Annotated in this window: 39 protein-coding genes; 4 read left to right on the top strand and 35 right to left on the bottom strand. The window is 31.7% G+C overall.

Annotated features, from left to right (window positions below; translation table 11 throughout):
• Positions 1 to 112: 112 nt before the first annotated feature.
• The 9 genes from J418_RS0107930 to J418_RS0107885 all read right to left on the bottom strand — a co-directional run bounded on the left by J418_RS0107930 (position 113) and on the right by J418_RS0107885 (position 10,299).
• The gene (locus J418_RS0107930; protein WP_017750872.1) at positions 113 to 1,411 is read right to left on the bottom strand and encodes a homoserine dehydrogenase; all 1,299 of its coding nucleotides are present in this window, start codon (positions 1,409 to 1,411) and stop codon (positions 113 to 115) included.
• A gap of 28 nt (positions 1,412 to 1,439) precedes the next feature.
• Positions 1,440 to 4,931 carry an AAA family ATPase gene (locus tag J418_RS0107925; protein WP_017750873.1) on the bottom strand — a complete coding sequence of 1,164 codons (3,492 nt, stop codon included), beginning with the start codon at positions 4,929 to 4,931 and terminating at the stop codon, positions 1,440 to 1,442.
• Entirely contained in the window at positions 4,918 to 6,141 is a 1,224-nt protein-coding gene (locus J418_RS0107920; RefSeq protein ID WP_017895313.1) for an exonuclease SbcCD subunit D, read from the bottom strand. The genes J418_RS0107925 and J418_RS0107920 overlap by 14 nt, the downstream gene beginning before the upstream one ends.
• A 195-nt stretch (positions 6,142 to 6,336) precedes the next feature.
• A complete protein-coding gene (locus J418_RS0107910; RefSeq protein ID WP_017895311.1) occupies positions 6,337 to 6,996 on the bottom strand; it encodes a potassium channel family protein in 660 nt (219 codons plus the stop codon).
• A 24-nt stretch (positions 6,997 to 7,020) separates the two neighbouring features.
• Positions 7,021 to 8,352 carry a TrkH family potassium uptake protein gene (locus tag J418_RS0107905; protein WP_017895310.1) on the bottom strand — a complete coding sequence of 444 codons (1,332 nt, stop codon included), beginning with the start codon at positions 8,350 to 8,352 and terminating at the stop codon, positions 7,021 to 7,023.
• A gap of 95 nt (positions 8,353 to 8,447) precedes the next feature.
• The gene (locus J418_RS0107900) at positions 8,448 to 8,717 is read right to left on the bottom strand and encodes a late competence development ComFB family protein (protein ID WP_235807017.1); all 270 of its coding nucleotides are present in this window, start codon (positions 8,715 to 8,717) and stop codon (positions 8,448 to 8,450) included.
• Positions 8,718 to 8,752: 35 nt separating this feature from the next.
• Positions 8,753 to 9,589 carry a hypothetical protein gene (locus tag J418_RS0107895; RefSeq protein ID WP_017895309.1) on the bottom strand — a complete coding sequence of 279 codons (837 nt, stop codon included), beginning with the start codon at positions 9,587 to 9,589 and terminating at the stop codon, positions 8,753 to 8,755.
• A 117-nt stretch (positions 9,590 to 9,706) separates the two neighbouring features.
• Entirely contained in the window at positions 9,707 to 9,886 is a 180-nt protein-coding gene (locus tag J418_RS0107890) for a YjfB family protein (RefSeq protein WP_017895308.1), read from the bottom strand.
• Between the two features lie 23 nt (positions 9,887 to 9,909).
• Positions 9,910 to 10,299 (bottom strand): secondary thiamine-phosphate synthase enzyme YjbQ, encoded by a 390-nt coding sequence (locus J418_RS0107885; protein WP_017895307.1) that lies wholly within the window; start codon positions 10,297 to 10,299, stop codon positions 9,910 to 9,912.
• 268 nt (positions 10,300 to 10,567) lie between these two features.
• Here J418_RS0107885 and J418_RS15900 point away from each other — a divergent pair, with 268 nt between their 5' ends.
• Positions 10,568 to 11,041: an FAD-dependent oxidoreductase gene (locus J418_RS15900; RefSeq protein ID WP_459561947.1), complete on the top strand. Its 474-nt coding sequence runs from the start codon at positions 10,568 to 10,570 to the stop codon at positions 11,039 to 11,041.
• 80 nt (positions 11,042 to 11,121) lie between these two features.
• On the opposite strand, the gene J418_RS0107875 is transcribed toward J418_RS15900, so the two are convergent.
• The 4 genes from J418_RS0107875 to J418_RS0107860 form a co-directional block, all read right to left on the bottom strand.
• Positions 11,122 to 11,655, bottom strand: a complete 534-nt coding sequence (locus J418_RS0107875) for a flavoprotein (protein ID WP_017895305.1) — start codon at positions 11,653 to 11,655, stop codon at positions 11,122 to 11,124.
• A 75-nt stretch (positions 11,656 to 11,730) separates the two neighbouring features.
• Positions 11,731 to 11,997, bottom strand: coding sequence for a phospholipid carrier-dependent glycosyltransferase (locus J418_RS0107870; RefSeq protein ID WP_017750884.1), 267 nt, complete (start codon positions 11,995 to 11,997; stop codon positions 11,731 to 11,733).
• Positions 11,998 to 12,051: 54 nt separating this feature from the next.
• Positions 12,052 to 12,453, bottom strand: coding sequence for a nucleotidyltransferase substrate binding protein (locus J418_RS0107865; RefSeq protein ID WP_017750885.1), 402 nt, complete (start codon positions 12,451 to 12,453; stop codon positions 12,052 to 12,054).
• Positions 12,434 to 12,757, bottom strand: a complete 324-nt coding sequence (locus J418_RS0107860) for a nucleotidyltransferase family protein (protein ID WP_017895304.1) — start codon at positions 12,755 to 12,757, stop codon at positions 12,434 to 12,436. Before J418_RS0107860 ends, J418_RS0107865 begins: the two co-directional genes overlap by 20 nt.
• A 178-nt stretch (positions 12,758 to 12,935) precedes the next feature.
• On the opposite strand from J418_RS0107860, the gene J418_RS15550 reads away from it, so the two are divergent.
• Positions 12,936 to 14,108 (top strand): transposase, encoded by a 1,173-nt coding sequence (locus J418_RS15550; RefSeq protein ID WP_017895303.1) that lies wholly within the window; start codon positions 12,936 to 12,938, stop codon positions 14,106 to 14,108.
• Positions 14,109 to 14,537: 429 nt separating this feature from the next.
• Here J418_RS15550 and J418_RS0107850 read toward each other — a convergent pair whose 3' ends face one another.
• The 8 genes from J418_RS0107850 to J418_RS16940 form a co-directional block, all read right to left on the bottom strand.
• On the bottom strand, positions 14,538 to 15,362 hold the full coding sequence (locus tag J418_RS0107850) for an HAD-IIA family hydrolase (RefSeq protein WP_017895302.1): 825 nt from the start codon (positions 15,360 to 15,362) through the stop codon (positions 14,538 to 14,540).
• A gap of 29 nt (positions 15,363 to 15,391) precedes the next feature.
• On the bottom strand, positions 15,392 to 16,750 hold the full coding sequence (locus J418_RS0107845) for a sn-glycerol-1-phosphate dehydrogenase (protein WP_017895301.1): 1,359 nt from the start codon (positions 16,748 to 16,750) through the stop codon (positions 15,392 to 15,394).
• Between the two features lie 18 nt (positions 16,751 to 16,768).
• On the bottom strand, positions 16,769 to 17,815 hold the full coding sequence (locus J418_RS0107840; protein ID WP_017895300.1) for a glycerol-3-phosphate dehydrogenase: 1,047 nt from the start codon (positions 17,813 to 17,815) through the stop codon (positions 16,769 to 16,771).
• A 41-nt stretch (positions 17,816 to 17,856) separates the two neighbouring features.
• Entirely contained in the window at positions 17,857 to 19,125 is a 1,269-nt protein-coding gene (locus tag J418_RS0107835) for a PTS galactitol transporter subunit IIC (protein WP_017895299.1), read from the bottom strand.
• A 22-nt stretch (positions 19,126 to 19,147) separates the two neighbouring features.
• Positions 19,148 to 19,441, bottom strand: a complete 294-nt coding sequence (locus tag J418_RS0107830; protein WP_017895298.1) for a PTS sugar transporter subunit IIB — start codon at positions 19,439 to 19,441, stop codon at positions 19,148 to 19,150.
• A 19-nt stretch (positions 19,442 to 19,460) separates the two neighbouring features.
• Entirely contained in the window at positions 19,461 to 19,940 is a 480-nt protein-coding gene (locus J418_RS0107825; protein ID WP_017895297.1) for a PTS sugar transporter subunit IIA, read from the bottom strand.
• A 215-nt stretch (positions 19,941 to 20,155) separates the two neighbouring features.
• A complete protein-coding gene (locus J418_RS0107820) occupies positions 20,156 to 23,098 on the bottom strand; it encodes a sigma 54-interacting transcriptional regulator (RefSeq protein WP_017895296.1) in 2,943 nt (980 codons plus the stop codon).
• A 91-nt stretch (positions 23,099 to 23,189) separates the two neighbouring features.
• Positions 23,190 to 23,315 (bottom strand): hypothetical protein, encoded by a 126-nt coding sequence (locus J418_RS16940; RefSeq protein WP_254903760.1) that lies wholly within the window; start codon positions 23,313 to 23,315, stop codon positions 23,190 to 23,192.
• A gap of 137 nt (positions 23,316 to 23,452) precedes the next feature.
• Between J418_RS16940 and J418_RS0107815 the strand changes: the two genes are divergently transcribed.
• Entirely contained in the window at positions 23,453 to 24,358 is a 906-nt protein-coding gene (locus J418_RS0107815; RefSeq protein ID WP_017895295.1) for a DUF4351 domain-containing protein, read from the top strand.
• Positions 24,359 to 24,554: 196 nt separating this feature from the next.
• Here the strand turns inward: J418_RS0107815 and atzF are convergent, their stop codons facing one another.
• The 11 genes from atzF to J418_RS0107760 are packed head-to-tail and all read right to left on the bottom strand — an operon-like array spanning position 24,555 to position 36,261.
• Positions 24,555 to 26,282, bottom strand: coding sequence for an allophanate hydrolase (gene atzF, locus J418_RS0107810; protein WP_017895294.1), 1,728 nt, complete (start codon positions 26,280 to 26,282; stop codon positions 24,555 to 24,557).
• 13 nt (positions 26,283 to 26,295) lie between these two features.
• Positions 26,296 to 29,889, bottom strand: coding sequence for an urea carboxylase (gene uca, locus J418_RS0107805; protein WP_017753236.1), 3,594 nt, complete (start codon positions 29,887 to 29,889; stop codon positions 26,296 to 26,298).
• A 27-nt stretch (positions 29,890 to 29,916) separates the two neighbouring features.
• Positions 29,917 to 30,759: an ABC transporter ATP-binding protein gene (locus J418_RS0107800; RefSeq protein ID WP_017753235.1), complete on the bottom strand. Its 843-nt coding sequence runs from the start codon at positions 30,757 to 30,759 to the stop codon at positions 29,917 to 29,919.
• Positions 30,759 to 31,553: an ABC transporter permease gene (locus J418_RS0107795; protein ID WP_017895293.1), complete on the bottom strand. Its 795-nt coding sequence runs from the start codon at positions 31,551 to 31,553 to the stop codon at positions 30,759 to 30,761. The genes J418_RS0107800 and J418_RS0107795 overlap by 1 nt, the downstream gene beginning before the upstream one ends.
• Positions 31,554 to 31,591: 38 nt before the next feature.
• Positions 31,592 to 32,650: an ABC transporter substrate-binding protein gene (locus J418_RS0107790; protein WP_017895292.1), complete on the bottom strand. Its 1,059-nt coding sequence runs from the start codon at positions 32,648 to 32,650 to the stop codon at positions 31,592 to 31,594.
• 35 nt (positions 32,651 to 32,685) lie between these two features.
• Positions 32,686 to 33,039 (bottom strand): P-II family nitrogen regulator, encoded by a 354-nt coding sequence (locus J418_RS0107785; protein ID WP_017753232.1) that lies wholly within the window; start codon positions 33,037 to 33,039, stop codon positions 32,686 to 32,688.
• A 38-nt stretch (positions 33,040 to 33,077) separates the two neighbouring features.
• Positions 33,078 to 33,401, bottom strand: a complete 324-nt coding sequence (locus tag J418_RS0107780; protein WP_017753231.1) for a P-II family nitrogen regulator — start codon at positions 33,399 to 33,401, stop codon at positions 33,078 to 33,080.
• A gap of 42 nt (positions 33,402 to 33,443) precedes the next feature.
• Positions 33,444 to 34,094, bottom strand: coding sequence for a DUF1989 domain-containing protein (locus tag J418_RS0107775; protein ID WP_017895291.1), 651 nt, complete (start codon positions 34,092 to 34,094; stop codon positions 33,444 to 33,446).
• An 18-nt stretch (positions 34,095 to 34,112) separates the two neighbouring features.
• A complete protein-coding gene (locus J418_RS0107770) occupies positions 34,113 to 34,832 on the bottom strand; it encodes an urea amidolyase associated protein UAAP1 (RefSeq protein ID WP_017895290.1) in 720 nt (239 codons plus the stop codon).
• A gap of 15 nt (positions 34,833 to 34,847) precedes the next feature.
• Positions 34,848 to 35,504, bottom strand: coding sequence for an urea amidolyase associated protein UAAP2 (locus tag J418_RS0107765; RefSeq protein WP_017895289.1), 657 nt, complete (start codon positions 35,502 to 35,504; stop codon positions 34,848 to 34,850).
• 37 nt (positions 35,505 to 35,541) lie between these two features.
• Positions 35,542 to 36,261 (bottom strand): urea amidolyase associated protein UAAP1, encoded by a 720-nt coding sequence (locus J418_RS0107760; RefSeq protein ID WP_017895288.1) that lies wholly within the window; start codon positions 36,259 to 36,261, stop codon positions 35,542 to 35,544.
• 336 nt (positions 36,262 to 36,597) lie between these two features.
• Between J418_RS0107760 and J418_RS0107755 the strand changes: the two genes are divergently transcribed.
• Positions 36,598 to 37,368, top strand: coding sequence for a response regulator transcription factor (locus J418_RS0107755; protein ID WP_017895287.1), 771 nt, complete (start codon positions 36,598 to 36,600; stop codon positions 37,366 to 37,368).
• A gap of 168 nt (positions 37,369 to 37,536) precedes the next feature.
• On the opposite strand, the gene J418_RS0107750 is transcribed toward J418_RS0107755, so the two are convergent.
• From J418_RS0107750 to J418_RS0107740, 3 genes are all read right to left on the bottom strand, one after another.
• Positions 37,537 to 38,667: an ROK family transcriptional regulator gene (locus J418_RS0107750; RefSeq protein ID WP_017895286.1), complete on the bottom strand. Its 1,131-nt coding sequence runs from the start codon at positions 38,665 to 38,667 to the stop codon at positions 37,537 to 37,539.
• A gap of 154 nt (positions 38,668 to 38,821) precedes the next feature.
• Positions 38,822 to 40,198, bottom strand: a complete 1,377-nt coding sequence (locus J418_RS0107745) for a sugar porter family MFS transporter (RefSeq protein ID WP_017895285.1) — start codon at positions 40,196 to 40,198, stop codon at positions 38,822 to 38,824.
• Between the two features lie 24 nt (positions 40,199 to 40,222).
• Complete coding sequence (locus J418_RS0107740; RefSeq protein WP_017895284.1) at positions 40,223 to 41,284, bottom strand: aldose epimerase family protein; 1,062 nt, start codon at positions 41,282 to 41,284, stop codon at positions 40,223 to 40,225.
• Between the last annotated feature and the right edge of the window lie 40 nt (positions 41,285 to 41,324).

The raw sequence follows: 41,324 nt of genomic DNA, 5'->3' as shown, positions 1-41,324 counted from the left end.
TTTTTTAATATCAACGTGTTAAGGGGGAGAACATATTAAATAAATCAATAACCATATATTTTAAAAAATTTTTTAAAAATTTTTTTAATTTTTTTTATAAAATAGAGGTTTTTTATTTAAAATCTTCTATTCTTATAATATTATTAATTGCAATTACGGATTCCAAATTATTAATTTCCTTAACAGCACAATCTATTTTTTCCTTACAAGTATTATGTGTAATTAAAACTATGTTAACCCCTCCTTTTGAATTTTTTTCTCCCTTCTGTATAACCGAACGAATGCTTATACTATACTTTCCAAAAATTGTAGTTATTTTTCCAAGTGCCCCAGATTGATCTTCCACAGTAATTCTAATATAAAACTTTCCTTTACTCTTTCCTATATCATCTATCTTTCTATCCCATAGATTATTTTTCAATGCAGGTAAGCTACTTTGCGAATCTACATTTTTTCTCAATATGGCAATAATATCACTTACCACTGCACTTCCGGTAGGCAGACTTCCTGCACCTCTTCCATAAAACATAAGATCCCCCACTGCATTTCCTTTTATAAATATTGCATTAAAAGAATCATATACATTAGCAAGAGGATGATCATTAGGTATCATTGTAGGATGAACTCTAAGTTCAAGCCTTCCAAAATGATCTTTTGCAATAGCAAGCATCTTAACTACCATATTGAATTTCTTGGCATACTTTATATCTATGGATGAAATTTTGGTAATGCCTTCCCTATAGACATTATCTATATTTATCTTTGTGCCAAAAGCCAGTGATGAAAGTATTGCAAGCTTATACTGTGCATCAAATCCTTCAATGTCAGATGTTGGATCCGCCTCAGCATATCCTTTTTCCTGTGCTTGCTTAAGGGCAGTATCAAAATCCATTTTATCAAGCTGCATTTTAGTTAAAATATAATTCGTAGTACCATTTACTATGCCGTATAACTCTTTAATTTTATTGGCAGTCAAGCTTTCCTCTATTCCATTTATTATTGGAATTCCTCCTGCAACACTTGCTTCATATTGCAGCATTACTCCATTACTTTCTGCTTTTTGAAATAGTTCATCCCCATTAGTTGCCAGAAGCATTTTATTTGCAGTAACTATATGCTTTTTCTTGTCCATGCATTTTAGAATATAGTCTTTTGAAGGTTGTATTCCTCCCATGACTTCCACTACAACCTTAATCGAATCATCATTCAATATATCATTGAAATCAGTTGTAAGTACACCATCAGGTATATATACATCCCTATCTTTATTTTTATCTCTTACGAGAATCTTTGCTATTTCAACTTCATATCCCGATCTTTTCATTATCTCTTTTCTATTTGAGTACAAAATTATACAAACCCCAATTCCTACATTTCCAAGTCCCAACAATGCTATTCTAACTTTTTTCATAATATATTTCACTCCCTGTTTTTATACTCTATTCTATTTTAACCCTGCTTCCTCCAATTCCAGCTTCTGCCGGAGTAACAACAAGCTTTACCGGAACTCTGTCTTTAATTGATTCCAGATGACTTATTATTCCTATTGACAATCTTTTATTGTGAATTTTTTCCAGTGAATCCATAACTATCTCAAGTAAATTATCGTCAAGAGTCCCAAATCCTTCATCTAAAAAGAACAATTCAAGAGGTGCCGTACCTTTTAATTGTATTCGGGAGGATAATGCCAGTGCAAGTGCAAGTGATGTTACAAATACTTCGCCGCCTGACAGAGTTGAAGCATCCCTCTTTTCTCCTCCATTTTTATAATCTATAATGAGGAATTTTCCCTCGTCATCAACTTCCAATCCATACTTTCCACAAGTTATGTGTCTCAATCTTTTACTAGCCTCAATAGATATGTATTTCAACTGATTTGCAGCTACAAATTCTACAAATTTTTTGCCTTTGAATAATTTATCCAGATCATCTAAAATACTTAATTTATGATTGAGTTTTTGTTTTGATTTCGAAAGTATATTTAACTCATTTAATTTGTAACTTATATATTTTATCTCATCTTCTAATTTTATCCTAGTATTTTTAAGTTCCTCAAATATTTTATTTTTTTCATTTCGAGACTTTTTTATCTCATCCCACTGCTCCTGTGTAATCTTTCTACTGCCTATTTTTTTATTAATATCTTCCAGAGTGCCTGCCAATTTAGCTGATAATCTATTATATTCTTCTACTTCACTTTTTAGTTTTTTGATTTCCAGTACATCTACAATATTATTTTTAACTTCATCTATATTATTTATATTTTGTTCTTTCAATATATTTTCAAGACTTATTCTTTCCTGTGTATTTCTCTCTTTTAAATTCAGCAAGTTTTTTTGAGATGCTACCAAATTGGAATTGCATTCATTATATTTGGTATCTATGTCATTTTTTTGTTTTTCTGTTCTAATGTATGTATCTTTTATCTGCTCTATCCTGCGGAGTATACTCTCCTTAACACTTTCAAGTTGTTCCATATTCTCACTGTTTTCAAGCTTAGCTTTTATACTAGTTTTTTTCTCATGTATTATCTTTTCATTCTCAACAAATCTGACTTTATTTTCATTTAATCTTTCTCTCAAATCTGTAAATTTTCCTTTTAGAATCTCTCTCTGATTTTGATTTTTTTTCAAAGCCACCCTTAAATCTTTTAATCGATTTTCTATGGAAATTCTTTTCTTTTCTCTTTCATATATTTCCATGTTCTTCTGCTTGAAGTCGTGGACCTTGAGCTCAGTTTTCATATTGGACAATATATCATATAAACCCTTATATTCATTTTCCAATTTTTCAAGTTCTGTTTTCAAATTAACAAGTTGACTTTTATTCTGTTCCTGAACGGCAAACATTTTGCTATATCCTATTTCCAATTTGTTTTTATTCTCAGTTAAGATTTTAATTTGGCTTTCCAGACTAGTTTTCTCTGAATTGAATTTTTCAATATTATCCCTCAACAATCTAAATTGATGTTTTAACTCATCTACAGAAACTGATTTAAACTCTTCCCCCAATTGTTCCAATTGCTCATTGTTTTTTTCTATATTTTTGATTTCTCCGTCAATATTTGCCTTTATTTTTATAATTCTTGCAGTCAACAATTCATAATCTTTCTTCTTTTTATCCAAATCCAATTTTAGCTGCTTTAAATTATGAGTATCAGTCGTCTTTATATTTTGTCCAATATGATGAACTGAACCGCATACAGGACATGGCTCACCTTCTATCAATTTACTTCTCAATGTCTGGGCGAGATTTTCAACATGGATACTTTCAATCTCACCATTTCTATTACTGATATGTTTTTCCAATTCCTCAATTTTTTTATTATCTTGGTTCAATTTTTCTTTAAAATCTTCTATAATATTACTGCTATTTTTAATATTGTAAGTAATGCTGTTATATTGAGTCCATTTGTCGTCTGTAGAAGATATCTTTTTTTGAAGTTCAAGAAGCATATTTTGATCCCCTGGACAATTTTTTAACAGTTCATCCAACATATCTTCTTTTTCCTGCAGCAAATGCTTTTTTTCATTTAAATCATTGAATAATACCTTACTTTCCCTTTCATTACTTTCAATAATATATACTGTGCTTTTTATCTTACCACATAAAACATCTCTTTGCTTTATTAAATTTTCATAATTACTTAAAATCACTATTGCCTCATTGACTTTTCGCTTGTATTGTTCTGAAGTTTCAAGCTCATCACACTTTTTTTCCTTAAGACTTATACTATTATATATTGATTCAATATACTTGCCATTGTTTTCTATTTCATATTTAAAAGTATCAATATTGTCACTCAATTTTACAATGCTTTCTTTTATTGAATTATTTTCACATATAACTCTATTTAAAATATCTCTTTCCTGTATGGCATCTACAATTTTTTGATACTGCAATCTCAGCTCAGGTAATTTATTGTCATTATCAGCTTTGGCTTCAGTTAAAAATTTGTATACTAAAGCTCTATTTTCTTCAACTTTTTTCATCTCATCTTCCAAATGCATTATTTCATTTTTTACACTTTTAATCTTTTGGACTGTACTTTCATAGTTATCAACATATGGTTTTACTTTTAGTGCACTTTCACACAATAAAATCTTATTTTTGTAGCTTTCTATTTTGGCTTTATTTTTTTCAAGTGAATCCTGTTCAACAAGCTTATGTTTCAAATCATTTTGAAGATCCATCAATTCTTTTCCCTCATTGAATTTGACTTCAATTTCTGCAAGTTGTTTTTCATATTCACTGCACTGTTCTTTAATTATTGAGAACTGTTCAGTTTTATTTTTAAGAATATCTACATTAATATTATCATAGCCTTTTAGTTCACCCTGAAGCACATTAAACTTCTGTTTTTGGCTGCTTACTTCTCTGGACAATTTGGAAGAAAGTTCATTACCATATTTCTGAAGATTAAACAATCTCTCAAGCATATCCCTTCTTTCTTTTCCACTCAATGTTAAAAATTCACTGAATTTTCCCTGGGGCAAAACCACCGTCCTGGTAAAATCATCAAGCTGCAGGCCTATTATTTCTTCACACTTTTTGTTTACACTTTTTACTCCCTCTTCTAATATTTCTTCTCCACAAGTAATATCTAAAATCCTAGCAGATTTTGTTCTGATCCTTCCCTCTTTATCTCTCCTGTATTCTCTATCCACTCTATAGATATTTATTTCCTTCGCAGATATCTGAAATTCAAAACTAACATATAAATTGCTGCAATTTGTATTAATAAAATTAGAGCTTTTTCTTGCAACCTCGCCATATAATGCAAGGGTAATACCATCAAGTATTGTAGACTTGCCACTTCCTGTAGGACCAAATATGCCAAACAAACCTCTGTACATCAATTTATGAAAATCTATTTCCTGCGTTTCTATAAAGCTGTTCAATCCCTTTATTTTAAGTTTAATTGGTCTCATTTTCTTCTTCACCTCCATTCATAATGGATAATAATGTATCTACCACTTCCTGCTGAGGTTCAACTTTCCTCTCCTTAAAATAAAACTCCTTAAATATTTCTTCAAATGGCTTTTCAGAAAAACTACCTATATCTACGTTGTCCACATTTTCTCCCACTATTTTAGGTACAATCTCAATTATATCCTTCTTGTTTGTCTTCATTAATTTTATTGCTTCTTCCCCTATGTATGTATCAGTCATAATTTCTATATATACAAAACAATTTCTGTCTTTATTGATTTTACATTTTTTTATAGCATCCTCTACACTTTTGCATTTCCATATTTCTATAGGCTTGTATATTTTAAATTCTATCTCTTCCACGCTGCATTGTTCACATGGTTTTACATCTACTATAAAACATTTCTTTTTAAAGTTAATTTCCTTTTTATTGTACTGAAGTGGAGATCCTGAATATCTGACTATTCCATTTGTTCCAGGTACTATTTGAGGTTTGTGAATATGGCCAAGTGCAACATATTGGGCTTTTTCAGGGAAACAACTTCCATCTACTATAAAGCTTCCTCCAAGCTGAACATTCCTCTCAGAACCGCCTTCCTGACTACCTATCGTAAACAGATGTGAAACAACTAGGTTTATAGTATCATCTCTATAGTTTTTACTTAGGTTGTCAAAAATTGATTTTATTCTGTCATTATATGATTGGACCTTTTTGATCTCAGTATCCATTTCATCGTACAATACTTCATTTAATCTCTTTTCACTTGGGTATGGCAATGTGAGAATTACAGCTCTTTCTCCATTTATTTCTATTTCAACATATCCATTTCCAGAATCAACTACTGTATGATCTCCATATTTCCCAGGAGATACTATAGTTTTTGGAGTACCTATCATAATAATACCATGTTCTTTAGCGAGAGGGCCTGCCGCTACAAGTCTATCCGGATTGTCATGGTTGCCTGCTATGATCAGGGTCATTCTCTTCCCGCCAGATGACAGCTTTTTAAGTGTATCATAAAACATTTTTTCAGCTCTTGCAGGTGGATTATAGCTGTCGTAAATATCTCCTGCAACAATTATCAAATCTATGTGATTTTCTTCAACTATACCTATGAAATCTTTGAGAAAAGCCTCCTGTTCATCCATTCTGCTATATCCCTCCAGATTTTTCCCAAGATGCCAGTCAGAAGTATGTAAAATTCTCATATGTAGCCTCCTTATCCAAACAGCTGCTGCTTGTAAATTTTTTTACAAGCAGCAACTGCCTATTTTATCTAAATTATACACCAAAAAGTTGGCTTTTTTATAGTACATATAAATAGAATCATCACAGCAGCTAGTAATCCATAATTCATTTTCTTTTTCAAATAAATTTTCATAATGAAATCACCTTTAATATTGTTACTTTATCTTTTTTCCCAACTTTTCAATTTGACTTTGTTTTCCGATAGCTACAATTATATCTCCTTCAAGGAGCTTGAAATCTGGTGTAGGTGAGACATTTACATCATTTTTCCTTTTTATAGCTATAATATTTATCCCATAAATAGTTCTTATATCAATTTGACTTAGAGTTTTCCCTATCCATTGTTTCATACAAAGTATTTCAGCAGCTGTATACTCGGAAGACAGCTGTATAAAATCCAATATGCCATTTGATACAAGATTATGGGCAACTCTGATAGCAGTATCCTTCTCTGGAAAAACCACTTTGTCAGCACCTATCTTGTATAATATCTTTGCATGCAGTTCTGTATTTGCCTTAGCCAGTACATACTTTATTCCCATTTCTTTCAACAAAAGTGTAACTACAACACTGCTTTGAATATCGTCACCTATTCCTATTATGGCTGCATCGAAATTATCTAATCCAAGTGCATTTAAGTTCTCTTCTTCTGTAGCATCTGTTTGAACTGCCTGTGTCACATAATTGCTTATACTCTGTACATTTTCATCATTTGAATCAACTGCAAGAACATCATTTCCCAGCTCATATAAAGTCCTGGCCATTGACTTTCCGAATCTTCCGAGACCTATAACCAAATACTGTTTTTTCACCATAAAGTTTACCTCCAGTTAAAAATTTTATCCAATCAACATTCTATCATCAGGATATTTTATAGAATTAGGAATTTTCCTGTTTGTCATTGACAATATTATTGTAAGTCCACCCAATCTTCCAAAAAACATGTCTACAATTATTATTATCTTTCCGGCAGTACTCAAACCTGCTGTAAATCCTGAACTCAGTCCAACAGTTCCAAAAGCCGATACACATTCAAAAAATATGGTCTCTGAGGATTCTCTGGATTCAATTACACCTAATATCATAAAAGAGACTAATACCAATAATATGTCAATTATTAATATTACAATAGATTTATAGACAAGGTCTTTTTTTATAGTTTTTTTATAAATTTCAGTATTCTGCCTTCCCCTTATTACAGATATTACTGTCATTACAATTATAGCAGTAGTAGTTATTTTTATTCCACCTGCAGTAGAACCTGGTGCTCCACCTATAAACATGAGAATTACAATAAGGGACTTGCTGCTTCTTGTCATATCCTGGAGAGATATTGAACCAAATCCCGCCGTTCTGGATGAAGTCGACGCAAAAAATGAGTACAAGAGTTTATGCCCTAAATTCATTTTTCCCATAGTATCTGGATTTTTAAATTCAAACATGAAAAATAGTATGGTTCCAGATACCAAAAGTATTATAGTCATGGTTATACATACTTTTGAGTGAAGGGATACTTTCTTTATGTCCTTCACCCTTCTCAAACCATATATCTCATTCCATACATAGAATCCCAAACTTCCAGTAATAATCAAGGCACTTATGGTGAGTACAATATCCGCATTATTGTGATATGGAACCAATTCTATCCCGGCATTGCAGAAAGCCGAAACCGAATGAAAAATAGAATAAAAAAGACCTCTGTAAATACCAAATTCAGGTATGAAATGTATAGAGAGAATACCTGTCCCTACAGCTTCTACTAAAAATGTAAATATCAATATGTACTTTGACATCTTTATAAGTCCCTGTATATTAAAGGAATTCAGAGACTGCTGAATCAGCAGCCTCTCTCTAAGTGTTATCCTTCTTCCTGAAAGCAGTGCAAGAAGAGTTGAAAATGACATGAATCCCAATCCTCCAACTTGAATTAAAGTTAAAATTACAGACTTTCCAAAATAGGTCCAGTAATTTCCTGTATCCACAATTGAAAGCCCTGTTACACAAGTTGCAGAGGTAGCCATGAATACTGAATCCAAAAAATTTGTATGTATATGCTTTTGTGAAGATATCGGAAGAGAGAGCAAAACTGCACCTATAAATATTATAGATAAAAATCCCAGTATTAAAATCTGAAGTTCATTTATCTTAAATAATTTTTTATTGAGTGTCATGCAGAAAACATCCTTTTCATTTTTTATATGGATTGTTATACTATAATTATATTATTATCATATCTCTTTGGAGAAGTTTTATACCTTAATAAAATTTAATGGGAATGAGATGGATTTTTAGACACTATATTTATGGCAAGAACAATTTCTTTTACTATATTTGTATTAAACTGCCTTGAAAGTTCATTTAATTTAGTATATAACATTCCTCTTTCAGTGGATATATATTTTGGTGAAAGATTATTTAAAACTATTGCCTTTATATCATTCAAACATTTAGGGCATTTGCAAATATCATCATACTTTTCCAGAACACCCGGCATAAGTTCATCTACAATATCTTCCATATAATTTTTTACCAACATTTCACCTTCTCAAATATATTTGTAATTTACAATAACTACATGATTAACTTACCTACTGTATTTCTATCTAAGTTCTCACTCTGACAATACAATGCATTACCTGCACTTTTAACTATAATATCAGAATTTTCCATAATAGTTCTTGTTTGATACTGATCTAGCTCACCCAGAGAGTTCAACCCTTTAGCTGCCATATCCAAAATCATGTCCTGATACAATACATCATTGAATAATCCTGTCATTTGTTTATGTATTTCATTTAAATATTTATCCAATGGTTTTATCAAATTATTTTCTATTGCATTGGTATTTTTAAGTATATCATTTATACTTAAATTTCCTTCTATGTGTATATCATCTGTATGGGCTTTATTATTTTTAGATTTTTTGTCATTGGATTTATCTAGGCTTATATTAAGAGCCATATCTACAATGATATTAGATTCATCACTTGTTTCTACTGAAACTGTTTTTCCTGCAAAAGCACCTTTATCTCCAAAAGTATTATTCATTATACTGTTCATGTTCTCAATTATTTCTTTTGCCTGTTTTTCTATAGACTGCCTGTCTTGACTTGTACAATTATCTTTTCCATATTGTATGGACAATTGTTTAAGCTGATTTGACATTTTTTGAAGTGAAGTCACTGCTTTTCTCTTTTCCTGGAGAATAGACATACCTTCCTGTATATGCTGCTCTGATATTTGACTGTTTCTAAGTTGAGTCCTCAATTGATCCACTTTAAAGTCGTCTGCAGTAAATTTATTATTTCCAAATAGATCTTTATTTAATTTATCCAATAACCCAGCGTTTTTTCTCTGTGTATTCATTATATTATGTTTGGTAATTACACTTGAAACAATATTTATCAATTAATTCATCCCCTCTATTAATTTACTTGAGTTATCGTCTATATTAAGTAAAACTTTAATTATAAGTCAGCTGTTACCTGGAAATTCATTACAGATAACAGCTGACTTATAATTCTACTATGCCCTTATATCCAAATTATTTCCCAAATTCGTATCATAAGAAACACCTTCCAATATTTCCATGATTTGTCCAGCATTTTCACTTGTATTGTTCATAGCCATTTTCATTAGTGCTATGCCTGCACTCTGTTGAACCTTTGATTGGTTCATGGCAATTGACAATGATGCTATATCCATCTAAATCCCTCCTTTTATACTGATTATCCAATAACTTTTATACAAACTTTTCTATTTCTCGGGCCATCAAATTCGCAAAAATAGATACCCTGCCATATTCCAAGTACAAGCTCTCCATTTTCTATAATAACATTACAGGATGAACCCATCAATGAAGCTTTTATATGAGCATGGGAATTTCCCTCTGCATGTAGATATGCATCATTCACTGGAAATTTTTTATTTAACGCATAGAGTATATCCCTTACTACATCCGGATCAGCATTTTCATTTATTGTTACTCCTGCTGTAGTATGCGGAACAAAAACTATTGCAATTCTATCTTTAACGCCACTTTTCTTTACTTCCTCTTTTACAAGAGATATTATATTTATAAATTCCTGTTCCTTTTTAGTTTTTACTTCGTATTTCAAATTAGTACCTCCAAACTTTTAAACTTGAGTATAATTCCAAAATCTACATTTCTATCTATATTATCTTTATTTTATCAAACTATTCAAGTATAAACCATACTAAAAAACCTTGAAGAACATGTTAAAGAGTACAACGTAGATATAATAAGATCTCAATTGGCCACAGGATTAAAAAAAGAGGATTTAATAGAGGTTCAGCTGAAAAGCAAAGGTGTAACACTGTCCTCATTGTGACGGTCCTCTATTTAAAGGAAAAGATGTAGCAGTTATCGGCGGAGGTAATTCAGGAATCGAGACAGCCATTGATCTAGCAGGCATCGTGGAACATGTAACTGTTCTTGAATTTCTGCCAGGGCTTAAGGCTGATGAAGTACTTCAAAATCGCCTCAAAAGTTTGTCTAACATAACTGTGATAACCAATGCTGAGACAAAAGAAATTACCGGCAATGAAAAGGTAAATGGCATTACCTACATTGACCGCTCTACAGGAGAAAAACACAGTGTAAAAATTGATGGAGTATTTGTACAAATTGGTCTTGTACCAAATACCGGTTGGCTAAATGGAACTGTAGCACTCAATTCACGAGGTGAAATCATTACAGATAACAAGGGTGCAACAAATATACCTGGAGTATTTGCTGCAGGCGATTGTACGGACAGTCCCTATAGGCAAATAATTATCTCAATGGGATCAGGTGCAACTGCCGCCTTAAGTGCATTTGATCATATAATCCGAAACTAATTATAAAAAAGTTGGTGTAATACACATTCATCGTATTGCACCAACTTTTTTTCAGCTTTATAAATTATGAAAACCATATTCTAAGCTTGGGCATCTAAAACCTTAACCACTGTATCTACTATCTGATCAACAGATGGAAATATTGAAGGATATTCCTTGTTCCCATTGTCTACAAAAGTAAAACCGTCACCTATTAAAGTCTTTACGTTACGCTGTACACTTGGACTATTGTACATCTTGTTATTAATATGTGTAGCTATGACTTTGGGAGTACGTGTTGACATAATAATTGTTGACAATAAATCATCTGCAATTCCATTAGCTGCTTTTCCTAAAATATTTGCAGAAGCAGGTGCAATCAAAAGCAAATCCACGTCTTGTGAAAGGGATTTGTGACCTTTTTCCCATGATTTTGGCAAGTCAAAGGCTTCAATTTCAATGGGATGATCAACACTTCTCTGTACCATAAGCGGTGTTATAAAATTAGTTGAATTTTCGGTCATGGAAGCATATACATCTGCGTGAAGTTTTTTCAGTCTGGAAATCACATCCAAAGTTTTTATAGCCGCACTGCATCCAGTAATACCAACTACTATTTTTTTACCATCAAGCATATTTACACATCCTTTATCTTAAGTTTTATGATTTTTATACTATAATTAAATTATAGCATCAAATAGCATTTTTTATTATATTATTCTTAATTGTGTGAATAAAAATTCTGATATATTTTTATGTAGATAAGCGAGATAGAAAAGTAAAACAATCACACCTGCCACTATAGAATCAAACAAAATATATTTTTTAAATATATACATTATTATTAAAGTTATAAGTCCCAATATAAATACAGCCAGCCTTAAATTAGTTATGTTATGACCGAATTTCTGCTGCTTTTTTAGTAATGAATTATACTTGATCTTTCTTTTTTCATATTCTTTTAGTGGTAATATCACCCAATGTTCCTCCCTGAATATATAAAACTATATCATAAGTGAAACAAACACTTCTCAAGATACAACTATTGTTTCAAATTTTGTAACAAGCGATTCCAATAATTTTACATGATGAGTTTTTATATTATTAAATATTTCAAGCGCCAGTTCTTCATCATATACATGGGAAGTTCTATTTCTATCAAGCATCATGGTTATCCAATCATCTCCATCTGTAATAATTTCCTGCTTAAATGCAAGTCTTATAGTACTTCTTGGGCTTACAGCCCCTTCTATACCCTCATATTCCAGATATGATTTCATGAGTTTCCAGCTAAGTTCAAAAGTAAATTCGAATCTTTGAATAACTGCATCCACTAAAATATCACTATTATCTTTTATTTCACTTGCATTCTTCAATCTAAAAAAAGCTTTTTTAAAATCTATATATCTCTCTTTAACTCTCTCCAGCATCATAAATTACAATTCCTTCCCTCTCAATATTATCTTTCAAACCTGTTTTGGATATATTCTTCATATTTAATGTATCAAAAGTAAAAGCTGTATTCAGTTGATTTAATCCATCACAAATAGAATTGAAATCTCTAGATGTAATATCATCTCCTAAAATAGCAATATCTATATCAGAATTATATTTGTAATCTCCTCTTGCCCTAGAACCAAAAACAACTGCACGGTCTACGTTTTTAAATTTTGAAAATGTTTTTTGAATTTGTATCAATAATTCCTTTTTTATCCCTAATTTTTCTTCAAGTTTCAAAAAATCACCCCATTGACATTATTATAATAGCCTTGAGCATAACTCTAAGACACTCATTTCTCTAGCCCTATAAGGGCTATTTTTTTCTATCACTAAAATTTATATCATAGGATTTCCCCAACTTTTGTCGAATTTTTAAAATACAACATAATAAAAACACTAAAAGGAGGAAATCTCTATGTATCAACGTCAAGAAATCTTTAACATAATTGAGCTTTTTACTTCTAAAAATACTATAAATTTTTATACTAACATTTTTGAAAATCTTAATTTATCTCCTATACCCGATAGGGTTCCTTCTAAATATGGACCTGTCGGCTTCTCAAGACATGCTCTTTTCAGAGCCTTTATAGTCATGAAATGTGAGAAGTTTGCTCAAATTACTGATCTTAAAGATTTTTTAGAAAATAATTTAATCATTGCACAGCTTTGTGGCTTTGACATTCTTAAACCACTTCCTTCATACAGAACTTTTCAAAGGTTCATAAAAAATATTGAAAACTCTTGCTTGAAAGAAATTATGAAATATCAGGTAAATACTCTTAAAAAACTTGGCTTTATAGACAATAATTTTATATCTGTTGATGCAACTCCAATTAAAGCAAACACTAAACTTAATAACCTTAAATGCTTCGCATCAAATAAGTTTTCAAAGAAGAATCATCCAAAGTCTGATAAAGATTGTAAACTTGGAGTACATACTGCAAATAATTCCATGAAAATTAAAATCAATGATAACTCCAATAATAAATTAAGTAAAAAATATGAATTTTACTGGGGTTATAAAAACCACGTTATCTGTGATGCAATATCTGGACTCCCTATAGATGAATACACAAGTACTGCTGATATCAATGAAATTTCTACTTTAACCAAATTTCTTTCAAGTACAAACAGCTGGTCTTCACTTAATGGAAGTTACGTTATCGCAGATAAAGGCTATGATTCAAAATCAAATCATAATTTCATAAAAAACAACCTGAAAGGACTTGCTTTTATTGCCATCAACAAAAGAGGAAAGAAAACTCCTAAATTAACTTCCACTGGCAATATTATATGTCAAGGCGGTCTAGCCATGCATAAAGATGGACGACAGTATTTTGATTCATACATCAAACAAAAATTTTGCTGCCCATTTAAAAAATCTAAAGATGATTCCTTATGTCCCTGCAAGCATGAAAAATATTTCAATGGCAGGAAAAACAGAGGATGTGTCCGTTATATCAGCAAAGGCACTGACTACAGGGCTTCAATTAATCATGAGTCTAAATTTTTTAAAACCATCTACAGCTTGAGGACAGAATCTGAAAGATATAATTCCAGATGGAAAAAGCTTATGTCAAGAATATAAATTCTGTCTCAAACTTAAATACTGTAGGACATATATGTCTTCTGACGACTGCGATAGCAGCTATAAAATCTGGTAACTCTGATAAAACCAGATCCCTATCGGGATTAAAGAGAACAGCTTAATTTAAAACCTGTTATTTTTTAAAACCTATTTTTACCTTAGGACCAGTCTGACTATTTTTACGTTGCCATTAATTGTAAAACATGTTTTTCATAAAAAAGCTGTAATTTTTATTCTTCAATCAATAATATTTCCTTTTTCTTGTATTTAATTTTTTAATTATGCTCATGTCTATTATTATAATCCATACAATTGTCTCTTTCCACATGTTTTCATATATAATGTTCAATCAAATTTATTATTTGCTATAGATTCCTTTTTTTACCATAAAGTCAGACCCCATTAACCCGAGGGTCTGACACCTTAAACTTAGCAACATCCCAAAACATCTTTCATACTGGCCAGTGATTCGAAAACAAGTGTAGGTTGTACTTTAGATTCAACTAAATCTTCAAGTTTTGCTTCACCTGAAAGGACTAGAATAGTCACAGAATTATTATCTCTTCCTATAGCTATATCAGTATAAAGTCTATCCCCTAAAAAAGCAATCTCTTCTTCTTTAAATCCCGTATTTTCAATAACATATTTCAATGTATGATGTGACGGTTTTCCAAAGAACTCTGGAATAACTCCCGTTGATGCTGTAATCATGGAGCATATTGATCCACAATCAGGTATAAATCCATCTTCAGTGGGACAATTAAGATCAGGATTTACCGCTAGAAAACCAGCTCCATTTCTTATAAATCTGCAGGCTTTTGAAACGTTTTTGTAAGCCAGTGAAGTATCAAATCCTACAACAACTAGATCAGGATTGTTCATATCAATAGGAATTCCAGACTCTATGAAGTCATTTTTAAGATATTCATTGCCTAAAATAAATACCCTTCTTCCTTTCAGGTTTGCTTTGATATAATTTATAATAACATGATTTGAAATAAGCATTTTATCCAGACTCAAATCATATCCCATTTTTTTAATCTTGTTTATATAAAACCTTGCATTTCTAGATGAATTGTTCGTAAAAAATTTAAATTGGATATTATTATCTTCAAGTCGGTGTAAAAACTCTATGGAACCATCAAGTATTTTATTTCCCAGATAAAAAGTTCCATCAAGATCAAGTATAAAACATTTTATCCCCTTTAAAATGCTTTGTGCACTTTCACTGTTATCAATTGTCCTAGCCATCATATATCATATCCCCTTTTTACAATTGATTTTTATCTATAATAAATATCTGCTGCAAAATCAGCAGCCTTATCCAATTCTCCAATATCTTCAAGAAGCTGAAATACACCATATCTATTTCTCATGTCCTTTGCCGCAATAAAACTCTTCCTGAAAAGTTCCCTGTCCAATCCAATATCTTTTGGATTCCATACTGCATCCGCCTTTTTCAAAATATCAATTATTTTTTCCGGTTCCGGCACATTCATATGACAAATAGATTGTATCCTATCCCATTTTTCCACTATCTTTTCCATATTGGATCTTCTATCTTCTATTTTGAAATCAATGCTCTTTTCCTTGAATTCAATGATATTTTCCGCACTTTTTGTATATACATCTTTTATATTTTGCCTCCATTTACTTCTGTCAAGATGTAGATACTCCCCCTTTTTCAACACTTCATTTATATCTATATTTTCTAAATATTTATATCCATAAGCTGCAGCTCCCACACCTACACCTACAGTATTGCCATGAAGCCATTTTGTAGTACCTCCCCTGTTCATAAAAATCATTTCATAACAATGAGAAAGTTGATGTTCACTTCCTGATGCAGGTCTTGATAATCCCACCATTCCAATAGCAATTCCAGATAAAATCAAAGAATCAATTATATTTTTTACAGTATTTTCATTTCTTGTGGTTAAACCTGGTGCTGCTTCTTCACATTTTTTTAAGGAATGCAACACCAGACTTTCTATTTCAGTACAAAAATGCTCATTTTTCAAAGTATTGGCAAGGTGCCAGTCTGCAAGGGCTGTATATTTTCCCAAAATATCTCCAAGTCCTGCCTGAATCATCTGCATAGGTGCCCTTTTCATGATATCTATATCAGCAACAATAGACATTGGATATACTGCATCATAGGTAATCTTTACACCATCACATACAAGGGGTGACACTACAGAAGCATATCCATCCATGGAAGGTGCTGTTCCAACAATTACATATGGAATACCAATTTTACAACTTATAAATCTCGAGATATCATTGATTGTACCAGAACCTACAGCAATAATAAGTGCTGTATCCTGAGGTATTTTCATCATTAACCTTCCCAAAGTTATTTCATTTGGAACTAAATGTTCATCATCAAATATATATTTTGTTACTTTGAACTTATTGTTCAAAATTTTCTGAACCTTTTCTCCAGCTACCTGAAAGGTATGTTTATCTTCTACAATAAACACTTTCTTATTTTCATAGTCTCTGATTAAATCCGGAAGCTGATTTAAAATTTCTTTTCCAATACTTATATTTTTTATTCTGACTTTATGACTCTTTCCACATGAACACTTGTAATCAAGTCCTGGCATATGTTCTATTGTTATATCAGATGAATTTTTCATGGTTATTTCCCCCCATTTTTAAAATTTTTCCGTTTCAAAAGACTGCCATGGTATGTCCGCTGCAGAAGCACCAGAATTTATTATGTTATCAACATGAAGCAATAGTGGAAATTCTTCAAGTTTAACAATTCCTCTTTCTGCCATGTGTCGTACTCCTCTTGCAGTACGTGTAGCAATAACTATTGATTCCAGAGTCACACCTTTTAGTTGTTCCATGGCCTCTTCAAATGAAAATCCCCGGCCAAGCAAAGTTCCTATTTTTCTGGTACGTCCTCCAAATACAGTTACATACAAGTCACCGGCAGAAAGTACAATGTTATCCTCTCCTCCTCCTGCTATCTTAAGCAGATGCTTCATTTCTCTTACGCCTTGACCAAAAAGTCCTGCTTGTGAATTATAGTGTTCTATCCCTGAACCATCCCTTCCAATTGCCAGTCCAATTGCCAGTGATACACCAAGGGCATATGCATTTTTAAGTGCTACTGCACATTCAACACCTTTAACATCTGTAGACAGACTTATATGATAGTATGGAGCTTCGAAAATATTTTTAAGCATTCTAAGGGTTTCTATATTTTTCCCACAGAATGTAACAAGAGAATGATCTTTATCTGCAAGCTCATAACTAGTACATGGTCCACCTATTGCATTAATGGAAAGATTCTTATTTGAAACAAGCTTACTTTCAAAATACTCAGGATAGTTGATCATAGTACCATCTTCCATATCCAGCATTCCTTTGGTTACTGAAAGCAGAGGTATGTCCTCAGGTATAATAGGCAGTATATTATCTACAAACCAGTCAATGCCAAAGCTGCTGACTCCACATATAACTACATCCGCTCCTTTTAATGCTCTTTCTACATCTTCAATTTGATAGTATTCTATACCATTTTCAGGCAATTGTCGCTTTAGTGTAGGGTGAAATCCTTTAGATTTTCCTGTATTGATTATATCTCTATCCAATGGTGTACCAACCAATCGTACTGTATTTCCATTTTCAACTGCTGGGAAAGATAAGGCTGATGCCATTTGACCGGCTCCAATAGTTGTTATAATTTTCATAATATTACCTCCATATATTAATTTATAAACACTATTCTATATTATATAAACTGAAATATCTTTACTATTATCCAATTTAAAAAATTACCTCCAAGATCAAGACTTGAAATGTTCGAGGTACCTTTAGGCATTGTAAAATGTGCCTGATTAGCCATCATCGTATGGAAAGGTGCTATATTAGTAGCCATTAAAAGTACAAAAGCCATAACTATGGTACCTGATATAACTGAATGTATTATATTTCCTTTGGCTGCCCCTACTATGAATGCCACATAAAAGCATATTGTAGCAAGATCTCCAAATGGAAGCACCTGATTTCCTGGAAGTACTACAGCCAGAAATATTGTAATAGGAACAAGTACCAGTGCTGTTGCCATTACTGCCGGATGTCCTACTGAAACAGCAGCATCAAGTCCTATGGTTATTTTCCTGTTCTCTCCAAGATTCCTCTTTTGAAGAAAATTCTTAACAGATTCGGATAATGGTATGAGACCTTCCATAAGTATTTTTACCATACGGAGCATGAGCATCATTACTGCTCCCATTGTAATACCCATTTTAAATATTCCGCCAATGTCATATCCTGCAAGCGCCCCTATGATTAAACCCAATACTAATCCAAGCATCATTGGTTCCCCAAATATTCCAAACTTTTTCTGAATACTTTCAGGATCTGCCTTTAAATTTTTTATCCCAGGTATCTTTGAAACCAATTTCACAATTGGAATTCCTATAAGTCCGCAAGCCGCTGTAGATCCTGTTGGAAGAGAAACACCTTCAAGACCAAAGAAATTCTCAACCATAGATGCTGTTCTATCTGCAATTTTAAAAACTACAACTTCATATAACACTGCTGCAAGAATAGCCAGTATCCAGTTTCCATCTGTGAGAACATATACAGTAGCTCCTGCTGCTGTAAAATGCCAGTAGTTCCAAATATCAACGTCAAGTACATTAGTTAATTTTGTAAATAACATTCCCAGGTTTACCAGCATTGCTATAGGTATCATAATTGCTGCTATAGGTGAAGCCCAGGCTATTGCTGCAGCTGCAGGCCATCCTACATCTATAATATTCAAATGCAATCCGAAATTTGTTACCATCTTTTGTGCTGCCTCACCAAGTCCTCCAGGACCTGTAAGCAATCCAATGACAAGGTTGATTCCAACAAATCCAATACCTATTGTTATACCTGATTTAAAGGCTTTTTTAAAGCCTTGTCCAAATATTATGCCTATTATAGTGAGAGTTATAGGCAGCATTACCGTAGGTCCTAAATTTATAATATATTTTACAGCCGATAATAACATATTGCTCCCCCCTGCCTAATTTTTATTTCTTCAATTGTTCAATAATTTTTTGATCTGTTTTTTCTGCATTTATATTTGTAAGATAATTCATTGCCTTTATTACAGGCATTTTATACTCTCTTGGTGTTATGGTAGTTGTTACCAAAAGATCTGCCTGATCTTCATATCCACCTACTTCTGAAATCTTACATTGAATAATTTTTGCATTTAAACCGTTTTTCTTAATTAGATTTTCCACCCTCTCACAAACTACAGTTGAAGTAGCTATACCTGTGCCACAAGCAACAAGAACAAGTTTTTGTTTTGAATTTTCCATAATATTTTCCCCCTGATTTTTAATTATTTTTTATTGATATGCTCTCAAGTATTACATTATATATACTTTCTTGATTATCTTTTTTAAATATTTTCTCTATCAATTCTTTATTTTGAATAAGCTTCATCAATTGCTGAAGCATTAAAATCTGACTGTGAGGCTCCTTAAGTGCCATTACAAAAGCAAGTTTTACATCTACATGTCCATTTCCATCCATACACTGAAATCTAACTGGTTGTTTTAATTTAATTAGTGCAATAGCTGGTTTAAGTACATGAACTGCATCTGTATGAGGTATTGCCACTCCATAATCTTCAAGTTTAATTCCAGTTGGAAAAACTTTCTCTCTTTCAATCAATCCTTTTAAAAAGGAAGACTTTACATATTGTTTTTCATAAAGCATCTGATAAGCTTTTTTAAATACATCTTCTTCACTTTTAGCTTCCAAATTACATGTTATTAAATCTTGAATTAAGTATTTGCCAATACTTTCTTCCATAAACCCATCAACTCCTTTCCAGCATTAAATTTATTTATTGTTAATTTACACTAATTATTATAGCAAATTGCATGCCAATTTCAGTTGAATTTTAAAAACGGGATTATGATTACGATTACATGGTATATTTCACAATATATCTCACAATATATTTAAATATCTTTTACACAAATATACTATAATACTATATGTTGTGATATATATTGTTTTTAAAATTATTCTATATATTCAAATATTTTATTTATTACGGATTTGGAATCATTCATATCCTTCACACTCTCTATCAGATCTGTATTTTTTATGGTTTTAAATAATTTAAGAAATGACTTTTTGCTGTTACCGTTAAGAGCTAGAATAAATACTATATCAACTTTATTGCCTTCTTCCCATAAAATAGGATTTTTAAGCACTGCAACAGCTATAACTGGTTTTATTATGTTCCTTTCATAACTTGCATGAGGTATGGCTACACCATTTCCTATATATGAACTTCCAAGATCCTCCCTGTCAAGTATATCTTCATAGAATTCATGCCTTACATAGTTCTTTCTCTCCATTGACCTTGCCATTATATTTATGATTTCCTCCTTGGATCCAATAGAATAAAATAATTTTACTATGTTTACATCAAACAGATCTTTTAAATTTAAATCCTTATCTGGTTTTAATTCTTTCATGTTTATAGAATTAATCAATAGTTCCTCTCCTCTATTCTGCAAAAATTCTTCAATATACATAAAAGGTACATCATGAATTTCAGGATTTACAGTTCCTACAATTGCCACAATTTTATTTTTCAATCTTATATTTTCTATTTTTTCATTCATATCTCCATTTTGTTCTACCAAACCAACAGGTATTATTTCCATGTCAGTATAGTTTTTTTCCTTAAGTTTGGAAAGTATAATGTTTTTTATCTTTATAGCTGTTCCTGCTCCTGTAACACATGTGGTTACTATAACCTTTTTCTTTAAATTGATTTGTGTATCATCATTATTTCTAAAACTTCTTGGCAATACCCTCTCAAGCTCCATAAGTGAGTTGAAAATGGATTTCAGAGTTGCAGTACTTTGTGCTGACTTTCTAAGTGCCTCAAGCACCATAAGTGTATCTACCCTGGAAACTATTTTCGTTGGTATTCCAAGATCTCTAGTTATAAGTGTGCCAAAACTTATAAGGGATCCCATATCAACCAAAAGAAGTATACCTTTGCCTCTGTTTATCTTTTTTGCTGCATTCCTTACTTTTATGTAAACTTCCTCCGGCTTTTGATCTAATTTCATAGTTATAGCAATACCATGCTGTATTCCTATTATTGATTGTGAAATTTCAAGCATGGTTTTTGATACATCTCCATGAGTAATTATAATTATTCCTACTTTACTTTCACTTATATTTTTTTCCCTGTCTAAAAATTTGTTTAAATAAAGAGCTATAAATCCAGCTTCATCTTCGGGAAAATTCATATTTAATTTCATATTTATTATTTCAATTATCTTCAATGCTATTTTGAATTCCTTCTTATACTTGTCTTTAATGGTTTCAAGTTTTGGATTTTCAATTTTCTTTCCCATTCTAATCCTCTCTACTGCAGACCCTATATGCAAGCACAATACATTATATATGGAAAAATCAATCTGACCTATTTCCGACAAGAGCATTTTTTCAACATCATCTACTATATCCACAGTTTCTTTTCCTACTATATCCTTGAGAAGTCTCTTGGACATTCCATAATATCTATTTGTTATATTGGAGATATAGTCATTAAGTTCCTTTTCAAGTTCATCAGATACTATACTTTTTATATCATTTGTCAATTTGTTCTGGCACTTTAGTTCCTCTATTCTGTTTTCTATAAAGTCATATACATTATAAGTAAATACACTGCTTTGATCATCACAAACTTTTTTATAATCAATTTCAATATTTTTGTCTTCAATGTCAATCATATTAAGCTGCATGGCTTTTTCATGTATATAGGAAAATTGTTTTTTTATATGGGAAGGGAGATCTTCAATTTTAATCTGCATTTTATCTGAATTATCAGAAATAAGATTTAAAAATGACTTTGCACAAGTTACCTGTATATCGGATCTAAGTTGTCCTATATTTCCCGGGCAGTTGTAAAACAAAAAACTCTTTATTACTTCTCCTGATATATAAAATGCTTTATTTATACGCTGTGCCTCCAATTTGAAGAATTTATTTATAATTTGCATTCTTTCAATAGTAGGTCTTTCTTCAAGGCTTGGTATTTCTATTAATACTGGAATTCTTCTTCTAAAAGTATTGAGCAAATTTGATTCTACGTTCTCTGTAGTAGCACCTATTATCATAACGTTTACTTTTCTTGTTACATCAGTTTCTCCTAATCTTGTAAATTCCCCCTTGTCTATTATCCTGAACAAAATTTCCTGTCCCTTTGATGGTAATCTATGTATCTCATCAAGAAAAAGCATTCCATTGTTTGCCTTCTCTATAAGGCCATGCTTGTCTGAAAGGGCACCTGTAAAACTTCCCTTTTTGTATCCGAAAAGCTGGGATACCAGAAGCTGAGGATTGTCACCATAATCTGCACAGTTGAATACTACAAAAGGAACCTCCTTTTTTCTAACCTTTCTGGCAAATTCATTCATCTGCTCCACCAACTGACTTTTACCTACACCGGTACTTCCACATATTAAAGTATGAAGTCCATTTTTGGGATAGAGTACGGCCGCCTTTGCAAGTTTTATAATATGATTCAGACTGCCGTTGTTTCCAATTATATTTTGAAAATAGTTGTCCATATTTTTATTTTGAATCATATTTTTTCTATAATTTGTAGTTTTTACTTGAGAAGTCTTGTCTTTATCTTTTAACTTTTCAATATAATCCCTATACTTGTTCAATCCAAAAGTAGAGATTTTAAAACCTGATTTGTTTAAAATAGCACACAATTTTCTATAGGATATTCTGGTATCTTTCTCTATGAAATCATGTATGGCGTTCATCAAAAGCTTGTTTCTTCTGTGTAAATAACTGGGGATTCCAAGCTGCTGTCTCAATTCATTTACCTTTTCCCTAGATATTTTCAATATAGATGAAATTTGTTCATCTGTCATAGGATTCTTTTTATCTTCATTATCTATTATTTGAATAAGCTTATCTATCATTTAAATCCCTCCACTTTATATTTTATCATTTTTATGTATTATAATTTCAGTATATGTTATTTTATATTAAGTGTAAATTCAACCTTTATGTTTATTCAGTTACTGCTTTTGCTGAAAAATTCATAGATGGAAGTAATACGGATAGACTTAAGAGAAAAGAAGAAAATAGAAGGCAAGAACTTATGCTTAAGAAATCTTTAGAATTTGATTGTATCAAATTCTATTCCTCTTTTTACCACAATTACCATGGGGACTGACCCCATTATATTTATCAAAATAGTTTTCCATGATAACAAAATATGATAATATATAATCATAGATATGGTTATTAAATTGCAAAGGAGTTTATTCCCTATGGCGGAAAAGATCAAAAATATTGAAGATGCTATAATGAAAAGTATACTAGATGTTTTCAAAGAAGATGCTCTTCAATTCTTCGGTATAAAATCCAAAATAATTACTGCTGCTAGAACTGAACTAAAAAATCTGCAAATAGATACTTCCTTTATGGACTACACATTTTTATTAGACGATAACTCCTTTCTGCACCTTGAGTTTCAAACTACAAATAGGAAAAGTGACCTTGCAAGATTTCTTGCCTATGATGCAGTTTTATATTACAAAGAAAATATGCCTATAAATACAATTGTAGTTTATTCTTCTAATATCAAAAAAGCTAAAACAAATATAAATATAGGATCTATTAAATATTCAGTTAATGCTTTCTATATGAGTAATCTAGATGGTGATGCAAAATACGAATACTTAAAACAAAAAATACAATCTAATGATATTTTAAATAGCAATGATTTATTATCTCTCGTATTTTTACCTATAATGAGCAGTACTAAAGATAAAAATGAAAGAATACTGGAATCTATAAGGCTGGCTAAACAAATAAAAAATAACCGAAATCAAATGAATTCCCTAGCTCTCTTATATGCTTTTGCTGAAAAATTCGTAGATGGAAATAATATGGATAGAATCAAGGAGGTGTTTGGAATGACTGAACTTGGAAGACTATTGAGAGAAGAAGGTAAAAAAGAAGGTAAGGAAGAAGGCATAAAAGAGGGCAAGAAAGAAGGCAGAAGGCAAGAACTTATAAGAACATCTACCAGGTTGTTGACTAAAAAATTTGGTATTTTACCTGATAATATAAAAGGTAAAATAGAAAATTCTGACACTACCGTACTTGAAATAATAGTTGATGAAATACTGGACTTTAAAAAGCTTGAAGATACCTATAAGTATTTAAAATAGAGAGATTCATATCATCTCTCAGATTGATTAAAAACCCGTGACTTTAAAAAGTCCCGGGTTGATGAATTTATAAAATTATTAAATTGCCCTCTAATTATATAGATCTAAGTTCTTGCATATAGAACTTTATATTTTTTATTTTCTAATTTTATATTAACATTCACCTATCATTAGTAACAAAAATGTATAAATTCAGTTACTTATTGATATTCCTCCAACTTTTAAATTTTGAAATATCTTCACTTTGGGACTGCATATAACTTTCACAAATAAAGCCTGATACCCTCCTTCCATCATCAAGTTCAACTTTTCCTATACATAATGGTTCTGGAATTTTTTCTAAAAATTCACCTAATTGTTTTATAGGAACATCCCATATTTCTAATTGAATCTTTTGTCCATTATTACCTACCCTAATCAAGCCCGGCTTAGAGGGGTTAGTTGGTAATTTTATCAATCTATAATTAGAGGATGTTTTCCTTTCTGATTTAAATTTTGCACCTATATTAATTAGCTGAGTCTCTAAACTCAATCCTCGCATATGCAATCCACAAACAGCTAAAGGAATCATCCTGTCTTCTAAATAAACTGATTGCCATACTTTGGCAAATGCTAGATTAATTCCATCTTCTTCACTCAATGCAAAGCTGGTGACGCCGAAAGGAATCTTCTCTTCAATAAAACCTGCTTGAAATGCCAATGCTGAAAGTTCTAATAAATTGCAATGGTTTGTATAAAGCCCCATATTACTATTAGTTTCAATAGGATCTGCATCAACCTGCTTTCTTGTATATGTTCCCCCACAAGTTGGTAGTAGCAAAATACTGTCTTTTAATATTTTTCTTACCTCACATTTTATTTTTGCTAAACGATGCATTGCTTTAAATACAGAATCTGCTTTTAAAGTGTCTTTATTACCGCTTTTTAAAATACTTTCAGTAACAGGAACCATTTCATGACTTTCATTTTTTACAACAAAACCTCCAAGATCTGACCATCGCTCAGCAATCCAAGGTCCATCATATAGAATAGCTGCTGCTTCAGCAAATATTTTATAATCTACATATTCAATAGGAATATCCATTTTTTCTACAGTTTTAACAAACATTTTCCAATTGTACTTATATTGTTCTGCATAATCACCATAAAACTCCAATTCACTATCAGGTAAACATATTTTTTCAGGCATTTTTTCTTTTACCCAATTAAGTTTCTTTGACCAACAACATTGTTTATCATAATGCCATGCTATTTTATTTACCAATTTTGCATCTTCTAAATTATGTGTAAAAACTGTAATACAATCTAGTGAAGCACAAGCTGGAACAACTCCTTTTGTAGACCATCCACCTAAACTTGGTTTAAGACCTACTAAATTGTTCAATGCTGCCGGTACCCTCCCGGAACCTGCTGTGTCTGTTCCAAGTGAAAAAACTGCCTGTCCCATAGCTACACTAACTGCTGAGCCTGAGCTGGAACCACCACTAATTAATTCAGGTTTAAGAGAATTATGAGTTTCTCCAAATAAACTTCTTGTCCCTACAAGTCCAGTGGCAAATTGATCAAGATTAGTCTTTCCAACAGGAATAGCTCCTTCTTTTATTAAAAGTTTCACTACTGTTGCATGCTCTCTTGGCATATATGCAAAGTTTCTGCATCCTGCCGTAGTATATATTCCTTTTATATCAATATTATCTTTAATAGCAAATGGAATACCCCACAACAGTGCCTTTTCTTTATTCAAAGTTTTTAAATTGTCTAAATATTGTTGAATAAATTCCATGGAAGGAGGAACTATCCAAATATTCATATCAGCTGTTTCATTCGCTCTTTTTATAATTTCATAACATATATTTTCTGGGGTAAAAATACCTTTCTTATAGCCCCTCTTAAGATATGAAATTGTCAATTTACCATCTATCATGGAAATTTCCTCCCTAATTAATAGTAACTAATATTTGTCCACTTGATACATTTTCTGTTTCTTTAACATAAATTTCTTGTACAGTTCCATCACAAGGAGCATTTTGAGGAAATTCCATCTTCATACTTTCCTCTATAATTATAGAATCGCCTTTTTTTACCTTATTCCCAACTTGTACAAGTATTTTCCATACACTTCCCGGCATATTTGAATAAACTGGTATAGTTCCTTCTGGTATTTCCAGCTCTCCTACCCCACCTTCGTTATGTTGTGAAACGAACTTATCCAGTCCTTTATCTTTCCACATCTGTTTTTCTATATTAAAAAATTCCACTTGATGTTTTTTAAACTTCTCTTCTTCTTCTTTAATAGATTCTAAATATCTTAAATATTGTCCATAATCAAAAACCGTATTTTCGATCTCTACTTCATATCTGCCTCTTAAAAAATCTTCCCTAATTTGCAAAAGTTCTTCTGCAGATACTGGATAAAATTGAATTTGATCAAAGAAATTTAAAAGCCATGGCTTCCCTTTTTTAAAACTTTTTGTTGATCTTATAGGATTCCAGGTCTGTATCGTTCTCCCAACCAATTGATACCCACCAGGGCCTTCCATACCATAAACTCCCATATAAGCTCCACCAATTCCAACAGCATTCTCAGGTGTCCAAGTTCTTGCTGGATTATACTTTGTTGTAACCAATCTCTGTCTCGGATCTAATGGAAGGCACACGGGCGCACCCAAATAAACATCTCCAAGCCCCATAACCAAGTAAGTTGCACTATACAATATTTCCTTGACCTTTTCTATTGAATCTAAGCCATTTATTCTTCGAATAAATTCAATATTGCTTGGACACCAAGGTGCATTCGGTCTTACGTTTTGATAATATCTTTCTATTGCTAACTGTGCACCTGGGTCATTCCAAGATAATGGCATTTTAATTTTACGTGATTTAATCTTAAAACTACTTAAATCACCAATTTGTTTATCCAATTTTACAATTTCATCTGCTAAATTACAAATAGACATTTTAGTGGAATCAATATGAATTTGTAATGAACGAATACCCGGGGTTGCATCAATTAGCGGAATATATTTATTTTGTTTTATTAATTCCATTAAAGCATGTACTCTAATACGTAGTTTCATTTCAATTTTCATTTCACCATATTCAACTAATACATATTCATCTCCTGCCGATCGAATACATAATGAAATTTCTTTATCTTTGTCAATCTGTTTCAAAATTGGATACCTGCAATCTAATACTTCTGTTTTATTAAGTTCTGGAAGTTCTAGTTCCTTTTTCATTGTAATATTTTCCAAATACTGTTCTTGTTCTCTTCTAATTTTTTCTGCTGTTTCAATGGAAATTAAATAAAATTTAACTTTATTGCCGGGTACAAGCTGTCCTGTTTTCCACAACTCTCCTGATGGGATCGTAACAGGGCATACAAATCCTCCTAAGCTTGGTCCGTCCGGTCCTAAAATAATAGGCATATCACCGGTTAAATCAATAGTACCAACTGCATATGCTGTGTCATGAACATTTGATGGATGCAGCCCTGCCTCACCTCCATCTTCTCTTGACCATAAAGGTGCGGGCCCGATAAGCCTTACTCCTGTTCTATCACTATTAAAGTGTACTTCCCATTCAGTATTTGTAAGTTGTTCCAAATACTCTTTTTTTAAAAATTCCGTTGTACAATGCGGTCCAGGAACAACACCGATATTCCAGGTTTCAGTATATTTATATAATTTTTCTTTTTTTATTGAGCATGTGCCAGTTTCACCTTCTAAATTAACGTGTATCAAATCTCCCGTTTTTAGGGTTCTACCACCATGACCACCAAAACCTCCTAATGCAAATGTTGATGAGCTGCCTAATATTGTTGGAACATCCAAACCGCCTTTTATCAATATATAAGTTCTCATACCCTTTACTACTTTGCCAAGTTCTAATATTTCACCAGCTTTTACCGAAATAGCTTTATACATAGGGATGATATTATTGTCCAATTTGGCTTTCATATCTGCACCAGTAAGACAGATTGTCATATCATCACGAAATTTATAGCTTCCTCCTCTCAAAGTACACTCAATTCCCGGAGCATTTAAATCATTACCAAGTATTCTATTGCCAATCCTGAATGAAAAATTATCCATAGCTCCACTTGGTGGAACACCCACATCCCAATATCCAAGCCGTCCAGGATAATCTTGAATTGTAGTCTGAACTCCTCCATCCAGTACTTCAATTTTTCTTTCCTTATAAGTAAATCCATCTAACATATGAGTACTTAAATCACCATTTTTATAGTCTTGTGTATTAATAAAAGAATTTAGATAATCAATATTAGTAGTTACACCATATATGTTGGTTTCCTGTAGGGCTAAATTCATTTTTTCTATTGCATTTTCCCTGGTATCAGATCTTACAATAATTTTAGCAAGCATTGGATCATAGTTAGAAGTAACAACTGTATTATCTTGAATCCAGGTTTCTATACGGGCAGATTTTGAAAATTTAACCTTATCAAGTTTTCCTGCACTAGGTGCAAAATTTCTCATTGGATCTTCTGCATAAATTCTTGCCTGAATACTAAAACCTTCTGGCTCATCAACTAAAGCATATAAATCTTTTAACTCGCCAGCTGCTTCCTTTATCATCCATTCTACCAAATCAATATTTAATGTTTCTTCTGTAACTCCATGCTCCACCTGCAGCCGCGTATTTACCTCTAAAAAATAAAATTTTTCTTCAGAAGAATCATATAAAAATTCAACTGTTCCTGCACTTCTGTATCCAACCTGAAGTGCAATGTTTCTAGCTGCCTCATGCATTGATTTTTTAGTGACTTCTGAAATACCGAAGGCAGGGCTTTCCTCTAATACTTTTTGATTACGTCTTTGTACAGAACAATCCCTTTCGGATAAAGCAATTACTTCTCCATATTCATTTCCAAATATCTGCACTTCTACATGCCTTGCTTTTTCTAAATATTTTTCAAGAAATAGTCCTGCATTATTAAAATTAGCCCCAGCCAAATAACTACATGAAACATATGCTGACTTCAACTCTTCCTCATTAAAACATGTTCTCATACCAATTCCGCCGCCGCCAGCCGTACTTTTTAAAATAACCGGATATCCTAAGTTACCTGCTGTTTTTACTGCTTCCTCCACATTATCTAAAAGTCCTGTGCCTTCCAACATTGGAACCTTTGCTTTCTTTGCAATTTTACGGGCTGAATGTTTAAGTCCAAACAATTCCATTTGATCTGGCAGCGGTCCAATAAACTTGATATTGTTCTTTTCACATTTTCTTGCAAAGTCGCTATTTTCACTTAAAAAACCATACCCAGGATGAATAGCTCGGGCTCCGGAAGATTTCGCAATTTCAATAATTTTATCTGAATCCAAATATGTTTCTAATACTGTTCCATCTCCCAGATAATAAGCTTCATCAGCATAATCCACATGTAAACTGTCCTGGTCTGCTTTTGTATATACTGCCACAGACTTTATATTCATTTTTTTCAATGTTCTTTCAATTCTTACTGCAATTGCTCCACGATTAGCAATAAGTATTTTATTAAACATAAATCATCACTCCGATCCAAATTAGTATTATACTGTTTCTTCACTTTCACCACTGTGCAAAATTTTGGTAACCTTTCTTCTCAGTTCAATAAACTCCCTAGTATCTTTCAAATCTAGATCTCTATCATACGGAAGATATACAGGGACTTCCGATATAATCCTTCCTGGATTAGTACCCATAACATAAACTCTTGTTGATAGAAATACCGCTTCTTCTATATCGTGAGTAATAAATATAATTGTTGTCTTTTCTTTTTGCCATATTTGCCTCATCAAAAGCTGCATTTTAGATTTTGTTTGGGGATCCAATGCACCAAAAGGCTCATCCATCAATAGAATTTCAGGACTATTTGCCAAAGCTCTTGCAATGGCAACTCTTTGTTTCATACCACCAGATAATTCCTTAGGTAAACATTTTCTAAATTGTGTTAATCCAATTAATCCTAGATACTTATTTACAATTTCATCAATTTTAACATTTGGCATCTTTTTAAGTTTTAACCCAAATTTGATATTTTTCTCAACAGTCATCCATGGAAATAGAGAATATGATTGAAAAACAACCCCCCTGTCTGCTCCCGGACCAGATAATTGTTTTCCATCAAGAAAAATTGATCCTTCGGATACATCATCCAGCCCTGCTATCATTTTTAATAATGTTGATTTTCCGCATCCAGATGGTCCTACAATGCATACAAACTCATTATCCAGTATTTCAAAGTTGGTTTTTTGGATAGCCAAAGTACTCTTCTTTTTTCCCTTGTAAATTTTAGTAACATTTTTACCTAAAAGCTTGCTATTAGCCAATGTTGCTTCAAGCTTACCGCCATCTTCCACCTGATTTTTTACTTTAACACCTTTTTTAAACATTATTGATTACCCCCTTCTGACCATGCAAATACTCGCTTGCTGACAATGGCAAAGGTCCTATCAATAACAAGTCCTAATAATCCTATAATTAAAATATATGCAAACATTACATCTGTCTTCAAATATCTTTGAGCTTTTAATATACTGTATCCAAGTCCGGAACTGGCAGCAACCAATTCAGCAACTACTAAATATGTCCATGCCCATCCCATCATCATTCTTAAAGTATCCATTAATTTAGGAAGTACAGCTGGAATAATTACTTTCCATAGCACCTTACCTCTGGAAGCACCTAACGTATATGCTGCATTTATAAAATCTTCTGGTACTGCTTTAACATCATCTGCTACCATTGGAATTAACTGAAATAATGTTCCTAAAAATATAACTGCAATTTTAGCTTGTTCTCCTATTCCAAACCATATCATAATAAGTGGTACAAATGCTGGTACTGGTAGATAACGAATAAACTCAGTTAACGGACGTATAAATGCTTCAATTTCAGAAAAACACCCTACCAATATTCCAATTATTATACCTACAATTACTGCATATAAAAAGCCCATAAATATTCTATAGCAACTTATATATAAATCGCTCCATATAATTCCCGATGCAAAGCTTCTAACTATTGTTTGAACAACTTTTGTAGGTGCCGGCAAAAAGACAGGGTTTACAATACCGGAAACACTTGCAAAATTCCATACTACAATAAAAAGTACAAAAGATATAGTTGCCACTATCATATACAATCTTTTATCAATATTCTTTCGTATTCTAAGAAATTTCTTCATAGTATATCCCCTTCCACCTGTAATAAACTTAATATAAATTATTTTGTAGTATCTGGAACAGAAGTAGATTTTCCATCTTTTATCACTTCTTTTAAATAAGCACTGTTATACATTTTTGTAGTATCATCAGGCATTTCATCAATCATTTTTACATTTTGCAAAAACTGCGCAATTTTTTCTGTTGTATAAGGTAAATATGAATAGTTATCCTGTTTTTTATCCATTGCATCTATAGCAGATTCAGCAGTAAACAACTTAGAACCACTCATAGCAATCTTCATTTCACTTGCAGAAATTACAGCTCCTTTTGCCATATCCTGAATAGCTTTATCTTTGTTTTTCGCATAAAATTCCATTGAATCATAATATGCATTTACAACTTTTTTAATATCATCTTTTCCATTTTCAGTCATGTCCTTGTTGGCAACCAATACATCTGGAATTAATCCTGGAGTATCTTTAGAACTTATCAATAGTTTACTGTCCTTTTTAGCTAGTGCTTTACTAAGTGATGGTTCCCACAAACATGCTGCATCTACTTTTCCGGATAGGAATGCTGGTGCTGCATCTGATACGGATAAATTCACAAAATTAATATCTTTTTCTGTCATACCTTCCTTTTTTAATGCATTTAATAAGAAGAAATGTTCTATTGTTCCATATTCAGTAGCAACAGATTTTCCTTTCAAATCTTTAATACTATTTATTCCATTTCTAGCTACTAGTCCATCTGCACCATTAGAATTATCTAATAATAATACTGTTTCTAAACCAATTCCATTTACATAAGGAGCTATAATATCAGGCACAGCTGCAGACAACATATCAATTTTCCCTGTATTAAACGCCTGTACACTATCGCTATACACTGGAAAATAAACCAACTTTACATTTATTCCCCTTTTCTTAAAAAGTCCTTCAGCCTGGGTAATATACCATGTATAAAAGGCTGGATATGCCGAAATTCCCAACTTATAAACCTTGTTTTCGCTTGATTTATTACTTTTGCTTGCCTTACTTTGACAGCCAGAAAATATTGTCATGAACATTACTAACATAATTGATATTGATGCAATCCTCTTAATTAATTTTTTCATACTTGCTCCTCCTTATTTTTACTCAAATTTCTATATTACATCAAAGAATTTATCCCGCTTTCACCAGTTCTAATTCTTGTACCGTCTTCCACATTAATCACAAATATTTTACCATCACCAGAATTTCCTGTTTGATTCACTCTTTTAACTATATTAATTAACTTTTCAACATCTTCATCTCTACAAAATATTTCTATCAATTTTTTTGCAACAAAAGAATGTTTGCTATATTGCGGTAGTTCCGATCCATTTTTTGCAACATAATCTACACTACTTTTGCCTCTTCCAAGAACATCTTTGCTACTTAAGGAGAAAAAATTATTTTCTATCAACGCATCTTTTGTTTCATAATATCTATTTGGACGTAAAATAATATATACTTGTTTCATAAGAACCTCCAATTATTTATTTAAACACTGTTTATTTTTTATTCTTCCTTACCAGAACTAATTGTTACAGTCTTTTCGACAGGAAGTACAAAAATTTTACCATCACCAAAAGCTCCTTGTTTATCTGTTCTTGCACTTTGAATAATAATTTTTTTAATTTTTTCTACGCAATCATCTTCTACTACCATCATGATCATTTCTTTTGGAATTTCATCATAGTATACATCTCCTACTTTTAATCCCTGCTGCTTTCCTCTTCCCAATATGCTTATTCTAGTTGCTGAAGTATACCCTTCATCACAAAGAGCATTTAAAATTTTACTTGCTTTTTCAGGCCTTACTATTGCCTTTATCATTTTCATAATTTTAACTCCCTTCAATTTTTATATTGTATAATCTAAAATTTATTTATCCCAAATATAAATTGCATTAGGTGTTGGAGCATATCCGCTGCATGGATTATTAATTTGCGGACAATTACTTATTAAAATCATAGTGTCATTTAAAGCTTTAAATTCTACATAAGAACCAGGTTTGGAAATCCCATCTAAAAATTCAAAACTTCCATCTTCCAGTTTTAGTATCTGAGCAAATAGATTTACATTTGGAACTAAATCTACTTTACAATACTTGTCTGCATGTTCTGAAATTTTCATTAAAAACGTATCCCTACAAGTTTTCATATTAAGGGTATGATGTCCATATCTAACTGTATTACTCTCAGTTGCACATGCACCTCCCATTGTTTCATGACAGGTACAAGTATCTGCAACAATTTCAAGCAATTCTTTCCCAGTTTCTGTTACCAATACCGTTCCTGTATTAATATACAACTTTTTTTGGCGAACAATTGTTTGGGTTGCACTATAATGATCCTCTGGATTATGTAAATCATAACAGAGAAAATCCAAACCTTGATTACCTTTTAGATCCACAATTCTTAGAGTTTGACCTTCGTCAAGTGGATGCATCCATCCTTCTCCTGCAGGTATAATCTTTTCATATATTGCATTTTCTATCTTTTTATCACTAAATTTTTTTTCAAACTCAATCATATTTTTCTCCCTTCTTTATTAAATTCCCAACAAGGTATTATACTCCCAGGTATTTTCAAAAGCTCTCCTAGTATATTTTGAATAATTTACACAATAATCTAATCCATCTATTGGAGGAGCATTTAGTATTTCAATTTTAATTGGTACTGATGGATATTCCTTTTTTTCATCCAATGGATTTGGAGTATTTGAAAGGACTATATATACATCCATTTCCGTACGAATAGTCACAGAAGCTTCTTTGGGGCAATAATCTTTAATAAAAATTAAATTTCCTCTTTCATCAGCATCAATTTTAGAAAATAAATTAATTGAAGGCATTAAATCTCTTTTGCTCATACCATTTTTGGTTAATTCATTAATAAAATTTTCTTGTCCAGATTTCAAATAATCATTTCCGTCTTTCTGATAACTGGTAAAGCCATATTTTTTATCTGTCATAATCCTAGTAGTATAACCTGTTGCAGTATCATGTCCATCCAAATCATCCTCTACTATACTTGCCAATGCTCTTCCACAGTCACTTATAATTACATGTCCTTTTTTTAAAAAAAATGAATGTTGAGCCTTCATTGTATCCGGTGCATTGTAGTGCTCAGATAAATTTCTAAAATTATACATCAACATGGACAAATTAGCACCTTCTCCTAATGAAGTAAACTTAATTAGTCTTCCTTTACAAATATTACCTGACCAACGATCTCCTGGAGCCAAGGTTTTATTCCATATTATATTCATTTAAATTCCCTCCATCTAATTTTTCTTGTCCCATATAACTAATCTAACTGGTGTTGGATTATATGCATTACAAGGATTGTTTAATTGGGGACAATTACTAATTAATACCATAACGTCCTTCAAAGCCTGCATTTCTACATAATAACCTGGAGCAGATACTCCATCATCAAATTTCAAACCACCTTTTTTAGTAACTGGAACATTCATAAAGAAATTAATATTTGGAGCCAAATCTCTCTTCATATAAAACTCATCTTTTTTTGCAAACTGCAGCATAAAACTATCACGACAATTATGCATATAATCTTTTTCTCTAGCATATCTAACAGTATTGCTTTGAGAAGAGCATGCTCCACCTAATGTATCATGCCTTCCACAAGTATCTGCAGTAATTTCAAGAATTGGTTTACCGGATTCTGTTCTTAAAATACTGCCTGTTGTCAAATATATATTTTCCTGCATAGTTATTGTTGTTATTGCCCCATAATGATCCTGAGGATTGGATAAATCATAAAAAGTTGTATCTACTGCTTGATTACCACCAAGATCAATAATTCGGAATGTCTGTCCTTTTTTTAATTCATACATCCATCCATCTCCAGCTAGTAAAGTTTCATCATATATTGCATCTTCTATTTTTAAATCACTTTCTTTTCTAATAAAGCCATTCATATTTATTTATCTCCTTTCGCTATTAAAATAAAGTTAATTAATATCCCATTAAGTTGTAATAATCCCATGTATTTTCAAATGCACGATAATTCTCTGGTCTATGATTTACACATTCATCATTTAAATCTACTGGTGGTGCATCATACACCTCTACTGATACTGGAACAGATGGATATTCAGTACGTTTATCCAACGGGTTTGGTGTATTTGACAAGATTAATATAACATCCATTTCAGTACGAAGGGTTACTGTTGCCCCTTCTGTACAATGTTGTTCATCATAATGCAAACTTCCATCATCTTCACAATAAATTTTAGAAAAAAGATTTACACATGGTACCAAATCTCGCACACTCATATTATTCCTAACCAATTCTACTGCAAAATTTTCTTCTCCACTTCTTAACCAATCATTTCGTGTATCCTGATATTGAGTTTTTCCATATTTTTTATCTATCATCTTTCTTGTGCTATAACCGGATATACTGTCATGCCAACCAAGACTATCCTCTACTATGCTAGCCAAAACTCTGCCATTATCACTCATCAAAACATTGCCTTTGGTAAGATGTGATGTGAACTGTGCTTTTAATGTATCCGGCATATTATATCTTTCTGAAATGTCTCTCATGTTATACATTAGCACCGATACATTGGCTCCTCCTTTCAATGCCTTAAAATGTATATACTTTCCTCGTCCAATATTACCAGACCACTTCTCTCCAGGTTTTAAAACTTTAGACCATATTTTCTGCATATTATTTTCCACCTTCCCATATTTTTGATCCATAGCAAAATAAAATTATTTTTGTAGAAAAGACTTTATAGTTAATTAATAATTTATTTTATTTTATTGCGCTTTTTTATTATTTTAATAATAATTTTAATGAAATTTTATCATAAATAAAATTTAGTGACAATTATACTAAGTATTGATTTTTTAATAAAAAAATAGAACTTTTAATACTAAAGTTCTACTTTTTACCCGAATTTTTTACATATATTTTTGACTTTTATACTTATATATGTTAACATCATATAAAAATATTAATATTCAATTCTATTTCATTTCACTTTAATGGGGGGAAAAATAATGGCCAACGTCAGTGAACATGATTGGCATGTAATTAATAATATACTTTTAGAAATTTATTCATTAGATGATATAAAAGATATTGCAAATGAATTTTTAAGTTTAATTCGTGCTATCATTCCCTACTCCAAGGCATATTTTATTTTATTTAATGAGAATCAATCAATTAATCAACAAAATTCTTCTTTTTACAACGTAACTGAAGAAAATATAAATGGATATATTAATTACTTTTACAATATAGATTATGTAAGTTACATATTTAATTTTACAAATCCTATTACTTTTAAAGATACTGATATTATCGAAGATGATTTAAGAGAAAAAACAGAATTTTATCAAGGATTTCTACTTCCACAAAATATTCCCTATGGTGGTGGTATTTTATTTGTAAAGGAAAATAAAATATTAGGATTACTCAATCTTTTTCGTTCAAAAGAATTAGGTGATATAACACAAAGAGAACTAAGTATTTTAGAAATAATAAAGGATCATTTAAATAATATTTTATTTTCTACAAGTCTAAACAGTAAAGCTACCGATGGGAGAAAAAGTCTTAAATCAGATGATTTTAAAAGATATAATTTATCCAATCGTGAAAATGAAATATTAAAATTGCTTATTAAAGGTTCCAGTAACAATGAGATTAGTAAAATATTGTGCATTAGTGTCTCCACTGTAAAGAAACATGTGTACAATATATTTACTAAAATTGGCGTAAATAGCAGGATGCAATTAATTAAATTTATACAAAGGGATGATACAATTTAATTAAATTGGTATTAGATAAATAGTAATAGATAAACTATATAGTATATAATCATAAAAATAACGACCATTTTAAATGGTCGTTATCAATCACTTGCCTCTTTTACAGTAGAATTATACCTACAGATTCCAATTCACAATATCCTTTAAGACATAAAATATCTCTACTTATTAAAAAAGCATCTCTTTAACAGGCAATAATGCTGCACCCAATATAGCCGCATTCTCTTTTAAGCTGGAAAATGTAATAGTGCAGTCTTTTCTTTCATAAAAACTGTTGTTCTCAAATATTTTATTCATTAATTTTTTTTCTATTAAATCTCTATACGAAAATATTTCTCCCCCTATAACTATATTTTGTGGATCCAAAATCAAAATTATATTTTTAATGCCTTCTGCCAGAAAATCAATATAAGTATTCAGTATATTTTGTGCCTTTTTATCAACTTTACTCATTTCCAAGAAATCATCCAAATTTTTATTTTCATCATCAAAAGCTTTTTTATATTGATTTAGCAAGGCTTTTTTGGAAGCATACAACTCCCAACAGCCTTTCTTGCCGCAATTGCACTTTCTTCCATTTTTTACTATAGTCATATGTCCAAATTCACCGGCACGCTTGTTAAATCCCTTATAAATATCACCATCTACAATTATTCCTGTACCAATACCTTCTGTAATCGATATAAATACCAGACTGCTTTTTGTATCATTGAAATTAAGAAAAGCTTCTGCATAAGCTGAAGCATTTGCCTCGTTTTCTATGTAAAGTGGAAATTCAAAATAATCCTTAAATTCATTAAAGCATATGTTTTTCATTCCAAAATTCGGTACATTTTTTAAAATCATCTTATACTCATCTACAGTACCAGGAAGCGAAAATCCTATTCCAAGTATTTTATTAGGCGAGATGCTAAAATTATTTATAATATCTCTTATGTATTTTGATACTTTTACTATAATATCTCTAAAATCATATAATTGATCAATCATGTTAAAATTTATTTCATCTATTATTTTAAAATTTAAATCAGTTAATATAATTCTAATCTTTTCCCTAGTCACCCATACTCCAAAAGAATATCTTGAAGTCGGAATAAACTTTACAATTGTAGGCTTCCTTCCTCCTGTTGATTCGGCTACGCCTGCCTCTTCTAGAAATCCCTGTTTTATTAACTCGCTGCTGTTGCTTATAACTGTAGGAATACTTATATTAAGCATTTGAGCTATTTCCTGCTTTGTAAGCTGATTATTTCTGTAAAGCAACCTCAATATCTTTTTCTGATTTAATAATCTTATCATTTTAGTATCACCATCTATCCATTTCAGAATTAATCATTATAATAATCTAGTATAACATTAGTTGATAGACTTTTTAAACAAATCTACAAATAAAATTTAATGTTAAAAAGTGTTGATGAATAAAATCATCAACACTTAAAATTGTAGTCTAAACTTATTTTCCAGTTATAAATTCCTGTTCCGTGTCACTTACACGTTTCCTAAGGGTATTTTCAATTTCTTCAAGTGAACGATTACGTGTTTCAAATACTTTGTAATGGACAAACCAAATTGCCACAAAACAAATTACACCATAGCCAATGAACAAACTGCCAGTACCAAAGAAATTCAGTAATGGAGGAAATGTTAATGATACCACCATGTTAGCACCCCAGTTTATAACGCTGCTAAATGAATTTCCTAATCCACGGATATTCAATGGGAAAACTTCGCCGATCATTACCCACATTACAGGTCCCCAGGTAGCTGAGAAAAAGGCTATATAAACAGTTAATGCAATAACACATACAATTGAAGCAGTAAACGAACCACTGGAGAACTTCATTGAAAAACTCATAACCAGCAAGGAAATACCCATTCCAATACCGCCATAGATCAACATCTTTTTACGATCAACTTTATCCATGATAACGACAGCCACAGCAGTAACTATAACATTAAAAATTCCAATTCCTATGTGTGCAAGTAAGGCTGCCTGAACACCAAATCCAACATCGGTAAATATAGTTGGTGCATAATAAAGAACTGTATTACAGCCCATAACCTGTTGGAAAATTGCCAGACCAATTCCAATAATCAATGCTGGACGAACAAGTTTACCGAATAACTCTTTAATTCCACCACTTTTGATTTTAGCCTGTCTCTTAATCTGATCAAGTTCAGTGTTGACAATATCTGCATCATTTTTATTCATTTGATATAGTATATCTCGAGCTTCATCAGTTCGTCCATCTTTAACCAGAAATCTAGGACTCTCTGGTAATATAATACTTCCCAAGAAAAGAACTGCAGCTGGAATAGAAGCAAAACCAAGCATCCAGCGCCACCCAGTGTATAAACCTGAAAAGCTGTAATTAGTAATATAAGCTATCAGAATTCCAGTCATAACCATCAACTGGAACAAACTAGACATAGATCCACGCTTTTCAGCAGGTGATAATTCAGCCAGATAAGTTGGAATTAAGGCAGAAGATGCACCAACAGCCATACCAAGAACAATACGAGATATAATCAATGTCCAAAATTCTGGAGAAAACGCTGAGCCAAGTGCACCAATAAAGAAAATAATCGATGATAGCATAACCAACTTTTTACGTCCATACTTATCAGACATTGGTCCAATAATAGCAGCCCCAAGAACAGCTCCTAATAGTACGGCACTAACAACCCATCCCTGCTGCCATGAATCAAGGTGCATCTGTTTTTGAATAAAGAGGATAGCTCCTGAAATAACTCCAGTATCATAACCAAACAAAAGACCGCCAAGTGCACCAAAAATATATATTAAGGGATTACTAATCTTTACCTTCATTAAAACCATCTCCTGTTTTTTATTTTATCTTATGGAAAATTTGTATATTGTAGTTTGTTTATAACGTTTTCCTGATTTTAATATAGGGGAAGGAAAATTTTCATGATTTAATCCATCAGGAAAGTATTGAGTTTCAAGACAGAGTCCACTGTTCTTTCCATAAGAAGCATTGTTCTTGCAATTATGAAATTCATTTATATAATTTCCTGTATAAAATTGCATTCCAGGTTCTGTAGTATATAATTCCATAAATCTTCCACTATAAGAGTCAAAAACTTCAGCTGCCTTTTCAATTTTGTTTTTACTCTTATTCAGTATCCAGTTATGATCGTATCCATTTCCAAAAATTATCTGATCATAGCTGCTATCCATATTTTTATCTATACTCGTCAAGGCTGTAAAGTCCATTGGGGTTCCCTTTACGCTTCTTATTTCTCCTGTTGGTATACTGTTTTTATCATTTGCCGTAAACTTGTCTGAATTTATCATGACTTTATGTTTCAATATGCTGTCAGATGCATATCCTGATAAATTGAAGTAAGTATGATTAGTCATATTAACCAATGTATCCTTATCGGAAATTGCAGAATAATCAATCTTAAGTGTATTATTATCAAAAATAGTGTATACAACTTTGACATTGAGATTACCTGGGTACCCTTCCTCACCATCTCTACTTAAATAAGAGAACTCAATACATTGATTTTTCTCATTATCCATATATGTTTTTGGTAACCACAACATTTTGTCAAACCCTTTAACTCCACCATGAAGTTGATTTTCTCCCTCATTTTTATTTAAAATGTATACCTTGTTATTTATTTTTATTCTGGAATTTCTAATTCTATTGGCATTACGTCCTATAGTTGCACCAAAAAAGAATTTACCTTCTAAATATCCCTGTAAATTATCATATCCAAGTACTATATCCTCAAATTCACCATATTTGTCCGGTACTATGAGAGCTACAAGAGCAGCACCAAAACTCGATACTTTTACAGTCATTCCATTATGATTTTTCAAAGTAAAAATATATACTTTCCTACCTTCAGGCAATATTCCAAACAACTCTTTTGCAATCCCCATGATACATAATCCCCCTTGTATAATGTGGTTATAACATTCA

The sequence above is a fragment of the Clostridium tyrobutyricum DSM 2637 = ATCC 25755 = JCM 11008 genome (genome assembly GCF_000359585.1).
In the GTDB taxonomy this organism is placed as follows: Bacteria; Bacillota; Clostridia; order Clostridiales; family Clostridiaceae; genus Clostridium_B; species Clostridium_B tyrobutyricum.
This window is presented reverse-complemented; position numbering and strand designations above follow the sequence as displayed.

Bases quoted from the DNA above. Each gene is read 5' to 3' on its own strand.
- J418_RS0107930 (WP_017750872.1), bottom strand. From the start codon at position 1,411: ATGAAAAAAGTTAGAATAGCATTGTTGGGACTTGGAAATGTAGGAATT.
- J418_RS0107925 (WP_017750873.1), bottom strand. From the start codon at position 4,931: ATGAGACCAATTAAACTTAAAATAAAGGGATTGAACAGCTTTATAGAA.
- J418_RS0107920 (WP_017895313.1), bottom strand. From the start codon at position 6,141: ATGAGAATTTTACATACTTCTGACTGGCATCTTGGGAAAAATCTGGAG.
- J418_RS0107910 (WP_017895311.1), bottom strand. From the start codon at position 6,996: ATGGTGAAAAAACAGTATTTGGTTATAGGTCTCGGAAGATTCGGAAAG.
- J418_RS0107905 (WP_017895310.1), bottom strand. From the start codon at position 8,352: ATGACACTCAATAAAAAATTATTTAAGATAAATGAACTTCAGATTTTA.
- J418_RS0107900 (WP_235807017.1), bottom strand. From the start codon at position 8,717: ATGTTGGTAAAAAATTATATGGAAGATATTGTAGATGAACTTATGCCG.
- J418_RS0107890 (WP_017895308.1), bottom strand. From the start codon at position 9,886: ATGGATATAGCATCATTGTCAATTGCCATGAACCAATCAAAGGTTCAA.
- J418_RS0107875 (WP_017895305.1), bottom strand. From the start codon at position 11,655: ATGCTTGATGGTAAAAAAATAGTAGTTGGTATTACTGGATGCAGTGCG.
- J418_RS0107865 (WP_017750885.1), bottom strand. From the start codon at position 12,453: ATGATGCTGGAGAGAGTTAAAGAGAGATATATAGATTTTAAAAAAGCT.
- J418_RS15550 (WP_017895303.1), top strand. From the start codon at position 12,936: ATGTATCAACGTCAAGAAATCTTTAACATAATTGAGCTTTTTACTTCT.
- J418_RS0107850 (WP_017895302.1), bottom strand. From the start codon at position 15,362: ATGATGGCTAGGACAATTGATAACAGTGAAAGTGCACAAAGCATTTTA.
- J418_RS0107845 (WP_017895301.1), bottom strand. From the start codon at position 16,750: ATGAAAAATTCATCTGATATAACAATAGAACATATGCCAGGACTTGAT.
- J418_RS0107840 (WP_017895300.1), bottom strand. From the start codon at position 17,815: ATGAAAATTATAACAACTATTGGAGCCGGTCAAATGGCATCAGCCTTA.
- J418_RS0107835 (WP_017895299.1), bottom strand. From the start codon at position 19,125: ATGTTATTATCGGCTGTAAAATATATTATAAATTTAGGACCTACGGTA.
- J418_RS0107830 (WP_017895298.1), bottom strand. From the start codon at position 19,441: ATGGAAAATTCAAAACAAAAACTTGTTCTTGTTGCTTGTGGCACAGGT.
- J418_RS0107825 (WP_017895297.1), bottom strand. From the start codon at position 19,940: ATGGAAGAAAGTATTGGCAAATACTTAATTCAAGATTTAATAACATGT.
- J418_RS0107820 (WP_017895296.1), bottom strand. From the start codon at position 23,098: ATGATAGATAAGCTTATTCAAATAATAGATAATGAAGATAAAAAGAAT.
- J418_RS0107815 (WP_017895295.1), top strand. From the start codon at position 23,453: ATGGCGGAAAAGATCAAAAATATTGAAGATGCTATAATGAAAAGTATA.
- atzF (WP_017895294.1), bottom strand. From the start codon at position 26,282: ATGATAGATGGTAAATTGACAATTTCATATCTTAAGAGGGGCTATAAG.
- uca (WP_017753236.1), bottom strand. From the start codon at position 29,889: ATGTTTAATAAAATACTTATTGCTAATCGTGGAGCAATTGCAGTAAGA.
- J418_RS0107800 (WP_017753235.1), bottom strand. From the start codon at position 30,759: ATGTTTAAAAAAGGTGTTAAAGTAAAAAATCAGGTGGAAGATGGCGGT.
- J418_RS0107795 (WP_017895293.1), bottom strand. From the start codon at position 31,553: ATGAAGAAATTTCTTAGAATACGAAAGAATATTGATAAAAGATTGTAT.
- J418_RS0107790 (WP_017895292.1), bottom strand. From the start codon at position 32,650: ATGAAAAAATTAATTAAGAGGATTGCATCAATATCAATTATGTTAGTA.
- J418_RS0107785 (WP_017753232.1), bottom strand. From the start codon at position 33,039: ATGAAACAAGTATATATTATTTTACGTCCAAATAGATATTATGAAACA.
- J418_RS0107780 (WP_017753231.1), bottom strand. From the start codon at position 33,401: ATGAAAATGATAAAGGCAATAGTAAGGCCTGAAAAAGCAAGTAAAATT.
- J418_RS0107775 (WP_017895291.1), bottom strand. From the start codon at position 34,094: ATGATTGAGTTTGAAAAAAAATTTAGTGATAAAAAGATAGAAAATGCA.
- J418_RS0107770 (WP_017895290.1), bottom strand. From the start codon at position 34,832: ATGAATATAATATGGAATAAAACCTTGGCTCCAGGAGATCGTTGGTCA.
- J418_RS0107765 (WP_017895289.1), bottom strand. From the start codon at position 35,504: ATGAATGGCTTTATTAGAAAAGAAAGTGATTTAAAAATAGAAGATGCA.
- J418_RS0107760 (WP_017895288.1), bottom strand. From the start codon at position 36,261: ATGCAGAAAATATGGTCTAAAGTTTTAAAACCTGGAGAGAAGTGGTCT.
- J418_RS0107755 (WP_017895287.1), top strand. From the start codon at position 36,598: ATGGCCAACGTCAGTGAACATGATTGGCATGTAATTAATAATATACTT.
- J418_RS0107750 (WP_017895286.1), bottom strand. From the start codon at position 38,667: ATGATAAGATTATTAAATCAGAAAAAGATATTGAGGTTGCTTTACAGA.
- J418_RS0107745 (WP_017895285.1), bottom strand. From the start codon at position 40,198: ATGAAGGTAAAGATTAGTAATCCCTTAATATATATTTTTGGTGCACTT.
- J418_RS0107740 (WP_017895284.1), bottom strand. From the start codon at position 41,284: ATGGGGATTGCAAAAGAGTTGTTTGGAATATTGCCTGAAGGTAGGAAA.